Annotated in this window: 53 protein-coding genes (1 of these 53 running past the window's edge); 16 read left to right on the top strand and 37 right to left on the bottom strand. The window is 50.7% G+C overall.

Going from position 1 to position 57,440, the window contains the following annotated elements; all coding sequences use genetic code 11:
- Positions 1-40: 40 nt before the first annotated feature.
- Positions 41-478, top strand: coding sequence for a hypothetical protein (locus HA050_RS05450; protein WP_166823078.1), 438 nt, complete (start codon positions 41-43; stop codon positions 476-478).
- Complete coding sequence (locus tag HA050_RS05445; RefSeq protein WP_166823075.1) at positions 453-1,013, top strand: YegJ family protein; 561 nt, start codon at positions 453-455, stop codon at positions 1,011-1,013. The genes HA050_RS05450 and HA050_RS05445 overlap by 26 nt, the downstream gene beginning before the upstream one ends.
- Positions 1,014-1,237: 224 nt before the next feature.
- Here HA050_RS05445 and HA050_RS05440 read toward each other — a convergent pair whose 3' ends face one another.
- From HA050_RS05440 to HA050_RS05425, 4 genes are all read right to left on the bottom strand, one after another.
- Entirely contained in the window at positions 1,238-1,846 is a 609-nt protein-coding gene (locus tag HA050_RS05440; protein WP_166823072.1) for a glutathione S-transferase family protein, read from the bottom strand.
- A 107-nt stretch (positions 1,847-1,953) separates the two neighbouring features.
- Positions 1,954-3,120, bottom strand: coding sequence for an AGE family epimerase/isomerase (locus HA050_RS05435; protein ID WP_166823069.1), 1,167 nt, complete (start codon positions 3,118-3,120; stop codon positions 1,954-1,956).
- Entirely contained in the window at positions 3,107-4,435 is a 1,329-nt protein-coding gene (locus HA050_RS05430; protein WP_166823066.1) for a glycoside hydrolase family 125 protein, read from the bottom strand. Before HA050_RS05430 ends, HA050_RS05435 begins: the two co-directional genes overlap by 14 nt.
- 155 nt (positions 4,436-4,590) lie before the next feature.
- Positions 4,591-7,581: a beta-galactosidase gene (locus HA050_RS05425; protein WP_166823063.1), complete on the bottom strand. Its 2,991-nt coding sequence runs from the start codon at positions 7,579-7,581 to the stop codon at positions 4,591-4,593.
- 544 nt (positions 7,582-8,125) lie between these two features.
- On the opposite strand from HA050_RS05425, the gene HA050_RS05420 reads away from it, so the two are divergent.
- The 6 genes from HA050_RS05420 (at position 8,126) to HA050_RS05395 (ending at position 14,339) form a co-directional block, all read left to right on the top strand.
- Positions 8,126-8,551, top strand: coding sequence for a DUF4124 domain-containing protein (locus HA050_RS05420; protein ID WP_166823060.1), 426 nt, complete (start codon positions 8,126-8,128; stop codon positions 8,549-8,551).
- Between the two features lie 322 nt (positions 8,552-8,873).
- Positions 8,874-9,776, top strand: a complete 903-nt coding sequence (locus HA050_RS05415) for a protoglobin domain-containing protein (protein WP_205836302.1) — start codon at positions 8,874-8,876, stop codon at positions 9,774-9,776.
- A 9-nt stretch (positions 9,777-9,785) separates the two neighbouring features.
- On the top strand, positions 9,786-10,154 hold the full coding sequence (locus tag HA050_RS05410) for an STAS domain-containing protein (RefSeq protein ID WP_115227722.1): 369 nt from the start codon (positions 9,786-9,788) through the stop codon (positions 10,152-10,154).
- Between the two features lies 1 nt (position 10,155).
- Entirely contained in the window at positions 10,156-10,560 is a 405-nt protein-coding gene (locus HA050_RS05405; protein ID WP_205836301.1) for an anti-sigma regulatory factor, read from the top strand.
- A gap of 3 nt (positions 10,561-10,563) precedes the next feature.
- Positions 10,564-11,142: a SpoIIE family protein phosphatase gene (locus HA050_RS05400; protein ID WP_166823054.1), complete on the top strand. Its 579-nt coding sequence runs from the start codon at positions 10,564-10,566 to the stop codon at positions 11,140-11,142.
- Positions 11,139-14,339 carry a PAS domain-containing hybrid sensor histidine kinase/response regulator gene (locus HA050_RS05395; RefSeq protein WP_166823051.1) on the top strand — a complete coding sequence of 1,067 codons (3,201 nt, stop codon included), beginning with the start codon at positions 11,139-11,141 and terminating at the stop codon, positions 14,337-14,339. The genes HA050_RS05400 and HA050_RS05395 overlap by 4 nt, the downstream gene beginning before the upstream one ends.
- A 12-nt stretch (positions 14,340-14,351) precedes the next feature.
- On the opposite strand, the gene HA050_RS05390 is transcribed toward HA050_RS05395, so the two are convergent.
- Positions 14,352-14,660, bottom strand: coding sequence for an RnfH family protein (locus HA050_RS05390; RefSeq protein WP_166823048.1), 309 nt, complete (start codon positions 14,658-14,660; stop codon positions 14,352-14,354).
- A gap of 17 nt (positions 14,661-14,677) precedes the next feature.
- On the bottom strand, positions 14,678-15,106 hold the full coding sequence (locus HA050_RS05385; protein WP_166823045.1) for a type II toxin-antitoxin system RatA family toxin: 429 nt from the start codon (positions 15,104-15,106) through the stop codon (positions 14,678-14,680).
- 102 nt (positions 15,107-15,208) lie between these two features.
- Here HA050_RS05385 and dnaB point away from each other — a divergent pair, with 102 nt between their 5' ends.
- Positions 15,209-16,624, top strand: coding sequence for a replicative DNA helicase (dnaB, locus tag HA050_RS05380; protein ID WP_099399493.1), 1,416 nt, complete (start codon positions 15,209-15,211; stop codon positions 16,622-16,624).
- A 326-nt stretch (positions 16,625-16,950) separates the two neighbouring features.
- Here the strand turns inward: dnaB and hmpA are convergent, their stop codons facing one another.
- A complete protein-coding gene (gene hmpA, locus HA050_RS05375; RefSeq protein WP_166823043.1) occupies positions 16,951-18,150 on the bottom strand; it encodes an NO-inducible flavohemoprotein in 1,200 nt (399 codons plus the stop codon).
- 244 nt (positions 18,151-18,394) lie between these two features.
- Here hmpA and HA050_RS05370 point away from each other — a divergent pair, with 244 nt between their 5' ends.
- The gene (locus HA050_RS05370; protein WP_166823040.1) at positions 18,395-20,326 is read left to right on the top strand and encodes a DUF5666 domain-containing protein; all 1,932 of its coding nucleotides are present in this window, start codon (positions 18,395-18,397) and stop codon (positions 20,324-20,326) included.
- Between the two features lie 262 nt (positions 20,327-20,588).
- Here HA050_RS05370 and HA050_RS05365 read toward each other — a convergent pair whose 3' ends face one another.
- The gene (locus HA050_RS05365; protein ID WP_308418887.1) at positions 20,589-21,890 is read right to left on the bottom strand and encodes a tryptophan--tRNA ligase; all 1,302 of its coding nucleotides are present in this window, start codon (positions 21,888-21,890) and stop codon (positions 20,589-20,591) included.
- A gap of 408 nt (positions 21,891-22,298) precedes the next feature.
- Between HA050_RS05365 and HA050_RS05360 the strand changes: the two genes are divergently transcribed.
- Together HA050_RS05360 and HA050_RS05355 are read left to right on the top strand one after the other, a co-directional pair.
- On the top strand, positions 22,299-22,655 hold the full coding sequence (locus tag HA050_RS05360; RefSeq protein WP_166823034.1) for a PDZ domain-containing protein: 357 nt from the start codon (positions 22,299-22,301) through the stop codon (positions 22,653-22,655).
- A gap of 32 nt (positions 22,656-22,687) precedes the next feature.
- Positions 22,688-23,056, top strand: a complete 369-nt coding sequence (locus tag HA050_RS05355; RefSeq protein WP_166823031.1) for a GFA family protein — start codon at positions 22,688-22,690, stop codon at positions 23,054-23,056.
- A gap of 4 nt (positions 23,057-23,060) precedes the next feature.
- On the opposite strand, the gene HA050_RS05350 is transcribed toward HA050_RS05355, so the two are convergent.
- The 12 genes from HA050_RS05350 to HA050_RS05295 form a co-directional block, all read right to left on the bottom strand.
- On the bottom strand, positions 23,061-23,456 hold the full coding sequence (locus tag HA050_RS05350; RefSeq protein WP_166823028.1) for a VOC family protein: 396 nt from the start codon (positions 23,454-23,456) through the stop codon (positions 23,061-23,063).
- Between the two features lie 9 nt (positions 23,457-23,465).
- Positions 23,466-23,804, bottom strand: a complete 339-nt coding sequence (locus tag HA050_RS22580) for a GNAT family N-acetyltransferase (RefSeq protein ID WP_369698415.1) — start codon at positions 23,802-23,804, stop codon at positions 23,466-23,468.
- Between the two features lie 160 nt (positions 23,805-23,964).
- Positions 23,965-24,399 carry a GNAT family N-acetyltransferase gene (locus HA050_RS05340; protein ID WP_166823022.1) on the bottom strand — a complete coding sequence of 145 codons (435 nt, stop codon included), beginning with the start codon at positions 24,397-24,399 and terminating at the stop codon, positions 23,965-23,967.
- Between the two features lie 116 nt (positions 24,400-24,515).
- Positions 24,516-24,686 carry a phosphoheptose isomerase family protein gene (locus tag HA050_RS05335; protein WP_166822127.1) on the bottom strand — a complete coding sequence of 57 codons (171 nt, stop codon included), beginning with the start codon at positions 24,684-24,686 and terminating at the stop codon, positions 24,516-24,518.
- An 85-nt stretch (positions 24,687-24,771) separates the two neighbouring features.
- Positions 24,772-25,500, bottom strand: coding sequence for a metallophosphoesterase family protein (locus tag HA050_RS05330; RefSeq protein ID WP_166823020.1), 729 nt, complete (start codon positions 25,498-25,500; stop codon positions 24,772-24,774).
- Positions 25,501-25,609: 109 nt separating this feature from the next.
- A complete protein-coding gene (locus tag HA050_RS05325) occupies positions 25,610-26,470 on the bottom strand; it encodes a hypothetical protein (RefSeq protein ID WP_166823018.1) in 861 nt (286 codons plus the stop codon).
- Positions 26,471-26,698: 228 nt separating this feature from the next.
- The gene (locus HA050_RS05320) at positions 26,699-27,196 is read right to left on the bottom strand and encodes a PraA/PraB family alkane oxidation protein activator (RefSeq protein ID WP_166823017.1); all 498 of its coding nucleotides are present in this window, start codon (positions 27,194-27,196) and stop codon (positions 26,699-26,701) included.
- A gap of 288 nt (positions 27,197-27,484) precedes the next feature.
- A complete protein-coding gene (locus tag HA050_RS05315; protein WP_166823016.1) occupies positions 27,485-28,294 on the bottom strand; it encodes a class I SAM-dependent methyltransferase in 810 nt (269 codons plus the stop codon).
- A gap of 86 nt (positions 28,295-28,380) precedes the next feature.
- Positions 28,381-29,286 carry a CPBP family intramembrane glutamic endopeptidase gene (locus tag HA050_RS05310; RefSeq protein ID WP_166823015.1) on the bottom strand — a complete coding sequence of 302 codons (906 nt, stop codon included), beginning with the start codon at positions 29,284-29,286 and terminating at the stop codon, positions 28,381-28,383.
- A 59-nt stretch (positions 29,287-29,345) separates the two neighbouring features.
- Positions 29,346-29,756 carry an RDD family protein gene (locus tag HA050_RS05305; protein WP_166823014.1) on the bottom strand — a complete coding sequence of 137 codons (411 nt, stop codon included), beginning with the start codon at positions 29,754-29,756 and terminating at the stop codon, positions 29,346-29,348.
- A gap of 155 nt (positions 29,757-29,911) precedes the next feature.
- Positions 29,912-30,790, bottom strand: a complete 879-nt coding sequence (locus HA050_RS05300) for a DUF6268 family outer membrane beta-barrel protein (RefSeq protein ID WP_166823013.1) — start codon at positions 30,788-30,790, stop codon at positions 29,912-29,914.
- A gap of 504 nt (positions 30,791-31,294) precedes the next feature.
- Entirely contained in the window at positions 31,295-31,513 is a 219-nt protein-coding gene (locus HA050_RS05295; protein WP_166823012.1) for a hypothetical protein, read from the bottom strand.
- Positions 31,514-31,701: 188 nt separating this feature from the next.
- On the opposite strand from HA050_RS05295, the gene cysS reads away from it, so the two are divergent.
- The 3 genes from cysS (at position 31,702) to glsA (ending at position 35,007) form a co-directional block, all read left to right on the top strand.
- Positions 31,702-33,087 carry a cysteine--tRNA ligase gene (cysS, locus tag HA050_RS05290; protein WP_166823011.1) on the top strand — a complete coding sequence of 462 codons (1,386 nt, stop codon included), beginning with the start codon at positions 31,702-31,704 and terminating at the stop codon, positions 33,085-33,087.
- Positions 33,088-33,213: 126 nt separating this feature from the next.
- Positions 33,214-33,702, top strand: a complete 489-nt coding sequence (locus tag HA050_RS05285) for a DUF2726 domain-containing protein (RefSeq protein WP_166823009.1) — start codon at positions 33,214-33,216, stop codon at positions 33,700-33,702.
- A 291-nt stretch (positions 33,703-33,993) separates the two neighbouring features.
- Complete coding sequence (gene glsA, locus HA050_RS05280) at positions 33,994-35,007, top strand: glutaminase A (RefSeq protein ID WP_099397586.1); 1,014 nt, start codon at positions 33,994-33,996, stop codon at positions 35,005-35,007.
- Between the two features lie 110 nt (positions 35,008-35,117).
- Here the strand turns inward: glsA and HA050_RS05275 are convergent, their stop codons facing one another.
- The 17 genes from HA050_RS05275 to HA050_RS05195 form a co-directional block, all read right to left on the bottom strand.
- Entirely contained in the window at positions 35,118-36,086 is a 969-nt protein-coding gene (locus HA050_RS05275) for an alpha/beta hydrolase (protein ID WP_166823008.1), read from the bottom strand.
- A gap of 52 nt (positions 36,087-36,138) precedes the next feature.
- Positions 36,139-36,915 (bottom strand): 3-hydroxybutyrate dehydrogenase, encoded by a 777-nt coding sequence (locus HA050_RS05270; protein ID WP_166823005.1) that lies wholly within the window; start codon positions 36,913-36,915, stop codon positions 36,139-36,141.
- 65 nt (positions 36,916-36,980) lie between these two features.
- The gene (locus HA050_RS05265) at positions 36,981-39,080 is read right to left on the bottom strand and encodes a 3-hydroxybutyrate oligomer hydrolase family protein (RefSeq protein WP_166823003.1); all 2,100 of its coding nucleotides are present in this window, start codon (positions 39,078-39,080) and stop codon (positions 36,981-36,983) included.
- Between the two features lie 397 nt (positions 39,081-39,477).
- Positions 39,478-40,473 (bottom strand): branched-chain amino acid ABC transporter permease, encoded by a 996-nt coding sequence (locus HA050_RS05260; protein ID WP_205836300.1) that lies wholly within the window; start codon positions 40,471-40,473, stop codon positions 39,478-39,480.
- Positions 40,473-41,378: a branched-chain amino acid ABC transporter permease gene (locus tag HA050_RS05255; protein WP_166822998.1), complete on the bottom strand. Its 906-nt coding sequence runs from the start codon at positions 41,376-41,378 to the stop codon at positions 40,473-40,475. The genes HA050_RS05260 and HA050_RS05255 overlap by 1 nt, the downstream gene beginning before the upstream one ends.
- 150 nt (positions 41,379-41,528) lie before the next feature.
- A complete protein-coding gene (locus HA050_RS05250; RefSeq protein WP_205836299.1) occupies positions 41,529-42,728 on the bottom strand; it encodes an ABC transporter substrate-binding protein in 1,200 nt (399 codons plus the stop codon).
- Positions 42,729-43,175: 447 nt separating this feature from the next.
- Positions 43,176-43,898 (bottom strand): ABC transporter ATP-binding protein, encoded by a 723-nt coding sequence (locus tag HA050_RS05245; RefSeq protein WP_166822992.1) that lies wholly within the window; start codon positions 43,896-43,898, stop codon positions 43,176-43,178.
- Positions 43,891-44,676 carry an ABC transporter ATP-binding protein gene (locus HA050_RS05240; protein WP_166822989.1) on the bottom strand — a complete coding sequence of 262 codons (786 nt, stop codon included), beginning with the start codon at positions 44,674-44,676 and terminating at the stop codon, positions 43,891-43,893. The genes HA050_RS05245 and HA050_RS05240 overlap by 8 nt, the downstream gene beginning before the upstream one ends.
- A gap of 376 nt (positions 44,677-45,052) precedes the next feature.
- Positions 45,053-46,459, bottom strand: a complete 1,407-nt coding sequence (locus HA050_RS05235) for a sigma-54 interaction domain-containing protein (protein WP_166822986.1) — start codon at positions 46,457-46,459, stop codon at positions 45,053-45,055.
- Positions 46,460-46,559: 100 nt separating this feature from the next.
- Positions 46,560-46,973: a hypothetical protein gene (locus HA050_RS05230; RefSeq protein WP_166822983.1), complete on the bottom strand. Its 414-nt coding sequence runs from the start codon at positions 46,971-46,973 to the stop codon at positions 46,560-46,562.
- Entirely contained in the window at positions 46,970-48,283 is a 1,314-nt protein-coding gene (locus tag HA050_RS05225; protein WP_166822980.1) for a phosphatase PAP2/dual specificity phosphatase family protein, read from the bottom strand. Before HA050_RS05225 ends, HA050_RS05230 begins: the two co-directional genes overlap by 4 nt.
- Complete coding sequence (locus HA050_RS05220; protein ID WP_166822977.1) at positions 48,280-50,025, bottom strand: bifunctional alpha/beta hydrolase/class I SAM-dependent methyltransferase; 1,746 nt, start codon at positions 50,023-50,025, stop codon at positions 48,280-48,282. Before HA050_RS05220 ends, HA050_RS05225 begins: the two co-directional genes overlap by 4 nt.
- Positions 50,026-50,067: 42 nt before the next feature.
- On the bottom strand, positions 50,068-50,715 hold the full coding sequence (locus HA050_RS05215; protein WP_166822975.1) for a lysophospholipid acyltransferase family protein: 648 nt from the start codon (positions 50,713-50,715) through the stop codon (positions 50,068-50,070).
- Between the two features lie 4 nt (positions 50,716-50,719).
- A complete protein-coding gene (locus tag HA050_RS05210; RefSeq protein ID WP_233702912.1) occupies positions 50,720-51,670 on the bottom strand; it encodes a phosphatidate cytidylyltransferase in 951 nt (316 codons plus the stop codon).
- Positions 51,667-52,266 carry a CDP-alcohol phosphatidyltransferase family protein gene (locus HA050_RS05205; RefSeq protein ID WP_166822972.1) on the bottom strand — a complete coding sequence of 200 codons (600 nt, stop codon included), beginning with the start codon at positions 52,264-52,266 and terminating at the stop codon, positions 51,667-51,669. The genes HA050_RS05210 and HA050_RS05205 overlap by 4 nt, the downstream gene beginning before the upstream one ends.
- A gap of 491 nt (positions 52,267-52,757) precedes the next feature.
- The gene (locus HA050_RS05200) at positions 52,758-55,391 is read right to left on the bottom strand and encodes a cytochrome c peroxidase (protein ID WP_166822969.1); all 2,634 of its coding nucleotides are present in this window, start codon (positions 55,389-55,391) and stop codon (positions 52,758-52,760) included.
- 179 nt (positions 55,392-55,570) lie between these two features.
- A complete protein-coding gene (locus HA050_RS05195) occupies positions 55,571-56,722 on the bottom strand; it encodes an NAD(P)H-dependent flavin oxidoreductase (protein WP_166822967.1) in 1,152 nt (383 codons plus the stop codon).
- 190 nt (positions 56,723-56,912) lie between these two features.
- Here HA050_RS05195 and HA050_RS05190 point away from each other — a divergent pair, with 190 nt between their 5' ends.
- Positions 56,913-57,440, top strand: partial view of an ATP-dependent Clp protease proteolytic subunit gene (locus HA050_RS05190; RefSeq protein WP_166822964.1) — the 5' portion only. It continues 51 nt past the right edge of the window; the window shows 528 of its 579 coding nt (coding positions 1-528); its start codon is at positions 56,913-56,915; the stop codon falls past the right edge of the window.

Below are 57,440 nucleotides of genomic sequence, written 5' to 3'. Positions count from 1 at the left end.
ACTTTCACTAGTACTAATGTTGATTTCACCGGAGCTGCTTATGGCTAAAGATATTTTCATTTCTTCTCACAATGCTATTTCCAATAGGTTCGCAATATTTGAAGATAATGAGAAAATTGCATTTATGTATTTAACTGAGTCCGGAAGTCAAAAGCCAGTTAAGGATGCTATTGCCTACTCACGTATTCCACCCATAGCAAAAGTCGATTGGGATAGGATTAAACAATACGGGGACGCGCCTTTACTTGAACAAAGCATGGCCAGCTCTGATGCTGTGATTGCTAATCCATTAGAAAAAGATTGTTCTTTTAGATGGTCGAAAGATGGCCATGCGGTGGCGATTTTGAGAAACGGTAAGCCGATTGCGTTTACGTCAGCAACAGAGCGTTTTGGTTTTTCTAAAGCTGTTTCCAAATTAAGTCATCTTGCCAATGTGTGGGATCAAAAGAAGTATGAATCATTTTTTTGCAAGAATTAGCCCTAACCCTAAGTACAAACAAACCATTATGCCTTTGCGCCCACTCCTTGCCGCCTTCGCGTTTTTTTTCATCTCCACAGCCAATGCCCAGAGTATTTCTGAGCTTGCTGCCAAGGACGAGGTTATTCACATCAGCCGCGAAGAGCCTGCTATGCGTAAGGCTTATGCCCGTGCAGCGGAGTCGCTGCCGCAGTTTCTATTGCTTGCCGCCAAACCCAAGCTAGGCACTTCGGGCTATATGCTGAAGGTCGCTATTACGGATGGTAAGCACACCGAGAATTTCTGGGTGGACCAGTTTGCCGCTCAGGGGGATGCTTTTATCGGCAGCCTGAATAATGAGCCGCGGCTGGTGATGAAGCATAGGCTGGGGGAGCGGATCCGTTTTTCTAGCGCTCAGATTGTGGACTGGATGTATATCGATGAAGTTGGCGGCAAAATCATTGGCAACTTCACCGCCTGTGCGCTGCTCACCCAGCAGCCTGCGGAACAGGCTGCTGCTTTTATGCGCGAACATGGGCTGACGTGCGAGCTGTGAGTCTGGTTTTATTAAGAAACCATCCCATCCTCTGCGGGCCGCTGCGGATGGTTTAAATCGGTTTAGTCATAAAGTAGCGCTCCAGAATAACAGGGGTCAGAGTAAAATTAAATCTATGTCATTCAGAGCTGGGGGCGTAGGCCGCCTCACCATGCCCTACATAACGCCTTAGGTTTCTCAACCCGGGGTGAATAATTTGGCCAAATAAATGACATTCGTGAATTTTATTCAATAATTGGGCAGCTTTCTTTAATGCCTGGCTGGGATAAAAGGTGCTGCCAATGGGTTTCAAAACAGGGTGACTCTTTGGGTGAGTTACCCAGTTTTATTCCTTTTCTATAAATAACGGCAATAAAAATATCTGCAAGTGTAAATTGGCTGCCAATTGCAAATGAGCTGTTTTTCCAAAGCTGGGCTTCCAGTTTGGCCAGATTGCTGGCAATCCAATGCGCCCGGATTGGTTTCATTTGTTCTTTGTTCAGATCAGGCCGGAAATGCTGAATAATGCTGCTGTTTTGTGCAGGGTGAATCGATGAGTTTACTGCCTCGCATATTTCACGGACTTGAGCGCGTAGAAAAGGATCTGAATAGTTTAAAGGAGGGGATGGATATATTTCTTCAATAAACTCAACCATCGCCATCGATTCAGAGAGAGCCCGGCCATCAATTTCCATGATCGGGCAGCGCCCGAATGGGCTGATGTCAGCAAAATGTGCTTCATCAAATTCATGTTCTAAATCAATCAATTCATAGGCTATGCATTTAAAATCCAAAGCCCATCTGACGCGCTCACAGCAGTTTGCTCCGGCTGCATAATAGAATTTGATATTCATAGATTGAACTCAATAAAAGATTGAATAGCGCACTTCTTTCATTCTAATTAACTGAGCCTTTTTGGCGCAATGCCAGCGGCGATTGCGCCCTAAGTTTATTCCTCCTCTTAATCAACCACCCTCAAAACTTCATAACACGCGCCCATGGTGTGGTAGTCGGTTTTGCCTGCGGGGGATTTGTGTTGGTCGATTTTCTGGTTGTCTGGGCTGAGTACGCGGTACCAGGCGCCATATTGGTGGTCCACAAAGTGCTCCCAGCTGTAGGCCCAGATTTTGTCGTAGGCTTGCCAGTATTTCTCTTCGCCAGTGCGATCTGCCAGCAAGGCAGCGGCGGCGAGGGATTCGGCTTGTACCCAGAAGTATTTATCCTGATCGTAAGGCTCGCCGTCCAGATCGTAGCCGTAGATCAGCCCGCCGTGTGCTTCGTCCCAGCCGGATGACATCGCTTCGTCAAACAGCTCGCGGGCGCGGGCCAGGTGCCAGGGCTGCGGGTCGTGGCGGTCTAAAATCAGCAGTAGTTTGGCCCATTCGGTTTGATGGCCGGTTTGGATGCCCCAAGGGCGGAAGATATTGGTCTTGTTGCCCTTGTTGTATTGCAAATTGGGCGTCCAGTCAGTGCGGAAATGCTCCCAGATTGCCCCGTCGGTTAAGGCGGCCTGGCGCTGGGTAAAGTTGGCGGCCAGTAGCTTGGCGCGGTCTAAATAGCGGATTTCGCCGGTGGCTTCAAAGGCGGCGAGCATGGCTTCGCAGCCATGCATATTGTCGTTTTGGCCGCGATAATCATCCAGCGCCCAATCGCTGCTGGCTTCGCTGGCGTAAACGCCGTATTCGGGCAGCCAGAAATGTTGCTCCATGGTGTCGTAAGTTTCATCCAGCCATACTTTGGCTTCATCCATGCCGCTGCGATAGGCGCAGGCGTAAGCCAGCATTACAAAGGCGAGACCGTAGCACTGGTTGGTGGCATCTGTTACTTCGCCGTTTTTAACTTCCCATGCGTAGCCGCCGGAAAGCGGGTTGAAATGCACCTTGCGGATAAAATCGATGCCGTGCCTGACGCGCGCCTGATATTCCTTGTCGTCAAACTCCAGCCACGCCATCGCATTATTAAATACAAAGCGGGTGGACGAGACGAGGTGGCGGCTTTGCTTATCGTAAATGCTGCCGTCATCCATGTAGTAATGATAAAAACCACCCGCCGGATCGACCGATATCGGGTCGTAAAACGCCATGGTGTGGCGAATATGCTGAAGTAGAAATTCTCTAGTGCGAAACATGGCGATCCTTGGCAGAGAGTAAATGGGGGCGTTCCCGGGCGATTTTGCTGATCAGCTCACCCAGCAGTGTGTTGGCCCATGCAAACCAGCTGCGGGTAAATTGCTGTGGCTGACTGGCGTGAAATGATTCGTGCATAAAGTAAGTTTCGGCGTGGCAGCTTTTTAGCATGTGCAGGCAGTGGCTGATTTCCTCGTCCTGATCGCTGGTCATGGCCCGCATGATGATGGACATCGGCCAGATCATGGGTGCCAGCGTGTGCGGGCTGCCATTGCCTTCAAACTGGTCCCCTTTAAAAAACCACGGGTTGTTTGTGGAGAGCGCAAAGCGGCGGGTGTTTTGACAGACCTCTTCATTCTGCGCTACTGCCCCCAGATAGGGTAAGGACAACAGGCTGGGAATATTAGCATCATCCATCAGCAGGGCACTGCCGTAGCCGTCCACTTCATAGGCATAGATGAGGCCGTGTTCAGGATGCTGAACAATGGCGTGGGTTTGCAGTGCGGCGGCGACTTCGTCAGCCAGAGTAGTGCATTCGGCGGCAAAGTCGATCTCATTAAAGAGCTCGCTCACCATGCTGGCCAGCTGGCGCAGGCTGACTACAGCAAAAAAGTTGGATGGCACTAAAAACGGTAAAACGGTGGCGTCGTCCGATGGCCTGAACATCGAGGCGATCAGCCCTACCGGGCGGACAGGGTTGCCCCAGCCATCGCAAGCTAAGGTGTCCGCTTGCCAGCTGCCACTGCGGGTGAAGGAGTAAGGCCCGCGATTCTCTTTGCGCTGCTGCGCTTGCATGGTAGCTACAGCCAGCTTCATGGCTGCCAGCCATTGCTGATCAAAAGGCCTGCGGTCTGAGCTGCGCTGCCAGTAGCCGTGCGCCAGACGAATGGCGTAGCACAGCGAATCCAGCTCCCATTTGCGCTCGTGCAATTCGGGCAGCATGGTGGTGTTGTCACTCTGCCATTGGCTATGGCCGGGCCCATCGTTAAAGGCATTGGCGTAAGGATCGGTCATGATACAGGTGCTGTGGCGGCGGATCAGCCCGGCAATCATGCCGGCAAGCATTGGGTCTGCCTGGATATGCGCCAAATATGGCCAAACCTGCGCCGCGCTGTCCCGCAGCCACATGGCATGGATATCGCCTGTAATCACAAACGTATCGGGCAGGCCATCCACCATTTGAAATGCCACGGTGGTGTCGAGTGTATTGGGGTAACACTGGCGGAATAGGCGCTCTAAGGCGGGATCAGAGATGTGCTGGCAGATGTTTTCGATATGGTCGTTAACGGCTGTGCTGTGGAATTTTTGTGGCTGCAAGGGATCATCTCAGCGGTTAAAAGGGGGCTCGGGGGGATTTGCAGTGGATGTTGGGCTTAAATAAGCAAAAAAATCAAAGATAAATCTCCCTTTTACAAACGGGGAGGCTACAGCCCTGAAGCAGGTATTTATGCTTGGGTGGCTTCCCTTTTTTCTTATAGCTGATTCACCTTGTGCTTCCTCAGTCTTGCCGTTACCTTGCCATTGCTATCTGTAGCAAATAAGACAGCACGCTCGCTGGCGATGGTGAGCGAGTAGCTGCAGCCGCTGGCTTTGTCTTCAAAGCTGATGGCTTCTTCATGGCCTGATTCATTCACCAAAATCCATAATGCACCCTGCTCAAAGCTGAGTTTCTGCGCGAATATGCCCGGCTGCCCGCCCGACAGCCAGTTTAAGGGGGCGCTTAGACCGGCCCAATCCAATGCGGCCTGATAGAGCGCAAGCAGTGGCTCGGTGCGATCGTTCATTTCTAAGGGCAGCGGGCACCAAAGGATATTGCCCGTGGTTTGTAAGCTGCCCAGTGCATTGCCCTTGCTAAGCTTGGCGATTTTGTCACCGCCAAAGCTGGCACGGTATTTATGGTTGCCAATATGGATGGATTCTTCGCGCTGCAGATTACGCGTGTCTGATTCGCTCATCAGGGCATGGCAGGGCTGCCAGTAAGCGTCCAGATCGCAGGGGCCGGTCAGCAGGATGGGCGTTTTGCACTGGCTGATCCAATCGCGGGCCGTTTGCGAAAGGGCGTGCGGGCTGGGGATAATGATCAGTTTGGCGGGGGCGTGGTCCAGATCGGCAAGATGATATTCGCTGATGGCACGTACCGGCACTTTCAGCTCGTATTGCATCACGCGCACCAGGCGCTGCGTGGCTTCCAGCGCAAAGCGGCGGTTGCCGTAATCGTTGCTGAAGGGGTAAATCACGGCTACGTCTTCCAGCTGCCTGCCTTGCATTATCGGGGCAACGGCTTTAAAAAAGCTGCCGAAGTCTTCGCTCACCATAGCTTCAGGCTTGCGTGTGCCATCGGCCCGGCATGCGCCAATATGTGATTCGTTGATGTTGTCCATGTGGTAGTTGATATTCCACAACCACTGCACTGCACCCGCGCCGCCATTAATAAAGGCGTAAGCATATTTGCGCTCTAACATATGGGCGAGTTCCGTTTCGCTGCGCTTACTGCGGCCATTTGGGCTTTCGATATGCATCATGCCGGTTTCTTGCACGAGGCTTGGTTTATTGGGCGTTTTGCTGAAAATGGTATCCCATGCTAAATCATCATTCAGCCACCAGCTGTGCACATTGGTGTAATCCACCGCCCCGGCAAAAAACATGGGCGATGGGCGTTGCATGCCCAGTGCCTCGTCCTGACCTACGGTAATGAGGCGGTTTGGGGCAATGGCGCGGATGGTGGCGCTTAAATCGGCCACCCAGCGGTTGAGCATGGCTTGGGTAAACAGGCTGTAATCCAGCCAGATGCCGTGTTGCTTGGGCGTAATCTCGGTGTTATTAAATGCCACATCCTGCGCAAGTGGCGGCAGTACGGCGCTCCAGCCGGGCAGATCGGCTGGGCTGCGGTTCCAGCGCTGTTGCCAGCTGGCAATATCTGCATCCTGCTCTTGCAGCCAGGCTCTGAATGCGGCGATTTCAACCGGGTCTTGCACGCTGCGCGGCCCAAGGAAAATCTGCTCAGGGTTAAACATCGAAGGCTCGTTGATTAAATCCCAATGCACATGGCTGCTGTCTTTGTGACGGCTGACAATGGCGGAAATAAACCGCTTTTGTGCGGCGATGGCGCGTGGGTCCAGATAGGGGTTCTGGCCTTCCCATGTTTCCGGGGTAAAGGTAAAAAAGGTAAAGCAGGTTTCCAGATTATGGCGTTTGGCGCAGTGTAAAAAGGCATCAATCGCACGTAAAGCGGCTTCCTGGGCGTGGCCGTCGGCAAACATTACTTGCCGCCATGCTGTCCAGATGCCGGTGCGGATATAGTTGATGCCCATGCGGGCAAATTCGGCCATATCCCTGTCCCATACTGCAGGGTTGGGGAGTTGTAAAAATTTGCGATGCACATCGCTGGCCATATAGGTCATGCCGATAATCGGCACGGGTTTGCCGCCACGGGTGAAGTAATCACGACCTGCGCAAAGCGGCTGGCCTTCATCGAGCAAGCGGTGATCCCGCCCCCAAAATCCCTGCTGCAATTCACGTACTTCACCAAAGGCTGAAATGGCACGGCAGTGGATAGCGTAATAGCCGTGTACCACCACCATAGGCAGCGTGGTGCGGTGAAATACGGGGCCGTGCGCGGTGGTGGTGAGTGCCATTGTCTCTTGAATCAGCATCTTGCCCGCTTGCATGATTTTGATTTCAAACTGCCACTGACAGGCTGCATTGCTGCGTAAGGCTTCGATTTGTAAGTTAATTGTAGGTACTTCGCTGGGGTAGTAGCAGGCAAAATCAGGTTTGATCCAGATCTCTGTTACACCCCGGGCGCAAAATTTGGCCCAGGCGATCAGCGCTTCGCCCCCGCCCTGGTCCCAAAAAAGAGCTGTGGCGTCGGTGTTGACAAACAGCCAGCGGCTGCCGGCAAATGCACCGCGATGGTTTTCGATAAGTACTACAGGGGCGGCAATCGGGCGGCCTGTGGCATCTTTGGCGGTGAGTAAAGGGTAAATCCGCGCGTCCATTGGTCCGTTGGAGCTGGATTCCTTAGGGTGATCTTTATGCTTGGTTGGCATCAGCACAAAACCGCAGCAGGCGTCTTGCGGTGCAAATAAGCTGCAGTGCTCACTCAGTAGCGGATATTCTTCAGCGGGCTCAAGACTAACGGCTTCACTGCAGTCAATTGCCAGCATTTCGTGAATGTTTAAATCTCTGAACAATGTCGTCGGGGCAGAGAAGGGCATATTGCCCATGCTGAGTAAATTGCCGCCGTTTTTTAGAAACCGCAGTAGTGCAGGCCACGCTGTGGCCGGAAAATAAGCGCCGTGCATGGCAATTAAGCAGCTGCCTGCTGATGCGCTGTTTAAAGCATTTAACAAGGTGCTGCAGTCGGCCAAAGTGCCGGATTCTTGCCAGCGGGCCAGATCATCCTGGCGTGGGCGCTCGCCGTGACAGGCCAGATGTACATCGTAAAAAAATATGGCGCTCATGCGTTTTCCTCTTAAACAACGTTTGCATCAATTTAGGCCCGGGCAGCATGGGCGGTTCTGACTTTGCAGCAGTGCCTCTCTGCCCACCCCTTAGTATTGATTACATTTTCTTGGTTTGTATGGGTAATTTACTTTCTGTCATCTGCTGTTGATTGTAATTAAGCGCAGGGGTGTGTATAGATGAAAAGAGGGGCAAGACCCCTCACTGCACGGATATTGCCAGGGGTTTGCCTTCTGTTGATTTAAGGTGGACGAGCCTTAGCGAAGAAAGTTTCATTAAATGCTAAAAGCTAAGCCTGCTAATAGTGCCAATATTTAATGCCGCCTGATTGATTGGGTTTTACTCATTGTATGAAAAGCAGGATATGATGGAAATCAAAGAATGAGTGCTTTGTATCAGGCTGTGTTAAAGGATTTTTGAATTAATCGGGTATGCAGCATATCAGCTAATTAGAATTGCCAATGGCATTGATGGCGTTTATTGATTACGCTTATTTCAATATGGCTTATTGTCGTGCTGCAAGAAAACAAGGAAGTTGATGCAATGAAAATCTTAATTTTGATGGCTTTGCTGATCACAGCAACCGCACATGCCGAAATCTATAAATGGAAAGATGCTGATGGGATGATGCATTACTCTGATCAGCCACCTAAGGGCAATAAAGCAGAAGTACTAAAGACTAAGGATTTGCCGGTCAGCTCGATGTCAGGCCAGCAGAAGCGTGAAGCCTCTGCTGCAAGCACCGTGGCGGTGAAAGCCAGCGCTCCGGCCAGCGCGCCGGTAGCAGCTGCTAAAGGTGAAAAAGACGAAAAAGCCTGCAAAGAAGCCATGGCCAGGTTGGGTTATTTACAAGGTTCAAAAAAATTCTCCAGTGTGAATGAAAAAGGCAAGCTGGAGTTTATGGAGGCCTCGCAGCGCAAAGCCGAAACCGCAAGCACAGAGGCAAATATCAAACGCTTTTGCCCATAATCTGTAAGCCCCCCCAAAAACCGCCTCTTCAGGCGGTTTTTTTTCGTCTGTTGTGGTCTGCTTTTTTGCCTGCGTTCTTTATCTTACATCCACTTGATTTGTTGTTTGATTGCTTTCTTCTAACTTTCGTTGCTCTGTAATTATTCACCAGATCTGGAAAGTTTGAGTTTATGTATTGCTAAAGTCCTTTCGTCTGCCTATCTAGAAAGACAGCAGTTTTATCTTTTTTTGATTTCAGAAAACACCTTGAGAAAAGTTGGCCATGTTTTTGTTATCCAGCATGGTTTTTTGTCAGTATTAAGTGGTGCGAAGGAGAATGAATATGCATGAACATACCAGCCAGACATCGATTAAAGATGTGATGCGTTTGCATGATATTGACGAAGTTGATCTTGAAGTGGTTCGTAAATACGGCGCGTTGGTTGTGCCCAGAATGGGTGAGTACATTACGCATTTTTATGAATGGATGCGTGAGCTGCCAGAGTATCAGACGCTGTTTGCGAATGATGAAGTTAAGAAACGTGCACAAAATGCCCAGCTTACCTATTGGAAAACATTCTTTGCGGGGCATTTGGATGATTCGTATATGGAAGATCGCCGCCGTTTGGGCGAAACACATGCACGGATTGGTTTGTCTTTACCCAGCTATTTTGCAGGAATGAATTACTCATTTGTCCTGTTTACAAAAAAATTATACGACGGTGGTTTATTTAGCGAGGAATACGGTAAAGCAGTCGCGGCAATTACCAAGCTATTGCATCTGGATACCACCATTGTGGTTGAAACCTATAGCCGTTTGATCAATGAAAGAATTAATGAGCAAAGCCGCGCATTAATGGAAATGTCTACGCCTGTGACGATGATCTGGCAGGATATTTTAATGCTGCCTGTGGTGGGAATTATTGATTCAAAACGGGCGCAGGACATTATGGCGGCCATTTTATTAAAAATTGCTGAAACCCGTTCACGCGTATTTATTATGGATATTTCCGGCGTGGCGATTGTGGATTCAGGCGTGGCTAATCATTTAATTAAAATTACTAAGGCAACACGCCTGATGGGCTGTACTAGTCTGATATCAGGTGTCTCTCCTTCAATTGCCCAGACCATTGTGCACCTTGGCATTGATATTGAAGGAATGACTACCCATGCCACATTACGGGATGCCCTTGAACAAGCCTTCAAGAGCGTGGGCATCAGAATGAAAAGACTTGATGAGGTTTAGGGGGCAGTAATGGATGAGCGTGAATCCGGGGGAGGAGTTGCGATTTCTGTTGTTGAAGATGCTTTGCTTGCTTGCGTGCAAAGTGATTTGCGGCCCGCTACGATGATCGCGCTGCAAAGTAAATTATTGCAACAGGTCACGAAAATGGCTGCAAAAGGGGTCATGCTTGATTTATCCGAAGTCGACGCGCTGGACGTGGACGGATTTGCAGCCTTGGTGGATTTAACGCAAATGCTGAAAATAATGGGGGCAAAAACAGTATTTATTGGTTTCCGGCCTGGCGTCATTGCCGGTTTAGCAGCGTTAGACAGCGATTTATCAGCGTTGCGTGGCTGCCAGACTATCAGGCAAGCACTGGACTTACTTCATGAAACCTAGCATGGAAATGGCAACGGTCTGGCGAAAAATCCGCAATGATGCTGATGTGGCGATGTTGGTGGCGTACACATTTTCTTTAGCCAAGCAATGTGGTTTTTCGCCTGTGGCGATCACAGAAATAACAACGGGTGCATCTGAGCTGGCTACTAATATTGTGAAATATGCAGGCGAAGGGGTGATGTCTTTTTCTTGGGTGGTGATCAAAAATCATGAAGGGCTGGAGGTGAAGGCCGAAGATCGGGGGCCTGGTATAAAAGACCTGGAGCTCGCCATGTCTGAGCACTACAGTACCAAGGGCACATTGGGGCTGGGTTTGCCGGGAACGCGTCGTTTAGCAGATGAGTTTGAGATTAGCTCAGAGCCAGAAATAGGAACCCGGGTCCTGTTTCGCAAATGGAAGAACTAAGCCATGCACTTTGAATATGCACGTTGTTTGCGTCCTTGCTATGGCGAAGTAGTGTGTGGTGATGGCACTTTTATTAAACAAATGGAGCATGGCGTACTGGTTGGTATTCTGGATGTGCTGGGGCATGGCCCTGAGGCGCATGAGCTGGCAAGGCTTTGCGAGCAGTGGCTGGAAGAAAATAGCAGCGAAGATATCGAATGGATGCTTAAATCTTTGCATGAGCATATCCGGGGATCGCGCGGTACGGCCATTACGATGGCTTTTTTGGGGGATGATGGCAATGCGCAGTGCATTACCATTGGCAATACCGTGATGCGTAAGTTGGGAAAAGATTGTTTTACTTTTCCGGCGCAGGCGGGCACTTTGGGTATTATTTTACGCAGTATAAGAATTGAGACATTCAGTTTTAAAAGTGATGATGTTTTTGTTCTGGCGACGGATGGCATACAGGAGCATATTGCTGCGGATGATATTTTGCGTGAGCGCAGAAATACCCTGAACCAAATGGTTTCAAATTTGCTAAGCCGTTTTGGAAAGCTTTACGACGATGCCACTTGCCTGGCTATAAAGTGCACATTATGACTGAACTTGGCGTGTTGGATCTGCGATCCGAAGAAGGCGTTTTTATTGCCCGCGATAAATTGCGCCGGGCTTTGGGGTGTTTAAAACTTAACCGGATGCGCAGCGATTTTCTGCTGACGGGGTTTTACTCGCTTTGTCAGTTTGTCCGGCAGTCAACCCTGAATCACCTCTTGCCGGTAGGGGTGGATGGGGATGCACTGTGCTTTTTGGTGCAGTCTGAAGGCGGATGGGCGAAGCATTCGCTCTCTGCCTTTTTTGATGTTCAGAATACTTTATCGGATGGGGCTGTACAGCTGGCCTTCCGGATTGATCATCAGGATACTGATGCGATCTTGCAGGTTAAAAACATTATTAATGAGCAAACCCGTGATGAGCTGATGTCTGTGCTCACGGTGAGTAATGCTGAGCTGGCCGCACATAAGCAGGGGCTGGAGCAGGAGGTAGACCGCCGTGCCATGGCATTGCAGCAAAGTGAGATGCAATCAAAGGCGGTGATTGAAGGTGCGCCGATTGCCGTTATTTTGCTAGATAAGGATTGCTGTGTTACAGACTGGAACCGTGCCGCAGAGCTGACTTTCGGTTTTGCTGCTGCCGAAGTGGTGGGTTTAAAGCTGCAAAGCCTGATTCATATTGAAGGGGATGGTGATTTGCCCCTGGTGCTGGAGCGGGGATTAAGTGAAGTTACCTCCCGGATTACCACCGCAAGATTCTGGGAGTTACTCGCAAGAAACCGTTCGGGCAGCCTGCTGCCTATTGAAGTGGGAATGACCGTTTTAAGTATGGACGGGCATTGCAGTGGTACTTTGTTTGCGCGGGATATCAGCCAGCGCAAAATTGTGGAGCAAGAGCTGCAATTGGCTAAAACCAAGGCAGAAGAAGCCGCCAATGTTAAATCGAGTTTTCTGGCTAATATGAGCCATGAAATTCGCACGCCAATGAATGCGGTGATTGGTTTGTCTCATCTGGCATTAAAAGCAGAAATGCCACCGAAGCAGCGTGATTACCTTTCTAAAATACATCATGCAGGTACATCTTTATTGGGGATTATTAACGATATCCTCGATTTTTCTAAAATTGAAGCGGGTAAATTAAATATTGAAATTGCCCCGTTTGATTTAGAAACGGTGCTCAATAATGTATGCACAGTAACCACTCAGAAAGTATTTGAAAAAGGTTTGGAATTCGTTATTCATAATCCGGTTGATGTACCGCCCTGCCTGCTGGGGGATTCATTAAGACTAAGCCAGATTATGATTAATTTAGTCAATAATGCGGTGAAATTTACTGAAACAGGCGAAGTTGAAATCACCATTAGCTGCATGGAAAAAAACCATGAGCAAACGCAGTTAGAATTCAGAGTCAGAGACACCGGTATTGGTATGACCCAGGAGCAGCTGGGTAAATTATTTATGCCATTTACCCAGGCCGACAGCAGTACCACCCGCAAATTTGGAGGTACAGGGCTGGGGCTTTCAATTAGTAAAAGACTGGTTGAGTTGATGGGCGGGCGTATTTGGGCCGAGAGCGAGAGTGGTACAGGCAGTCAGTTTGTATTTACTGCCTGGTTTGGTGTAGAGCATAAAGAAATCAGAACACGCGCTATTCCTGCAGAAATCAATAATATGCGCGTGCTGGTGGTGGATGATCATGAACACGCGCGGCTTGCGATTATTGAAGTTTTAAAACGGTTTTCGGTACGTATAGAGCATGTGGGCTCAGGGCAGGGGGCGGTGGAATTATGCAGTGCAGCCCATCAGCGGGGTGATCCGTTTGGTCTGGTATTACTGGATTGGCAAATGCCAATTATGGATGGCGCTCAGGCCGCCAAAAAAATTCAGGAGATGCTGCCCGATGACACGCCTAAGATGGTGATCGTGACTGCATTTGATCGCGAAGATATATATATTCAGGCTCAAAGCTTAAATATCAGTGCCATTTTAACCAAGCCGGTAAATGCCTCTTCTTTAACGGATTGTCTGGTTTCTATTTTTGATAATGATGACGTATCTGAAGCACAGACTACGCCGCAGGATGAGGAAGAAGCCGGGCTGAAAGGGATGAGGGTATTACTCACCGAAGATAACCCGATTAATCAGCAAATTGCTACCGAATTGCTTAGCTCGGTAGGCGTGGATGTGGTGGTGGCTAACCATGGTAAAGAAGCGCTGGAAAAGCTGGAGTTTATGGGCGACATACACTTCGATGCCATTTTAATGGATATGCAAATGCCGGTAATGGATGGCTATGAAGCATCAAAGCATATTCGTGCTGATGCCCGCTACAGCCATATCCCGCTGATTGCCATGACGGCCCATGCCATGGTGGAAGAGCGCGCCCGCTGCCTTGATCTGGGTATGAATGACCATGTTTCAAAACCGATAGACCCGATTCAGTTTTTTGAATGCCTGAAACACTGGCGGGTTACAAGGCCTGATGGCAAGCCCAAGCCCGTAAAGGCCAGTGCCGCATCAGCAGAAATTACGCCACCTCTGCAGACTGCACCTGAGCCAGTGCCTGCACCTGCAGCGTTTGCGCCACCTCCCTTATCGCAACCAGTCGCTCCGGCCATCACGCCAGCACCTGCAACCCCGGCTGGCAGGCAGGAGCTGGATGTAAAAGTAGGGCTGGGGTATGTGCTGAATAATCCTTCACTTTATTTACGGATGCTGAAGCAGTTTTGCGGTAGTGAAGCCGATTGTGTGCAAAGAACGCATGCCGCATTGCTTGCTAATGAGCTGGAGCCTGCTTTACGTTTTTCTCATACCTTGAAAGGGCTTAGTGCAACACTGGGCGGAACCAGGGTTTCAGAAATTGCAGGGCGGATTGAATCGGCTATTTCGCACGGCGGTGGCTTGAATGAGGTGAGAGAAGATTTGCTCTTGCTCGAAAAACATCTGAGCGTGCTGATGCGTGAGGTCAATGATTATATTAATGGCGAAGACCCCTTTGCCAATGCGCCCGCACCCTCAGGCAGAATGCCCGCCAAAGAATTACAAAATTTGCTTTCCTGGCTTGAGCGTTTATTGATGGATATGGACGCGGAAGCCCTTACCGTCATGGGCAAATATGGGGATGCGATGGCCGATTTCTTTGATCCGGCAGAGTTTGCTGCATTTAGAATTGCGCTGGAGAAATTCAATTTTGGCGATGCTTTGCCTATCTTGCAAAGAATGAGCTCAAGTATCGCGGTGTCCTAGCAGGCGGCCGGCTTATCCTGCGCCGCCCTTTTTTGTTACTTTACCTTCCAGCGCGCGCTGCCTGCGTACTTCCTTAGGGTCTGCCAGCAGTGCGCGGTAAATCTCAACCCTGTCTTTTTCGCGCAAAACGGTATCTGCTTTGCAAGCCTTGGAAAAAATGCCGATTTTATTGCCCGATAAATCAATTTCCGGGAAAAAATCTAAAATACCTGATTGCAAAATGGCTTGTTCAGCGGTGGTGCCGGCCGCCACTTTAATAGCAATCAGCTTTTGCAGTGCAGGTGTGGCATAAACGACTTCCACATTGATTAATGTACTCATGGTGGCTCAGAGAATTTTTAAGGATGAATTTTATCGGCTTGTTTAATAAAAGCATCTACAAAGGTGCTGGTGATTTTATTAAATACCGGGCCAATAATCATTTCTAAGCTGCGGCTGGAAAACTCGTAATCCAGCTCAAATTCAACTTTACATGCGTCTTCCATCAGCGGAATAAAACGCCACACGCCATGCAGGGCCTTAAACGGGCCATCCACAAATTGCATATCGATCAGATGCTTTGATTTGATATCACGGGTGCGAAAAAAAGTTTTTACCTTCAGAAACTCGATTTTTACCGTGACATCTAAAATGGTTTCGCTGCGCTCATGTATCTCAATGCCGCCGCACCATGGCAGAAACTGCGGGTAGTTTTCAACGCGATCAACCAGATCAAACATTTGATCTGCTGAGTGCGTCACCAATACGGTTTTACGAATAGACTGCATAGGGTTTCTTTATAGGGCGGCCGGACTGATTTCTATCCGCCGCAATCGATAGTTTGTAGCGTAAAATGCCGGACTTCCAGCAAGCACACCAGATGTAAAAAAATGACCGAGCATCGTAACCCCGACCACTCCATGACGCAACTTGAAAACATCCGCATGCCACCGCATTCGGTTGAGGCTGAGCAATCTGTGCTTGGTGGCCTGATGCTGGATAACAGCTCTTTTGACAAAATTGCGGATACCTTATTTGAAGCCGATTTCTACCGTGATGATCACCGCCGTATCTTTGCCGTAATCGCTAAGCTGGTTGAATTAGGCCGGCCCGCCGACGTAATTACCGTGGCCGAAGCGCTCGATACTCATGAAGAGTTATCTTACGTAGGGGGCCTGGCTTATTTGGGCTCTTTGGTGCAAAACACGCCTTCAGCGGCCAATATCCGCCGATATGGTGAGATTGTCCGCGAAAAATCAGTGATGCGCCAGCTTGCATCTGTGGCCACCGATATTGCCGATGCTGCTTACAGCCCCAGCGGGCGTGAAGCTTCCGAGCTGCTCGATCAGGCCGAATCGGCCGTGTTTCAGATTGCCGAGCAATCGTCCCGCGGCCAGAAAGGCTTTATCGGCATGCCGCCGATTTTAAAAGAAATTGTTGAGCGCATCGATCATCTGTTCCAGCAAGATAATCCATCTGAAGTCACTGGTGTGGCAACTGGGTTTTTGGATCTGGATCGGATGACTTCGGGCATGCAGGCTGGCGATTTAATTATTGTGGCAGGCCGTCCTTCCATGGGTAAAACGGCGTTTTCGGTGAATATTGCCGAGCACGTTGGGATTGAGCTGAAGCTGCCGGTGGCGATTTTCTCCATGGAAATGGGCGCAACTCAGCTGGGTATGCGTATGGTGGGTTCGATTGGGCGCATCGATCTGCATAAGCTAAAAACCGGCCGCTTTGAAGATGAAGATTGGGTGCGTCTGACTCACGCGGTGGGCCGTATGAATGAAGCGCCGATTTTTATTGAAGAAACCGGCTCATTAACTGCTCTGGATATCCGCACCAAGGCGCGGCGCTTAGCACGGCAATGCGGCGGCCAGCTGGGCCTGATCGTGATCGATTACTTACAATTGATGGCAGGGCGGGCAGGCGCAAAAGACCAGAACCGCGCGACCGAGCTGGGTGAAATTTCCCGTGGCTTGAAATCACTGGCTAAAGAGCTGAAAGTGCCGATTATTGCGCTCTCGCAGCTTTCCCGTTCTGTGGAGCAGCGTACCGATAAGCGCCCGATGATGTCTGACTTGCGTGAATCGGGCGCGATTGAGCAGGATGCGGATTTGATTTTATTTATGTACCGCGATGAATACTACAACCCGGACAGTCAGTTTAAAGGCCTTGCCGAATGTATTATCGGTAAACACCGTAACGGCCCCGTGGGCAAGATTCCGCTGGTGTTTGTGGGCCAGCATTCCCGCTTCGAAAACGCCTTGGTTCGCCCGGATGGCTGGTCGAGTGATCTTGAATAAGTGGTGAGCAGAGTGGGCAGCCACTCGCTCGTTGTTTACCCTGTAAAACCGAGCCATCCTAAAGTTTGGTATGCATCTTTTGCAGGGTGGGTTGCACCCAATCCTGTCAACTTAAGCAAAACCTGCGGGAGATAACGTTTTTGTAGGTTGGGTTAGCTGGTTTATTCGCCTGTTTAAGGGCGGACAAGCCAGCGTAACCCAACATTTATAGGCAAAAGAATGTTGGGTTACGCGATAGATCGCTGAGCGAGGCAAACCTCGCACGCAGGCTGCTAACCTAAGCTACAAGCTCTCCGTAAGTTGATAGAGCCGGGGTTGCACCCGCCCTAAGCTGCAACACCCCCAGTCCCAAATGCTTCCGCATGAATCCGCTCCGTACTTACCCCCATGGTTTGCAATGATTTGATCTGGGCTTGCATAAAGGCCAGCGGGCCGCAGAGGTAGTAATCGGCGTCGGGCAAAATCACCTTTTCTGCGATTCTAGCCAGATCCACATGGCCCAGGTGATCGTGGCTGTGCTTCGGGCAGGCTTCGTCATAAAACACCGTTTTTTCAATGCTGGATTCTTGCGCTGCCAGCTGATTTACCACCTGTTTAAACGCATGTACGTCACCATTGCGGCAGCCGTGTACAAAGCGTATCGCTCTGTCGCTGCCGGTTTTAACCAAGTGTTTCAGCATAGCCATCATTGGGGTAATGCCCACGCCGCCGCTGATTAACACCACCGGGCTTGTGCGATCCTGATGCAGTACAAAATCACCCGCTGGCGGGGCCAGATCGATCACATCGCCAACTTTTACCCTGTTGTGAAGCAGATTAGACACCTGGCCAATGAGATTGCCGGTTTGCTCACGTTTGACGGATATACGCAGGTAGTCGTTGCCCGGCGCATCAGACAAGCTGTATTGGCGCGGCTGCATCAGATTCCATTCCGGCACAAACATCCTTACCGAAATATATTGTCCTGGTGTGTAATCGGGCACGCAGCCACCATCAGCAGGGCGTAAATAGAATGAGGTGATTTCGCTGCTTTCCTGCTCTTTTTTGGCTACCACAAAACCACGCCAGCCAGTCCAGCCCCCTTGTTTTAAAGCGGCTGCAGCATAAAGCTGCGCTTCTTCGGCAATCAAGACATCCGCCAGTTGCCCGTATGCGGCAGCCCATGCGGCGATTAATTCATCAGTAGCGGCAGCCCCCAATACTTCACGGACAGATGCCAGCAAATGGTGGCCCACAATCGGGTAGTGCTCCGGGCGGATGCCAAGGCTGATGTGTTTGTTTGCGATATGGGTGAGCACCGGGGCGAGCACGCCAGGGTTGTCGATATGTTCAGCGTAGGCCGCTACCGCCATGGCGAGAGCCTGCTGCTGGGCGCCTGACTGCTGATTGCCTTCGTTGAAAATTTGTTTCAGCTCCGGATTGTGCTGAAACATCCGTGCATAAAAATGCGTGGTGAGCGCAATACCGTGTTGTTTGAGGACAGGGGCGGTGGCGCGGACTAAGTCGCGTTGAGCATGATTAAGCATGGTATCTCCGTTCTTTTTTAAATGTGCATATAATTTACCTATTTAAGAGGGGGTTGAAAAGTAAAAATTGCATTTTGCGGGGCAGAGGCGGGGGTTTTGCAAATGACAGGCTACTGTCTGATGTCAGCTTGCTGGCTGAAATGCCGCTTATCGCTGAAAAAACGGTAAGGCTTATTGTCAGCCAGCGTTTGCCCGCCACAATCCATAAAGCTTATTGCTGCATGATATTTATGGAGGACGGACGATGGATCAGCGCTTAAAAATTTTGGCCTTAGCCTTGGTGGCGAGTGTGGGGCTTTATGCCTGTGGTGGCGGAAGCAGCGGCTCATCGTCTGGCACTGCGCCAGTGGCCGCGAATCCGACTTCCGTGCCCACTACGGTGCCCACAGCCGTTCCAACGCCAACGCCTGCCCCCAATGGTGGCGCATATGCCCAGGGCACGGTTACCGGCTTTGGCAGTGTGATTGTGGATGGCGTTACGCTGGATGACAGCAGTGCCAGCTTTCAGGTTGAGCAGGATCCCTCGGCCAGCAGCACCGGCACCAGTAATGACATCAAGCTGGGCATGAAGGTGGAATCCGATCAGGGCAGCGATGACAAAATCAAAACACTAACGGCCTTACCTGAGGTTTACGGGAAAATCTCAGAATTAGTTACAGGTTCTGGCTTTAAGCTGGCGGGGCAAACCATCAGAGTTTCTACCGATGCAGCCGCTCCCACGGTATTTGAAGGCGCCAGCGTGCTGGCTGATTTGCTGGTCGGCGATATTGTAGAAGTACACGGCAGCCGCGATGCCACAGGTGTGATTGTGGCCACCCGCATCGAGCGTAAAGACCCGGCCAGCGCGGTAATGGTGCGTGTAGTCGGCGTGGTCAGCGCCTTGGACAACACGGCTAAAACGCTGGTGGTGAGTGGCTTAACGGTGAACTTTAGCGGCGCAAAACTTCGCCCGGATGGCGTGGTACTGGAAAATGGTCAGCTGGTCGCAGCATGGAGCGATCAGGCGATTAGCGCCGCCAGTGTGATGACAGCCAAAGCGCTGAAAGTCAAAAAGCCTCAGGCCGGTGACGGGTTGAAAATGCAGATTGGTGGCTTGATTGCCAGTTTGGATACCAAGGTGGTGAGTTTTAAATTAGGCGAAGTAGTCGTTGATGCCAGCAAGGCCAAGTTTGAGGGGGGCGTAGTGACCGATCTGGCTAATGGCAAGCCGGTGCGGGTGGGCGGTGTGTGGCAGACCGATAAGCTGGTGGCCTCAGGTGTGAAATTTGTAAAAGACAGTACTGACGCCAAAGTGTCGCTCAGTGGCGTAGTCACAGATTATATTTCTTTGGCCAGCTTTAAAGTACGTGGTGCTTTAGTCGATGGCAGCGCGGCGACATTTGATGGCGGTGCGGCAAGCAATCTGGCCAATGGCGTGCAGGTGAAAATAGAGGGGAGTGTCAGTAATGGCACGGTGCAGGCTAAAACAGTGAAAATTGATACGCCTGTTGCAACCACTCCACCGCCCAATGCCAGCCAGACAGCCAGTGTGGCTGTACGGACGATTACCGGTGAGGTGAAGGATTACGACAGTAAAACGGGTAAGTTCACCCTGAGCGGGGTGAAGCTCAGCTTGCAAATCAATGATAAAACGGAATTCGGCACGGTAGGCTCGGATGTGGTCACCAGTAAGAACGACTTGATCAATGGGGCTAAGGTGCTGGTCCGTGGTGAAATGCAGGCGGATGTATTGATGGTTAAGGAAGTGCGCTTCCAGCCTAAAGTTGAGCCACCCGTAAAATTGGGCGGGGTGATCAGCAGCGTGACGGCCAGCCAGTTCAAACTGAATGGCGTGACGATACTTTGGAGCGCAACAACGCCTGTGGATGGTGGGAAAACGGCTGATGTGGTGAACGGGGTCAACATCAGTGTGACCGTGCTTAAAAATGGCGATAAATTACAAGCGCAGCAAATTGAAATCAAAGGCCGTGTTGCAAGCACTCTGGAAGTAAAAGGCGCTGTGGGTGATTTTGTTTCGCTGAGTAATTTTAAAGTGGCGGGTCAAAAGGTTGATGCCAGCAAGGCTGAAATTAAGGATGGAAAAAGCGCAAGTTTGGCAAATGGCCGTGTCGTCAACGTGAAAGGCGTGCTGACAAACGGCGTGCTGATGGCTGGTCAAGTGTCCTTTGCTGATTAAGGGCATGCCGGGGAATGAGGAAATTCATGACTTAGCATCGTTGTTTTAGAGGAAAAAAAAGCCACTCATTGACGAGTGGCTTTTTCTTGAGCCTTGCAGGGCAGGTGAAAATCAACTCTGGCCATTTAAGCAGAATTCATGGGGCAGTGGTTCTATCGCGTAATCCAATATAATTTTGCGCCAAATATTGGATTACGCTGACTTATCGGCCTTGAATGGGTGAATAAACCCGCAGACCAAAGCATACAAAGCGGGTGCGTTGTTATTCCGCCAACAGCAGCGCTAAAGCCGCGCTCACGTCATCAGGTGCAACGCCTTCGCTCAGGCTGACTGGCGCATCAGCTGTAATGGTGGCCACACCTTCTTTTTTAAGTTTGGCGATCCATTGCCCGGCTTCCTTGCCTTGGGCAAAGCCAGTGCTTTGCAGCAGCAGGCGCCCATCGGCGGCGCTGAAGTTAAAGTAAAACAGGCCATCTTCCAGCCGGAATTGTTTAAACAGCGGCAGCGCGGCTTTTTTCTCCGCTTTGGCGGCAGGGGCGGCAATGGCTTGCATGGCACGCAGGCCCAGCGATTCGCGTACTTTCTTTAATAATGGCGCAGCCGTGGCTCGCGCTTTGGCAGCGCCAGCCTGCAGCAGCGCTTCAATTTCTTCCGGGTGAGCCATCAGGGCGTTGTAGCGTTCACGCATCGGTGCAATATCGCGCTCGATTAAATCCAGCAGGCGTTTTTTAGCATCGCCCCAGCCAAGACCCGTACGCAGCTCGTCTTTAAATTGCCGGGTTTCTTCCTGTGAGGCAAAGGCTTCAAAAATCGTAACAAGGTGCGAGTTGTCCGGGTCTTTTGCTTCACCTGGCAAGAGGCTGTTGGTCACGATTTTGGCGATGGCTTCTTTCATCGCTTTCTGGCCACCTTCAAACAGCGGAATGGTGTTGTCGTAGCTTTTGCTCATTTTGCGGCCATCAAGGCCCGGCAGTGTGGCAACGTGCTCTTCAATATGCGCCTCTGGCAATACAAATAAATCGCTGCCCTGACCAAATAAATGGTTAAAGCGGGCTGCTACATCGCGCGCCATTTCAATATGCTGAATCTGATCGCGGCCCACCGGCACTTTGTGCGGGTTAAACAGCAGAATGTCGGCAGCCATTAAAATAGGGTAGCAAAACAGGCCCATGGTAATGCCTGCGTCAGGGTCTTCACCTGCGGCCTCGTTGGCATCTGTGCTGGCTTTGTAAGCATGGGCGCGGTTCATCTGGCCCTTGGCGGTTACACAGGTCAGCAGCCAGTTCAGCTCAGTGACTTCAGGTACATCGCTCTGGCGGTAAAAAGTTACGCGTTCCGGGTCCAGCCCCGCAGCCAGCCAGGTAGCGGCAATCTCCAGACGCGAGCGCTCGATCCGGGCGGGGTCATCGCATTTAATCAGCGCATGATAATCGGCCATAAAAAAGAAACAGTCACTATCCGGGCTTTGGCTGGCAACAATTGCCGGGCGAATCGCCCCTACATAATTGCCCAAGTGGGGCGTACCTGAAGTGGTAATACCGGTAAGAACACGCAAACTCATCACTTTTTCCTATATCGCACGCTGCAAGAATGGCAGCAAGTCTAGCAGGCGACGGGCGCTTGTGTAAGCACAAAATGATTGAATAAAATCGTGCGTTGCAGATTTTTTGAAAAATAAAACAGGCTGTTTAATTAAAAAATTTTTTTAATATTCCAATCTTTTTTGTATTTAGCCGGGTGTTTGCAGTTGCTGTTTGATATTTTTTGGTTTTTTAATTCTTGATGTGTTGTGCGGCCATTATATTTGTACCTGATTGTGGCTTTGTTGTTTTTTCTAAATATGCAGAGCAGTTCAGATATAAACGTGGTACTAAAAATATAATGATTGTTGTGATTGATTGTGGTGTGTATTCTCTTTGGTTGAATATGCTATTTGGGTTGCGTGCGTTTGCGTAAAATTTAGGGGTGACTCATGAAGAAAATTTTAGTGCATGTATTGTTTTTTTTCATATCGGGGATAGCATGGGCTGATGCTGCCCGTGGATATTTTGGCTATGGATATTCAATAGAAGCAGATGGATTTTTTTGGGACCCAACTTTGCAGTCAGTCACTATTACAAAAATAGCACCTGCATCACCCGCTGCCAAAGCAGGAATATTAGAGGGTGACCAGGTGCTTGAGTTAGAAGGTCATGTTATTGCAGGGGCTAAAGGTAATGAAATCTCAGCGTTAAGTAAAAAACAAATTGGCCAAACTTTAAGGCTGCGTTTAAAACATGTAAATGGTGTGTTATATCCTGTAGCAATGATTGCTATTGCCAAACCATAATCTGCAAACAGTAGTTTTTATAAGGGGAAAACATGGAAACAAAACAAGGAAGCTGCCATTGCGGAACTGTGGTGTTTGAGGTGGATTTAGCGCAGGGCTTCGAGAATTTACGCCGCTGCAATTGCTCCTTATGCAGCCGCAAGGGGGCGATTATTGCCAGTGTGCCGGTTGAAGGTTTACGGGTGATTAAAGGGGAGAATATGCTCTCCATTTATCAATGGAATACCAAAATTGCAAAGCATTATTTTTGCAAAGTCTGTGGCATTTATACCCATCACCAGCGTCGCAGTAATCCATCGCAATTTGGTTTTAATGTGGCCTGCATTGCCGGAGTAAACCCTTTTGAATTAGGTGAAATTGGTGTGGGCGATGGGGCAGCACAGGCTTTGTTGCAGGGTTGATTTTTTAGTTTTGTTGTGGAGGTGTATTGATCACCGCCTCAATCCGGTAACCATCTGGGTCAATCACAAAAGCCGCGTAATAGTGCCCGCCATAATCTGGCCGTAATCCGGCCGGGCCATTATCCTTGCCGCCATTTGCCATGGCTGCTGTATAAAATGCTTCAACTTCTGCCTGATTCTTAGCTGAGAAGGCTAAATGAAATCCTTGCCCTATGGCAACGTATTTGCATAATTTGATTGCAAATTTGTCGCCTCCGCCTTGAATGCCATAGCCCACTGCCGCATCATCATCTTCTAAATCTTCCCATACCCGTATATAGCCAAGCGGGGCTAATACGGCGTCATAAAAAACGGATGAGCGCTGGATGTCTGTGACGCCAAATGATAAATGGTGGAGCATGTTTTCACTTTAATTAATATGAGTGGTTTTATTGGGTGAGAAATAATAGATCAGTGGCACGCAACCATAGGGTAATGGTGCGGCTGAATCGAAAGTATCAAATCCGGCCTGAGTATAAAAGCCAACTGCATTGGGCGATGAATTAACACGCAAATGGCCACGGGGTGATTGAATCTGGCAAATTTCCAATGCTGTTTTTAATAGGTTTTTTCCTGCGCCTTGGCCATGGAATTCGGGTAATACATATAGCTCGGCTAAGTTCCAAAAGTGTTTTACTAAAATGGTGCCTATAACACGTTCTTGATGCACACATTGCAAAAATAAATGTTGATTGCCAAAGCGAGTAATTGGCTGCGATATGGGGTATTAATTCATTGCATTCTGCCTGGCTAAGGCTATCCATTGAGCCTATTGCCTGGGTGGCAATCAATAGGGCTTGTTCGATATCGGTAGTGGTGGTGATGAGCATGGCAATCCATTTCCTATCGTAAGGGGAGAACGCTTTTATTTAACTTAGACGCAATTCATAACACACTTCATGTAATGGATGGCCTGTGAGTGCGGTAGTGCTGCGTGTTTCACCCGTATTTTTAAAACCGCAACGCTCATAAAGCCCCCTTGCCGGGTGATTTTCTGTAATGCACCACAACAGGATGCGCTGATAAGCAAAGTGCGTTGCCATGGTGATGGCGTCTTGCATCAATTTAAACCCAAGCCCGCTGCGCCATGCACGTGGTGCAACGTTAAGCGCCCAGAGTTCGGCGCTGTGGGCACTGCTTTCAAAACGAGGCTTGCCCAGTACATAAAAACCCAAAGATTGATTCTGCTGATCGGCCATCGCCAGATAAAAATCCCGCGATGGTGCGGCTAGCCTGGTTTGCAGTGATTCAAGATGGGCGGCTGGGTCCAGTGCTTTTAAAAAATCCTCTGGCATAAACGGCATATAAGCGGCTTGCCATGCGGCAACGCGAATTTAGGCGATGGACAAGGCATCAGCGGCTTGAGCTGGGCGAATGAGGATGGTTTGGGGCGTTTGTTTGTTTGGCATATGGTGCATGGTTAACCCCTGTCTTTTTGTGGGAAGAAATACCGCCCGGCCAGCTTAATCAGGATATGCAAAACCTTGATATGCAGCTCTTGCACTCTGTCTGCATAAATGCCCGCAGGGGGCAGTATGGCTGAGGGCTTCAGTTCAGGGCAGTACTGATCAGACAAAACAATGACTCGCACTGAGTGCCTGCGCTTTGGACAGCAGGTATGAAAGAGTCAGCAGAGCTTCGGGCTGGCTCTAAGTAATATGTTTGATCATGAGCGATTAAATATATCCGGTTAATAAAGCCTTAGCCCATTCCGGCCGCTGCCTTGCCTGCGCGAGTTTGGCCATGGCTTTATATTTGTAAGGAACGGCGATTAAGCTGCCGGACCAGCTGCCTTTGCCTTGCTCCACAATGGCGTAACGGGCGTCGGGGCTGCCGTTTTCTACCTTATGCGGATAGGGGTGAATATCGTCGTAAGCGGGCAGGCCCACGCTGCCGGGATTGATTATCAGCTGGCCTAAGCTGCTGCGCATCATTCGTGGAATATGCGTATGGCCACAGGCAACTAAGCCTGCCCGCACATCGCCCAGGCGTTGCTGGATTTCTGCCTGAGTAGCCAGGCGCAGCCGCGCTGGCTCTATTGTTTCCATAAAGTATTCAACATCGCTGCGCGGCGTGCCGTGGCATAGCAATACATCAGAATTAAGCGGCGCACAGCTGCGCAATGCAGCCAGCCATGCCCATTCTTTAGCCCCCAGCTGGCTGTGCGCAAATGCATCGGATGCATTCATATCCTTTGCTGCCAAAAGCTGGCGCTCATGATTGCCCGCCAGATGCACCCAGTCTTGCGCCATTAAAAACTGCGCTGTTTCAAGCGGCATTAAGGGGCCGGAAAGGCTGTCTCCCAGATTGACCACCGCATCCGCGCCACGGCGGGCAATATCTTTAACCACGGCTTCTAAGGCGGGTAAATTACCGTGAATATCTGAAACAAGGGCAAGGCGCATAGGGTTTCCTGTATGGGGCTTATGATTTGCCGTGTGTATTTGCAGGGTGGATTGCGGCCAGGATACAGCAGTGCTCAGCCCATTGCTTGGCCTGCCCCCTTGCCTCTTTTTACTGATTCAACTCTTTTAACTCTGCCTCACACCAGTGCTGTTCATCAGCGGGCACTTGCTCAAGACAGGCGATGGCCGCAGCGCGGTGTAGTTCAAACGCATCGTTCTGGTCTTTTTGAGCGATGGCCAGTACGGCATGGGCGAAAAACAGCTCGAAGGCGGGCGCATTATTTTGCGTGCAGATCTCTAAGCAGCGCCGGGCCGCTTGCACCGCTTCTTCTTTAAGCCCGGCTTGCAAGTTGCTGCGGCAGAGGCGATATTCGGCGCGCTCGGTTTCCAGCCAGGTGCCTGCCAGCTTCCAGTACTTAAGAGCGCTTTGCGCTGCCAGCAGCATGGCGGCTGTTTCGGCGTCGCTGCGAAGGGGTTTTTCTTCCAGTACGCCGGCAAGATTATTGCCACCCACTGCAAGCGCGCGATGAGCAGGGGGCTGGTCAGGCAGGGCGATATGTTGCGTACAGGTCATCAGCGCTTGTGAATAGCTGTCTATGGCCATAGCCAGTTTTTGCTGTGCAGCAAACAGGCTGCTTGCCGTTGCAAGTGTAATGGTCTGCTCAAGCGGCGTAAGCGAAGCCAGCGCATCCTGATCGCCCCGGCCATATTTGAGGGTGGCGGTGCCCGCTGCAATGGCGCTGACTGCGGCTGGCTCGCTTGTTAAACGGGGGAGCGATTGCAGCAGGGCAATGCCCGCATCCCAATCCGCCAGATGCTCGCCATACACATGGGTAATTAAGCGGGTAAAAGCCTGAATCTGGCTGGCTGTTTGCGCCAGTTGGGGCGAGTGGCTCAGCCGTTCTGCAACAGCTAAGGGCTGATCGCCATGATCTGCCCATGCTGTTGTAATAAAATCATCAAAAGTCATTAGTCGTCTTGCTGTATATGTAAGTACACAGAGGGTAAAGGACGTTTATGACATAAGCAAGATTGGCGTGAGGATTGCTAAGGATTACACCGCTATTTCTCCACACAACGCTGGCTCAGCGGCTTGATTTTCTGTGGAAGTGTAAGAAATGGCATTTTGTTATGGGGCGGATTGTTTCAATCCCCAATGCAATACCTTTGTAACTTGTATTGCATTGGGCAGGGGGATTTAAGGTTTTACCTGCAAATAGGGAGAAGTATTCAGTACTCCATTAATGGAGCATCCGCCAGAGAGCTGGGCATTCAGGCCAAGGATGGTCTCGCTGCCATTGTCATTAATAGTGGCAACAACCTTGTTGGGGCCACAAACACCGCCACCCAGTGGAGAATTAATCGTGACGGCCACATTATCCAGTGTGAACTGAGTGGCTGTATCCACATGGCCGGTCCATGGCGCAAGCGCACTGGCATTGGCTTTGATCAGCTTACACAGGGTGGCACCTTTGAAGGTTGCGTTGGTGATACGAATATTGCCGTAGCCATCCACCGTGCCGCTGAATACCGTGTTGCAATTAAAATCAATCCCCAGCTTGCCCACCGTGGCTGTGCCCACGGCAGAAAAAGGCAGTGCTGCGCCTCCCGGGCCAGGGGGTGTAATGGTGACGGCATTGGCGGGCGCCGCGGATAATATGAGAGTAAAAAGAGTGGCAGAAATGGTCTTGAGCATGTGCATGGCCTTATAAAGTGAATAACACAAGATGGCGCTGCGCTCTTAGCAAAAGAGCTTTGTTGTGTTTAGCAAGGCATCTGCTGCCCGGCTACCATCTTATGCTTACAATACAATGACGTTTGCATGAGGTTATTGAGCTTTGTCAATATTTACAAATATAAAAATATAAACGTTAGTTTCAAGAAAGTATTTGTTTGTGGCCAGCCATGCTAAAAATTCTTTTTTGAGATCATCACTGAATAACGCCATCACAAAGCCTCTTCATTTCAGAGTTCTGTGTTTAAGCTACGCAGCAATCGCCGATACTTTCAGCAGGCAATCTGCAAAAGCAACTTTTCCATCGTCTTCACATAGCGCTGCCAGCTCCTGCAGATAGGCCGTATGAAACTGCTGGCGTGGCTCTGCGGCTAAAAATGCCAGGTCATAACAGCCTTCAAACCATGCCCAAACTTCATCCGGCGTGTAGCGGCGGCTGATCGTGATTTTTTCAATTTTAATTTGCGTGAAAAAAGGTGTCAGTGCGCTGATGATGCTTTCTTCTTCAGTAAGGCGTTGGTCGCCAAAACGCAGCGCTTTTGCGCTTTCGTGCTGGTAAAGCGCCCGAAGCCGCCTTACATAGGCATCCATCACCGCACTGGCCGGTGCTGCCGTGCCAATGATAAAAGAGAAGCGCCCATTGGGCCGGAGCACGCGATGAATTTCGCCCAGAACCACATCCAGCTGATCCATCAGCATCAGGGCCATATGGCAAAGCACGATATCGCAGCGCTGGTTTTCTACAGGTAAGGATTGTGCCTTGCCCTGGTGCAAAGTGGCGCGATCGCCCAGCCTGTGCCGCGCCGCTGCCAGCTCGCCAGTGCTCATATCAACACCGATAAGGGTGCGGGCAGGCAAAAGAGAGAGCAAAAAGCCATCGCCACAGGCCAAATCCAGTACGGTGGCATCACTTGCCACGTCTTTTGCAAGGCATTCGTAAGATGAAGCATAGAGCCGCCCGCCCATAGCCGCGCTCAGCGATTGAAAAGAATGGGACGTAATACCGGGCTGCTGATTATGAAAATCAATTAAAAATTGCTCGGACAGGGAGGTGTTCATTAGGTTTTATCTGTGTGTGCGATGCAGGCTTGCGCTGCTTTTAAGTTATTTTGTTTCATATATATAGTTAGTAATGATTTGATTTTTTAATCGTGCTGAGCGCCGGGTGCAGAAAATAAGCCCCGGATATGCCGAAGCCAGAATATATATAAAACTGGGATGGCGAATAGCCCTGGCAGGGCGAGCCACCATTCACTTTGAAACTGGCTTAATGCATCTTGTGGATGAATTGAGGCGTTATCTGTCAGCGATACCCATTCCCAGATGCAGGAAATAAAATTATTCAGCATATGAATAGCAATGGGCAGCCACAGGCTGCGGGTTTTGAAGTAAATCAGGCTGAATGCGATGGCGGAAAGAAAGTGACCTAATAACTCAGTGTGCAAGCTGGCAAATAGCGCCGAGCTTAAGATTATTCCCCAGTACACCCCAAAGCGATTGGCCCAGCGGTTGAGTAAATAGCCTCTGAATATAAACTCTTCAAGAACAGGGCCAATGATAGTGATGAGGATGAAGATTAAAAAATTATAAAGTACCTCTCCTTTTAGCATTTTGACAGAAGAATCATTGCTGAGCCAGCTGCGTACATGGTCAGGAAAATAGACAGATATTGGATAAAAAACAGCGTAGGTACAAGTCAGTGTGAGTGCTATTAAGGGAATGGCAAGTAAAACCCACCACCAACCTTCAGGTGGTTTGCCGAGTAATTCGCGCCAGCTTAAAAACTCATTCTTTAAAATATATAAGTGCAGCAGAAGAAATATGCTGGTAAATAGAAAAATGCTTGAAATAAGTTGCTGGATTAAATTGCTCTGTAATGCGTGTGCTACTGAAAAAAATATAATCGAGACTATTCCAAATATGAAAGATAAGGCTGCTGAAAATAGTAAAACTATACGGAAAGGGGTGTTGCTAAATAAATGAGGAGTATTAAATTTTTTCATTTTTTTATTTTTAATGATCCGGAACGGGCAATATTCGATGTATTTCATGCCCTTTAGTGCTAAAAAATACTCTGACCAATTGGATTACATACTCTGCATCCCCTGATTTAAATCTGATTATTTTCAGGCAATAAGAGGGGGCTTTTCGCTTCAATCACAATGGTTTTCGCGGCCACATCATGAATGGCCCGGCGGTCTTTGCGTGCGGGAATAAGGAGCAGGGATACGATGCCTAAGCTGCATTTTATAAAAAAGCGGCCATAGGCTTGAGGCCCGCTTATTCTGCTTAGATCAGAATGGTTTCTGACCCTGAAACGCATCAGATACTGGCCAAGGCTGCAGGCGAGCACGGTAGCAATGGGCTCATAGCAAAGCAGCAGCACGATAAACAGCCCGAATGCTGATTCGTGAAAGAGAGGCTCCAGCGGTGAGTTGGAAGTTGCCCACAGGATCAGTAAAACCACTAAAAAATCAATCAAGGATGCGGTATAACGCCTGAAAATGCTGGGGTATTGCATTTTAATTACTTGTGTTTGTAAGTATATCCAAGTATCTCTTCTTTGAATTACTTACACAAGCATTAACCATGCATATGGTATAGGGGCTGAGTGGGAATAAGGAGGCGGAATTTATCCGCTCTCCTTATTTTTAAGCCATCGTTTGTGGGCAGGGCTTAAAACCGGCCATTAATAGCAAAGCCAAAGAAAGGGATTTTCTTAGCTTTTTCATTATTCAGCTCGTTGCCATTGCTATCCAGAATGGTGAACTTGCCGCCCGCAGCCACACCGGTGTAAGCATCGAACCGCCAGTTGGGTTGTATTTTATAAGCCGCGTGTAAAAAGACCGGGGCATATTGCTCTTCTAATACACCATCCGGTGCCAAGGGGTTATTTTTGGCTAAGCGATACTGAAACTGACGCATGGCCGCACCGGCTCCAACCTCAAATTGAGGCGTAAGTGCCCAGCTGAGCTCCAGCCCGGCAGGGCCGACGGGCCCAACGGTAAAGGGATTGGCCAGTGTCAGGCTGGGGGTGATTTTCCAGTCGATAATCAAGAAAGGAAAGCCCTGAGTTTTTTCTAACTGACGGTACACCCCCGCGCCCACGCCCAATACTAAAGTAGGTGAAAAAGCGTGTGCCACAGAGGCATTCATGCCGTAAATCCAGCTTTCTTTGGTGTCAGCATTTTTTTCTTTGCTATTGCTGGCGTCAAAGGTCGCAGAGTAAAACCAGGCATTTTGGGAGCTATAGCGATAGGGCACAGAAAAAGTAACTCTTTCTAACTGCTTCCAGGGCTCGCTGACTTTCCATGGGTTTTGGTCAAAGTGCCATGTTTCACGGGCCAATTGAAGATTAACCCCAATATTGTGCCGCTGGTTAATATCGTGATTGATGCCAAAGTTTGCTTGCAGGCTTTCCAGCCTGGCCTGACCACCATCATCAAAATCAAACTTGGGCGTGCCAAGCGGAGTAATGGTCATGTCAACATTGGTGCCTGCATGGGCAAAACCAATCGTTGCAAGTAAAAGTGTGAGCAGTGATGATTTAAGCATTGGGGCTCCTGAAGATCTGGCTTAGGTAGTAGGCGGTTTACGCTAGCTATCTTAATGAGCCTGGGTGAAGTTTTTTGTGTTTGCGACAGAAAGCCGTCAGAGAGGATTAAGTGCCGAATTTAAGGGGCCAGTGGATTGGGATTATTTACCCGTCAGTCATCTATACTTAAGCCAGTATGTGTTTGTATTTCAAACTTGCTTACATTTTTTTGCTATTTAATGACAGGTATTTTGTCTGGCTGGAATGTTTATTTGTAAATACTGAATGCCGGGGCTTTAGCGCAAATCTGAGGGATGGGCTTTTTGATGCAGTGATAAGGGAGCATCTTCATTTTTTTTAACAAGAGAGGGCAAGCTCAAAAAACGGATGGTTGTTGCCGGGCCAATAAAGTGCATCCCTGTGCGTGCCGCAATGTTTAAAACAGGCCGTATTTATGCAGAATCATTGCATATCAGGTTTTTATGATTTGGGTGTTGCGGCCCTGATATGCAATGAGGGTTGATTTAATTCATATTTGGCGAAACGGTGGGGCGGTCTTGTAAATCACGCAATAATTCTTTGTCATACACCTTAACGCTGCTGCGATCTTTGCGTGGAATATTGCTGCCGGTTACATATTCCTTTTCATCCATCTCGGCATATTGCTTATTTTCTGCCGGAACACTGCTGCATGCGCTGGCGAGTAAGCTTAAGGCAATGATTGCGATGTTTTGTTTACGCACGGAATTACCTGTTTGTCATATCGAGAGGTATTCTTATAATGTGACAATGTTTTTCTGTCAACAGGGGTAAGTGGGTACGGCAGGCTTTAAGTGAAAATCACTTCTTTCTGTTTCTGAGCGTTCGCTGATGAAGCACGTAGTGGGCAGCTTTGGTAGAATCGCTCTTTTACGCCAACGAAACAGCACTCATGTTAAATATCTACAACACACTGGCCCGCGAAAAACAGCATTTTCAGCCGATTACAGACGGCAAGGTGAATATGTATGTCTGCGGCATGACCGTATATGACTACTGTCATCTGGGACACGCCCGCATGGTGGTGGTGTTTGATATGGTGTCACGCTGGCTGAGGGCATCGGGCTATCAGCTTACCCATGTACGCAATATCACTGATATTGACGACAAAATCATTAAACGTGCTTTAGAAAACGGTGAAGCGATTAATACGCTGACCAGCCGATTTATTGCTGCAATGAATGAAGATTTTGATGCGCTTGGCGTAATTCGCCCGGATTACGAGCCACGCGCGACTGAACACGTGCAAGGCATGCATGATTTAATCGCCAAGCTGATTGCCAATGGCCTGGCTTATCCTGCGCCTAATGGCGATGTTTATTATGCCGTGCGTAAGTTTGAAGGCTACGGCAAATTATCCGGCAAATCGCTGGATGATTTGCGTGCAGGCGAGCGGGTTGATGTGGACGTGAATAAACAAGATCCGCTGGATTTTGTGCTCTGGAAAGCCGCTAAAGCCGAAGAACCGCAAGATGCAAAATGGGCTTCCCCTTGGGGTGAAGGGCGTCCTGGCTGGCATATCGAATGTTCGGCCATGAGCTGCCATCACTTGGGCAGCCATTTTGATATTCATGCGGGTGGCTCAGACTTGCAGTTTCCGCATCACGAAAATGAAATTGCCCAATCCGAAGGCGCACACGGCCATGCTTATGTGAATTACTGGATGCATAACGGCTTTATTCGTGTGGATAACGAAAAAATGTCCAAGAGCCTGGGCAATTTTTTCACCATTCGCGAAGTGCTGGAAAAATACGATGCTGAAGTAGTACGCTTCTTTATCTTGCGCGCCCATTACCGCAGCCAGCTGAATTACAGCGATGCTCATCTGGATGATGCGAAAGGCGCATTAAGCCGCTTTTACACCACACTGAAAAATGTGCCTGCTATTGAGTCAGAAATCGACTGGACCAGCAGCTACGCTCTGCGCTTTAAAGCAGCCATGGATGATGATTTCAATACCGTTGAGGCAGTAGCGGTGTTGTTTGAGCTGGCGCTGGAAGTCAATAAACAGCAATCGGGAGAATTGGCCGGGCAGTTAAAAGCCCTGGGTGCGATCCTGGGTCTCTTGCAGCGCGAGCCGCAAGCTTACTTGCAAGCCAGTATTGGCGAAGCAGAGGGCGAGTACAGTGCGGCAGCGATTGAAGCGTTGATTGAAGGGCGCAAAGCCGCCCGCGCCGCTAAAAACTTTGCCGAGTCAGATCGGATCAGAGACGAGCTGATTGCCGCTGGCATTGTGCTGGAAGACAGCGCTCAGGGCACAACCTGGCGCCGTGGCTGATTGTGCATGGCGGGTTAAAGCTCGCCGTGTTGCAGCAACCGGGGCATTGAGCCCTTAGCCAGAGCTTACTTAGGCCCATTGGGTTTAATTCTTGCGCCTTACTCATTCCTTTTTTATGGAAATAAAATGAAATTTCTTGTGCTCTTGTTGTTGATTGGCGCTGTTTTTATGTTTATTTCCATCTTAAAAGCCAAGGCACAGGGGGCTGATACGGCAGGGGTATGGCCGTTTTATGCTAAAAATCCGCTCACCACGCCAGAGCAGGTGCTGTATTTCCGGCTGCTAAAAGCGATGCCAGAGCATATTGTGCTGGCGCAGGTGCAGCTATCCAGCTTGCTGGGGATTAAAAAAGGGAATAACTATCGCGCGTGGTTAAACCGGATTAACCGCATGAGCGCCGATTTTGTGGTGTGCAATAAGGATTCCAGCATCGTGGCGGTGATTGAGCTGGATGATGCCAGCCATCAGCGGCAGGATCGCCAGCTGGCTGATGCAAAGAAAGACAAAGCCTTAAGCTCGGCAGGGATTTCTGTCATTCGCTGGCAGGTGAAAAACTTGCCTGATGAAGCCGCAATTAGGGCTGCGCTCAGGCCGGTGATTACATTAGATGCCTGATGGTCAGTTTTGATTTAGAAAAAGCACTCTTTATTGGGTGCTTTTTTTATTTTCGGCGCGGCTGCTGTTGAATTGGTTTGATATTCACTAAGGGTTTTTCGGTATTAATACGGGAAACAAAGAGTAAAAAATTGTGTTATTCAGCGCTGCAAATTATGCCGTCATTGCAGTTTTCATGCCCCTCTTGTGATGAATATGCAACTGACTTTGTACAACTTCTCCTCCGTTTTTATTTGGTATATTTTCTTACAGCGCGCTCCGACCCAAGGCGCGTTAACGAGGAGCTTTACAATGAAACAACGCAGCATGTTAGCTGTTGTATTGGTACTGGCTTTAAGTGGTGCCGCACAAGCAAAAGACTTATTTAAAAAGAGCGAAGTAGAGGCTGCACTGACGGCCGCTTACGATAATTACAAAGGCTTGCAGGAAGGCAAAAACGCCGATTACATCCCCGCGCTGGCAAAGGTCGATCCAAAAGTATTCGGGATTGTGCTGGTGACGGCAGATGGCAAGGTTTACACCAAGGGTGATGTGACGACGGAAGTTTCGATTCAGTCTATCTCTAAGGTCTTTACTATGGCCAAGGTGATTGATGAGTCTGGTACTGACTCTATTCTGAATAACCAGGGCGTAGATGCCACTGGCCAGGCATTTAACTCTATTGTTGCGATTGAGCAAAACCGTGGCGCGGAAATGAATGCCATGGTGAACCCGGGCGCGATTGCCGCCACCAGTATGGTAAAGGGCGCAAATTACGATGAAATCTGGAGCAAGATTTTAGGTTATTACAACGATTTCGCGGGCCGCCATCTGACTGTTCTGGATGAAGTGTATCAGTCTGAAGCCGCCAGCAATCAGCGCAATCAGGCGATTGGCCGCTTGATGTATGCCTACGGTAAGATTAAAGCCGATCCGGATCGCGCAACAGATATCTATACCCGTCAGTGCTCGGTAGGCGTGAATGCCAAAGACCTTGCAATGATGGCCGCAACGCTGGCTAATGGCGGTAAAAATCCGGTTACCGGCAAGCAGGCATTAAAAACAGAAAACGTACCTGAAGTGCTGGCTGTGATGGCCACTGCCGGCCTTTATGATGATTCCGGTAAATGGCTGTACAAAACCGGCCTGCCAGCTAAGAGCGGCGTAGGTGGCGGGATTATCGCGGTTTCACCGGGTAAGTTCGGTATTGCTGTAATTTCACCTCCTTTGGATGGTGCAGGCAATAGCGTACGTGCTCAAAAAGCGATTGCAGATATCTCCAATGCATTAGGCGGCAATCCTTTGGCTGCGCAGCCATTGAAGTAATCCGTACTTTGCGTAAAGCATAAAAAATGGCCCGGCTGAATGCCGGGCCATTTTTTATAGCGCTGTTTGCTTAGTAAAGCGCCAAAATTCAATATTTGCATTTGCCTGCATTATTTCTGTGATTCATTTTCCGCATTGTTTTTCTTAATATTTAGCCACGCACCCATACTTTGATATGCGCGCTGGCATTCTTCTTTGACCAGATTTTCTAAATTTAAAAATGCATGGGGCAGGTCGGCAAAGTGCAGATGGTCTGATGCCACACCGGCTTTTTTCAGCCGGGCCAGATAGGCAATGCCTTCGTCCCTGAGCGGGCAAAATTCTGCGCTGATCACCAGCGTGGGGGGAAGATTGGCGCTGAATTCTGCAAAGAGTGGCGATGCCGCTTTTCTGTCTTCGTTATGCTGAAAATAGTTATTAAAGTACCAAGTCACTTTTTCTTTGGTGACTAAATAGCCAGTGCCATTTTCGTCCAGCGAAGGGGCGCTGAGTGTGTAATCCAGGCTGGGGTAAATCAAGAGCTGAGCGTGGATACGAATCGACGGATCAAATTGCGCGATGCTGGCAATGGTGGCAGACAGTGCACCACCGGCAGAATCGCCGCCAATGGAAAGCTGCCGTTTGTATTGCAGCTTGCGCTGATCCAGCACTTCCCAAATATGTTTAACCACTGAAAAAGCATCGTCTGCACCTGCCGGATAAGGGCATTCCGGGGCCAGCCGGTAATCAACCGACACCACAATATGCTGCGCTGCGATGGCGATTTTACGGCAAATGGCGTCGTACACCGTAATGCCGCCCGCCATATGCCCGCCACCATGAAAATAAACCAATACAGGCAGTGCGCGGCTGGGGTTGGGGTTGTAAATCCGCACCGGCACTTTATAGCGGGACGAGGGCACCAGGTCATCCTGTACCCAGGGGATGGGGGGGATGTCTGTGACAAAAACAGCCGTTAAATAAGCCAGCCCTTCACGAATATTGGTGCATGTAGGCTTATAGCCATTAGCCTGCAGCTTGCTGAGCTGCTGATTGAAAGTAGTAAGCCATGGGCTGATTTTGGGGCTGAGTTGTCGCATTGCTTATCTCGGTCAGTTTGTAAGAGGCTGGTCACTGGCAGGCTGCAGGCGCTTATTGCGCTATCCAGCCGCCATCAATATTCCACGCTGCACCGCGTACTTCTGCTGCAGCATCGCTGCATAAAAACAACAGTAGTGCGCCAATTTGCTCTGGCGTTACAAATACGCCCGAGGGTTGTTTTTCCAGTAAAAGCTGAGACTGAGCCTCGGCATAGCTGATGCCCTGCCGGGCCGCCTTGCTGGTGATTTGCTGCTCTACCAGCGGGGTGAGCACCCAGCCCGGGCATATGGCATTACAAGTAATGCCCGTTTGGGCCAGCTCTAAGGCAACCCCTTTCGTCAGCCCTATCATGCCGTGTTTGGCGGCCACATAGGCAGATTTATGAGTTGATGCTACCAAACCGTGTACAGAAACGATATTAATAATTCGTCCCCAATTATTTTTTTTCATGCCGGGTACCGCAAGGCGGGTGGTGTGAAAGCCCGCAGATAAATTCAGCGCAATAATGCTGTTCCAGCGCTCAGTAGAAAAATCCTCTACGGGGGCTAAATGCTGAATGCCCGCGTTGTTGACTAAGATATCAATGCTGCCGAATTCTTTTTCGGCATAGCGCATTAAATCGGCAATCTGATCAGGGTGGCTTAAATCTGCGCCGTGATAGATCACTTTGCCGCCAGCCTGCTCGACGAATTCTCTTGCCGCCAAAACATCGCCAAAGCCGTTCAGTACGACATTTGCACCTGCGTCAGAGAGTGCACGGGCAATGCCCAGCCCAATACCGCTGGTGGATCCGGTAATTAAGGCGCTTTTTCCTGATAAGGTTTTCATAACCGCCATTTCCTTTTGGGGGCTGCTTGCAGGCGGGGAGATGCCCCCGCCCGCAGAGGCGCTGCTTATTGAGGGATAGTCAGTGTGGTATTGCTAAAACGAATTGCATCGTTGCCCGGTATTGCAGCAAAAGCAGGCAGGGCGCTGGCATTTAAGTTGTCGTTTGCAGATGCACGCGGCGTTGTGCGCACCACCTGGCTGTCAGGCAATGCCGTACCGCTGTTCAGGTGCGCCCACATGGCATCCAGCGCGCGGCCTGCATATACATGCAGCGGGATAAAGCGGGTTGGAAAGCCGCTCAGGGCAAGGAAGGAATCAAAATGCTGGCCGTTGGTGACTTCGATATAGCGCAGCTTAGAGCCGCTGCCTTCCTGAGCCTGGTTGAGCGCGTAATAGGCGCGGGCAGCGTGGTTTACAGGGATCAGTGCATCAGAGCGCCCCGCCACAATAATGGTGGGTTTGCCATTAAGTTTTGCAGTGCGTTGCGCTTCTTTGATGCCAATAGCCACGCGGTCGGCCAGCAGTTTTTCATTGCCGGTCAGCGCTGCGCCGGTAAGGGGATTCAGTCCTGTGGCGAGTTTACGCAGGCAGATTGCACCGTCCAGATTGTAGTCAGCAGTATTCGTTGAGGCAGAAACCGACATGGCATCGGCTTTAGCGCCACCCACGGATAAATTATTAATGATGGATATCCCCGCCGTAGGGGGTACGCCGTTGCCGCTGCCAAAAATACCCGCCAGACTGTTGGCAAGCGGTGCAATTACATCGCCTGTGGTATTGGTGAAGGCGTAGCTGTAGCCGCAGATATTGTCTTTAACCGAAAAGCGCCCATAGGCATTAACGTAAGTCAGCGCCACGCCCAGTGTGGCGTTCAGCCCGTAATGGCTGGCGTGTAAAGCATCGGCCTCTGCCAGCCAGCCGGCAGCAATCAGCTTGTTATAGGCTTCGCTGGCTTGCGCTTCGAGCGTGCTGCCATTTAAAAAACCTTTGGCCGCCAGTGACGCGCAACGGGCGCTGCCCAGTTGCGGGGAAACTGCCGTACCCCAAGCCGAGTTTGCACCGCTTAAACGTGCCGATTGCACCGCGCAGGGCTGGTAAAGATTGGCGAGGGTGAAGTAATCAAGCAGCGGCAAGCCGATGGCGGGCATTTTATTGCTGCCTTGCAAAATACTGAGGCCCGCTGCTGAGGCGGGCTGCACCTGTGGCTCGCTCACCGCCACGCCATCGATTAAGCCTTTTGTATCCTGCTCGGCGGCGGCTAACGCAGCGCCGCCCCCATTGGATGCGCTGGCGGCAATCACGGTGACGGTGGAAGGCGTGGCGTAATCTGCTTTACGCAGACCAGCCTGAACAGTGGCGTATTTTTCGTTCAGCAGCCAGAAAGCAAATTCCACCGCCCGCAAGGTATCTCTGCCCCAGTCTTTTTCGGGGTTTTGCTGCGAGTGGGCGTGTTTGGATGCGATGCGATAAGGAAATTGCGTGTTAAAGCTGGCCAGCTCACTGCCTGATAAGCCCGCATCAAAATTACCGCCGCCAAAGCTGCGGTTGGCACGTGTGCCGTCGATTAAATTAACTGTATCGCTGCTTAAATCATGAATACCCGTGCCACTGCCTTTGTCGGTATAAGCCACCGCACAGCCATGTTTCAGCCCCCATTCGCCCGCCGCTGAAACCGCGCCATATACTCCGCGTGATCCGGATGAAGTTGCGGTGACCACGCAGGGTTTGCTTTGATTAAAGCGGGCGGGGATTTGCACCATCAGCGTTACATTTTGTCTGCCCGATCCATCGTCGCTGTAGGCGAGGTATTCCTCCCCTGCTATTTTGCCCTCGCCCAAAGTATCGTTGCCGCTGATATCAATATTAGGGCCGTACAGCCTGCCATAGCCGCCGCCGCTGCTGATATCAACAAGGGCGCGGTAATTATTATAAACAGCCGCCCGGCGCAGCTCGGCCGGGGAGGGCCTCGCCGGATCAGCAAAGGCGGGCAGGGGGAGTGCCAGGCCGCTTTTGCCTAAGCCTGCGGTCAGTAAATCATTGCTCACGCCATCAAAACTATTCTGGCTGACATTGCCCAGCCAGGATGGGCGGATATTGTTGTCAAAATAATCATTGCTATTGCAGGCCGATAATAAAACGACCATGCCAGTCAGGAGTAATCGCATTTCCTACCTCTTTGCCAATGATGGTGTGGTTTTTGGAGACGCAGTGTGGGTGAAGTTTTATGTGCGCTAAGTAATTTGGTTTTATCTCAGCAAACAATTAAAAAAACGTAATAACCGCGCTCATTGCATAAGGCTTTTTAAAGCACCCTTGAAACACGCCGGAGCAAGGAGCAAGCGGGGCGGGGGATCGCTTGGGAGCGAGGCAGCGAGCCAATCCCGCCCGCCGCCGGCCCGATTGGACCGCAGCAGGAGCCTTCGTGTTTTGAGTGTGTGGCTTGGCTTCGTTTCTTGGCCACACAAGGAAGGTCCAGCGGGATGCCCGCACCAAAATCAACGTGCCAAATGCACTAAAAAGGTTTTTTTGACTTTGCTTAGCGCACTTAGGTGATTACTCATCTTACAAATCCCGCTTCAGGCGATAAGCAATCTCACCCACAATGCCGCGCCTGAATGCCATCACGCACACCACAAACACCACGCCGATGGTGACAGTGACCCATGATCCGAACGAGGCCAGCTCGTGATGCAGCGTGCCCACCGTAACCGCACCTGCTACCGGCCCAAGCAGCGTTCCCATACCGCCGAGCAAAGTCATCAGTACAACCTCGCCGGACATATGCCAGGACACATCACTGAGCGAAGCCAGGCCAACCACCAGCGCTTTTGTTGCGCCAGCGAGGCCAGCTAAGGCGGCAGAGAGTACAAAGGTAGCAAGCTTGTAGCGATTGACTTGATAGCCTAATGACAAGGCGCGCGGCTCGTTTTCTTTAATGGCTTTAAGCACCATGCCAAAAGGCGAATGCACGGTGCGCCAGATCAGCCAGTAGCCGCCAAAGGTAATGGCCAGCACAAAGAAATACAGCGCCAGCGGTAATTGCTGCTGGCTCACGCTGACGGTGGCGGATAAATCGATTAAGCCAAATAAATGGCCTTTGGGTATGCCTTGTAAGCCATCTTCACCGCCGGTAAAAGGCATTTGCAAGCATAAGAAAAACACAATCTGCGCGAGTGCCAGAGTAACCATGGCAAAGTAAATGCCCTGGCGGCGAATGGCGATGCTGCCGATGGCCAGCCCCAGCAGTGCTGCGCCGCAGGTGGCAAATAAAATGCCCAGCTCCGGGCTTAGCCCCCAGTTTTTAATCGCATGGCCGCACAGATAGGCCGCGCTGCCAAAAAATGCGGCGTGGCCAAAGCTGAGTAAGCCACCAAAACCTAAAAGCAGATTAAAAGCACAGGCAAATAACGCAAAACACATCAGCTCCATGGCAAAAATGGGGTAGACCACAAAGGGCGCAATGGAAGCAAAAACGAGGGCCGCAATCCACGGTGTGAAGCTGGTTTTTTTTCTGGACAAGACGGCTGCCGGGACGAGTTGAACTATCGGTGCGTTCATCATGCTTCCTTACCAAAGAGGCCAGACGGGCGCCAGAGTAAAACCAGCGCCATCACAATAAAAATCACGGTGTTGGCCAAAGGCGGGTAGAACACTTTCACCAGCCCTTCCAACAGCCCCAGTGCAATGCCGGTAAGAATCGCGCCCATAATTGAGCCCATGCCGCCTATCACCACTACGGCAAATACGATAATGATTAAGTCTGACCCCATCCTGGGGCTGACTGAGTAAATTGGCGCGGCCACCACGCCTGCCAGCCCGGCCAAAGCCACACCCAGAAAATAGGTCAGCGTGCGTAATGACGGCACATCAATGCCAAAGGCGCGGGTGACATCCGGGTTTTCTGTGCCTGCCCGCAGGTGGGAGCCAAACTTGGTTTTTTCGATTAAGTACCAGACTGCAAAACAGACCGTCAGCGATAAAATAATCGAAAATAGCCGGTATTTAGGAAACACCATAAAGCCCAGGTTAACCGCGCCTTCCAGAATTTCCGGTTTTGCGTTGTAAGGCTCACCGGCCACATTAAAGTAATTGGTCAGCACGCCTTCAAAGATCAGCGCCAGCCCGAAAGTAAGCAAAAGCCCGTAAAGATGATCGACTTTATACAGACGGCTGAGCATGGTTTTTTCGATTAATACACCGAGCAAACCCACTACAGCCGGCCCCACAATCAGCGCTGTCCAGAACGACATCCGGATGCTTTCATCACCCAGAATCCGCCCCAGCTGGTCGTAGCCCAACAGCGCCACAAAAGCGCCCAGCATATAAAAAGCGCCGTGAGCAAAGTTAACCACATTGAGCATGCCAAAAATCACGGCAAGGCCAAGGCTGAGTAAGGCATAAAAAGCACCATTGTTTAAGCCGAGTAAGGCTTGCGACATGATGGCTTGCAAGGGAATGTCCATGCTCTACCTCAGAAATAATAAAAGAAGGTTCGCAGGATGGGTGGAGCCGTTCTGTGTGTGAGGTTGACCTCGCTCAGCGATACGGCGTACCCATCGTGCCTGGTAATGTTGATGGTTATCGCTTTGCTCCACTCATCCTGCGCAAGGCGCTTACTTTTTAATCAAATGACATTCGCTGCCAGCCAGCGGCTTGAAGGCGACATCACCGGGGATGGTGGCAACCAGCTTGAGCTGGTCCCACGCGCCTTTGGATTCGCTGGGTTTAAGCACTTCCACCAGATACATATCGTGCACCATGCGGCCGTCTTCACGGATCACGCCGTTTTTAGCAAAAAAGTCATTTACTTTGGTTTCACGCATTTTCTTCATCACGGCATCGGCATCATCGGTGCCTGCTGCTTTCACCGCATTTAAATAATGCAGGGTGCTGGAGTAAATACCTGCGTGATCCATCGTTGGCATAAAGCCCGCCTTGGCGAAGAATTTCTTACCAAAGGCTTCCATTTCAGGGCTCAACTCCCATGAGTAGGCCGTGGTAAATTTCATGCCTTGTGCGGCATTCAGGCCCAGCGCTTTGATATCGCTATCAAATACCAAGAGCCCCGCGATGGTTTGTTTCAGGCCAAATTCCTTAGCTTGCTTTACCGCGTTTACAAAATCGGCTCCGGCATTGGCAAGCCCGACCACTTTGGCCTTGGAGTCTTGCGCCTGAATCAGATAGGAAGAGAAATCGGTAGAGGAAAGCGGATGTTTTACCGTGCCCAGCACTTTACCGCCTGTGGCCGCCACAATTTTGCTGGCGTCGCTTTGCAGCGCTGCGCCAAAGGCGTAGTCAGCCTGCAGGAAATACCAGCTGTCTAAGCCTTGCTTCATTAGTGCGGTGGCTGTGCCTTTAGCAAGGGCGTAGGTGTCAAAAGCGTAATGCACGCCGTAAGGGCTGCATTCCTTGCCTGTCAGCGCGGTAGAGCCTGCACCGTTATTAATGGTGATGCGTTTTTTCTCTGCCCCCAGTTTTTGCACGGCAATGCCCACGCCAGAATTCAGCAAGTCGTTCACCATATCCACGCCCTGGGTATCAAACCATTCGCGTGCTTTGCCAGCACCAATGTCGGCTTTGTTCTGGTGATCGGCACTGACCAGCTCGATCGGTTTATCCAGTACCTTGCCGCCAAAATCCGCGATTGCCATTTGCGCCGCAATCACCGAGCCTTTGCCGCCCACGCTGGCATAAACGCCAGACATATCAGTGAGAATACCAATCTTGACCATGTCGCCAGATAAAGGACCGGCAAATGCGGCAGCAGGCAAGGCAAGTGCTAAAGCAAGAACAAGTGGTTTACAGCTTTGCATGGGGTGTATCTCCGTTAGAGGTCGGTCTTGCGGGGACTGCGGGAAGCTTGTTGTTTTAATCATCAAAATGGTTTTCGCAGGGGGCTCCTGTGTGAAATATTTCAAATGCTCAGTAAAAGACCTTTTTAGTGCCTTCGGCGCCTTGATTCAGGAGCCTGCGGGGCCTTCCTTTCTTGCTTCGCCAAGAAAGGAAGCCAGGCGACAACAGCAATGCACGAAGACCCCCGCTGCGGTCCAGTCGGGCGGGGGGCTCGTTTCCCGCTACGGCGTGTTTCAAGGGGAGGTTTAAGCCCGTGTCGGGAGCGTAGCCATCATCTGTTGCCTTTGTTTGCTGCTAATAACCAAACGGCTTGGCGCACATTGGATGCAATCCGCAAGCGATGTTGGATAAATATGCGGGTTGTCCCAGCGCTTTTGTATGTCGTTGGCGTAAATTGGGGGCTGTACTCAAACCCCAAGGTAATGATTCAGCCTGCCCGCGCTGGCAGACAGCTCGTCTGCGCTGACTGAATCCACTACCTGGCCGTGTTCAATCACGTAATGCCGGTCGGCGATGCCTGCAGCGAAGTGAAAATTTTGTTCGACCAGCACAATGGTGTAGCCGCGCTCTTTAAGCAGCTCTACTGTTTCGCCCAGCTTTTTAACAATCACAGGCGCTAAGCCTTCAGTGATCTCATCCAGCAGCAGAAGGCGTGCGCCGGTGCGTAAGATGCGTGCCATGGCCAGCATTTGCTGCTCGCCGCCGGATAATCGTGTGCCCTGGCTTTTGCGGCGCTCCCAGAGGTTGGGAAACAGCGTGTAAATCTCTTCTAAACTCATGCCATCGCTGCGCACTTTGGGTGGCAGGTTGAGGTTTTCTTCCACATTCAGGCTGGAAAAAATCGCCCGCTCTTCGGGGCACCAGCCCACGCCAAGGTGGGCTATTTTGTGTGTGGCCATGCTGATCACTTCGCGGCCATTCACCATGATCGATCCTGCGCGCTGGCCGGTGAGGCCCAGAATGGCTTTTAGTGTGGTGCTGCGGCCTGCGCCGTTTCGGCCCAGCAGCGTAATCAGCTCGCCACGGCGCACACCAAAATCAATGCCGTGCAAAATATGTGATTCGCCGTAAAAAGCGTGTAAGCCGCTTACACGCAACATTTCACCGCTGTGGTCCTGGCTGTTAAGCATGGAGTGTTTCCTGTGGGCTGGCGGGGATCGCAGGGCTGATGCCCAGATAAGCTTCCATCACGCGCGGGTCGGCCGACACGGTGGCGTAATCGCCTTCAGATAAATGCTGGCCACGGGCTAATACGGTGATTTTGTCCGCCAGGGTAGAAACCACTTTCAGGTTGTGCTCTACCATCAAAATGGTGCGCCCGACGGATGCGCGGCGGATCAGCGCGGTCACGCGCTCTACATCCTCGATGCCCATGCCCTGTGTGGGTTCATCCAGCAGCATTAATTTGGGTTTAAGTGCCAAAGTGGTGGCGATTTCTAATGCGCGCTTTCTGCCGTAAGCCAGCTCGCCAGCTAAAACATGCGAAAACTCGGCAAGACCTACTTCCTCCAGTAAATCCATCGCCGTATCAGTGAAAGCGTTCAGCTCTTGCTTAGAGCGCCAAAAGCGATGTGCGCCGCCATGTATGCGCAGCAGTGCCACACGGATATTGTCAAGCGCGCTCATATTGGGAAACACGGCAGAGATCTGGAAAGAGCGAATCAGCCCCTTGCTGGCCACTTCGGCAGGCTGGGCTGCCGTGATATCAGTGCCATCAAAAATAACCTGCCCGGAAGTGGGGGCCAGAAATTTAGTCAGTAAATTAAAAACGGTTGTTTTGCCTGCGCCATTAGGGCCAATCAAGGCATGGATGCTGCCATGCTCCACTTCAAGATGAATATCACTGACTGCCGCAAAGCCTTTAAATTCTTTACAAAGGCCGCGCGTTTGCAAAATAGGATCTGACATTGTGTTTATCCTTGTGCTGAAATGCAGGGCGCACTACTTATATTTTTTATGTGGTCAGCTTTTCTGAAGGGCGTATTAATATTATTTTATTTGTAGTAAAGCTGTAGTTATATAGTAAGCAGAATGTGTGCCAGCTTTAAGAAACAAGCAAATATGCGGTATGGTGAGTGTATTGAAGGATTCTTAGTCTACAAAACGAGACAAAAAATCGAAGATGGTGCGGTGAAATGAAAATAAAGTGATAAAAACCATCATAAGAGAGGGAGTCTATAAAATGAGACTGTAATCTCATTTCGTAGAAAGTCAGTTTTGTAATCGGGTACTGGCTGCAAAGAAGGATATTTAAGGGCCTGGTGCAATGAAGGTAAGCCGGTGATTATTTGTCCGGTTTAAACCCTGCAATCTTTTTATAAAGCGTGGCACGCGCAAGGCCCAGTTGCCTGGCGGCGGTGGGGATGTGCCCATTACAGTTTTTGATGGCGTCGCTGATGAGCTGTTGTTCAAAAGCCTGCATGGATTCGGCATGGGTTTTTGCGCTGCTGTGGCTGGGCTGGGTGCCGGGGTAGAGCAGCGGGGTCAGGTCTTCGGCTTCTAAAATGGCCTTGTCGCACAGCATGAGCGCGCGTTCCAGGATGTTGTGCAGCTCCCGCACATTGCCGGGCCAGGAGTATTGGGTCAGCAGGGCAATGGCAGAGGGGGCCAGACGATGCTGGCCAAGGCCGCTGGCAGCCAGTTTATTCATCATGGAATCGGCCAGCAGGGTCAGATCAGCCAGCCGGGCTCGCAGTGGCGGCAGCTCGATGGTCAGTACATTCAGGCGGTAGAATAAATCAGCCCTGAATTGCCCTTCAGCGATGAGCCTGGCCAGCGGAGCGGAGGTGGCGGCGATAATGCGTACATCGGAGCGTTGTATCTGATTAGAGCCCAGAGCTTCAAATTCCTTGTCCTGCAAAACCCGCAATAATTTAACTTGCAGCGCGGGCGGCATATCGCCAATTTCATCAAGAAACAGCGTGCCGCCGTGGGCGAGTTGAAACTTCCCAATACGGCCTTTTTTATCCGCGCCGGTGTAAGCGCCCGCGCTTGCGCCAAACAGCTCGGCCTCGAGCAGGGTTTCAGGGATGGCCGCCATATTGAGTGTAACCAGCGGCTTGTGAGCACGGGGCGAGGCGGCATGAATGGCGTGTGCCAGCACTTCTTTGCCTGTGCCGGTTTCGCCAAGTAATAAAATGGGTGCATCTCTTTGGGCTGCCCGCAGGGCCTGGCGTTTTAATTCCTGCACCGCATCGCATTCTCCAATAAAGTGGCCCAAAGAATATTTAGCGCGCCGTGCCTGGGCGAGCGATTCATGCGCCACGGCCAGCTCTTTTTGCAGGCTGGAAAATTTAGCGACTAAGGGTGCAAGCGATTGAATTTCATCAAATAAGGCAAAGCCAATGGCGCCAATCAGCTTGCCTTGCGGATCTTTCAGCGGCAAGCGGGTAACCACCAGCGTTCTGTCAGGGGCCTCCATTAAATCTAATAAGATAGGCTGGCCGGTTCTGAGCACTTCTCTGAGCTGGCTTTGCGGAATCACTTCTTCTACGGCCTTGCCCATTGCAGTGGCCGGGTCTTTAAAGCCAAACCGATCGGCATAGCGGGCATTAATCCAGACGATTTTGCATTGCTCATCCACAATCACCGTGCCTTCAGAATTGTCTTCTAAAGTGCGAAATAAAGATTGCAATGCTAATTGCCGCTCATTATGGCCATCTGTTAATGAGGCTGGAAAAACATCCGTCATTGTTTTTAACCCCCTGCTTGCTGTTATGCCAATACCTTAACACGCAGGGGGCAATTCGCTTTATTGCGGCACTATTCCGGCCTGAATCTGTTGCACAAAATTAGCTGATGAATAATCCCAATGCCATCAGCCATGCGATCCAAGAGCAAAATGTGCTGATTAAAAAATAACGAATCAGTTTTTGAATGCCTGCCATGCGTAATGTTAAAGCACGCGGCGGGGTGTTTATGCCAAAGAGGTTGTTTAATGCTTTATCCAGCGGCTGCAGATCTGCTTCGCTTTGCAGCTGATTAAACAGTTTTTCATCTAAGGTGATGCGCCAGTAAAAATAATACTGAATTGCAGCGCCAAGGCTGCCTGCGATCAGCAGCCCTGTTTCTGCTTTGCTGAGAATATGGCTGGCAGCCAGCCAATAGCTGATTAAAAATAAAAATGGCGTGGGCCAGATCAGGTTTTTGCAGGAAGAGAGCACTGCTGCGCTTAATTTAAAAATAAGTGATTCTTCAGTATTCATTGCATACCATCACAAAGCCGGGCTAATTGATTTAATTGGGCGTTATTTAATACAAACCGGCTGCGTTTTGTTTGTAAAAAGGCCACGGCCTCATCAATATCTTTGGCTTGCCGGCTGATTACCAGCCATGCCAGCACGACCGCAGCGCTTCGGGTCATACCAAGGGCGCAGTGAACGAGTACGGGCTGAGGCATGGATTGCAGCATGTGCACGCAGTCGCTTAGGGTTTGCTGATCGGGCAGTTGTAAATCCAGCAGCGGGCAGGAATGATAAATTGCCCCAGCCGGTGCCTGCTTGTCGTATTCGGCGGCCAGATCCAGAACGGATTTAAAGTGTGGATTGGCAGCTGCGCTGATGGGGCCCAGCCAGACGCCCTGGCTGATTTCTTCGGCAGCAGGCAGCGATTTTAATAAATAACGGTGCACCTGCTGCGTGACAATAGCGTAAGGCCAGAGCAAAACCTGTGCTGAAAAACGTCTTTGCCCATGATCTTTTTGCATTACTTCCGGCCCCAGCCCAAGATAGGCCGCGGTGAGAATCAGCAAAGAAGTGACCGGCCAGAGCAGCAGCCAGGCCCAGCCCTGCAGGCAGGCAATGGCCATGGATAAGAGCAGTGCTCCGGCAAAATAGCGCAGGGCGAGCCTTGGCGAGTATTGCCGGGGCTTTGCTGCAAACAGGCGCACGCCGGGGCTGGGCAATAAATAGCAAACGATAAAGCCCAGCAAAAACCCGCTGGGTATATCCCAGAAATGATGTTGCCATGTGGTTAATACCGATAGGCCGATGAGGGCAAACCAGATGTGCAGCAAAGGCCGCCAGCGTGCAGGGATATGAACGGCATAGCGCAGCCAGAGCACGGTAAGCAGGCCGATATGCAGCGAGGGAGCCTGATTAAAGGGCTTGTCAAAGCCCATTAAGAGTGTAAACAGCTGGCCAAAAAAGCCGTCCAGCTCCGGGCGCTCAAAGCTGAAACGCAGCGGAAACAATACAAAAAATAAGCAAGAGAGCAGCGATGTGGCTAAAAGGCGCCTGGCGTGGGTATTAAGCTCGCTACGGCTGGTGCATATAAACAGAGAAATGCCATAGAGCAGATCAATGCTCCAGTAAGGCACGATGGTCCAGGGCCAGAGCGGGATATGCCGCTCCCAGCTCATCGCAATGCTGCCTACCTCGGCCGGGGGCAGGGAGGCGGTGTAATGATTGGCCGCCCCGTAAAAAATAAAGAAACCCGGCCCCAGTACCAGCAGCCACAAAAGGGCGAGCCGCCACGGGCGCGGCTCTTTTACCTCGCTGTTTAAAGCTGAACTCATTTATTTTTAACCCGGCGTGCAAGGCTGACAGTAAAGATGCCCCATTCATCAATGCGCTGGGTGATTTTTTCAAAGCCTGCCTGCTCAACCAGCTGATCCATCTCGTATTGGGTGCGGCGGCGCATAATCCAGTCTGCTCCGCCCCTGTGGCTGCTCAGGGTGCGGGCAATCAGCTCCAGCTGCGGATGCCATGGCTGATTGGTGTAAACCAGAAAACCGCCATCGGGCACGGCCTCAGCAAGCCCCGCCAGCGAGGCTTTAATCGGTGCGTTTTCTGGGAATAATTCGTAAAGGCCTGAAACTACGGCCAGCGTGGGCGCAGGAGAGAGGCTGGCTAAACTGGCCTGATCAAACGCATCGCCCTGCTGAAAATCGGCCAGATGCGTTAAACCTTTTTCTTTGATCAGCTCTTTGCCTGCTTCTACATTAATCGGGCTGTAATCCCGCAATAAAACACGGTCGATTTTATGGCCGGCAATGGCGTCCAGAATATAGCGGCCATGCCCTGCGGCGATATCCACAATCCTGACGCTTTGCTTATCCTCTGTCAGCGATTTAATCGCAAGGCCAATGAGTTCTTCCAGGTTGACTTTGCGCTGGCGTATGCCTTTCCAGCCTACGCTGTCCAGATAAGTGCGATCGCCAAAGCGGCCCAGCGGGGTGCGTCCTGAAGTTTTGTTTTTATAGACATAATCTAAGGTACTGCCCGAATCAAAACCAGTTTCCCAACCCAGTCGGATGCCGTCTGATAATTTGCCCACGGTAGAGAGCGATAAGCGGGTGAGTGCAAAGTGCCAGTGTTTCAGGGTAAGGGGCGAGCCACTTTGCTGCAGCTGTTGATATTCACTGGCGGTATAGCCGCTTGTGTCTGCATGGCTTAAATCCACTTTGGCGACGCCCGCTTCCACTTTATGAATAAAGCTGCGGATTAGCGTAAAAGCCTGGGCGCGGTCTTTTTCGCCCAGGGTATCGTGATAAAAACCCTCAAGCGTATGTATTTCTTTGCACGGGCTGCCTAAGCGTTCAAAGAATGTACGCTGCGGTGCCTGATGCACTACAAAATCAGCACCTGAAATCAAAAGCTGGGTTGGGGTTTGGATCGCACCTGCATCGGCAATAATCCGCCCGGCTGTATCGTAAAGGCCCAGCAGGATATTGACTGAAATAGGCCGGGCAATCAGCGGATCAGTATTGTAGGAGGCAATGCGCTCCGGGTCATGCGTCAGAAACCTGGCTTTTACATAAGAATTAACATAAAAATTGCCGCACAGTTTTTCCATCAGCCGCAGGCCGGGGCGGGCCAGAGGCACGTAAAGCTTCACTTTAAAAGCCGGGGACGCCAGGATCAGTGCGCGGATTTTGGGTGCGTAATCGTGTACCCAGGTTGATGCCAGTACCGCGCCCACGCTTTGCGCGATGACGATGATTTCTTCCATGGCGTAGCCATAAGTCTGGCAAAGATAGTGAATAAACGTATCCAGATCGCGCACGGTGGTGCCAAGACTGGGGCTGTAGCCGCGCGGCCCGCTGTTCTGGCCGTGTCCGCGGGCATCCCATGCAAAAAAGGGCGTGTCTGTCATGCCCAGCTCATCCACAATATGCTGCAGCCGGCCAGAATGCTCATGCCCTCGGTGCAGCAGCACAATGGCGCGGCGTGCTGCGGTACTGGTGGCTGGCCAGTGCCGGTAAAAAAGCGAGCTTTGATCAAAGCTGTTAAATGTTTTTTCCTGAGGCGTGCGCATAAAGGAGTCCTGTTTATTGAATTGGGCAGTGCGTGCCTGGCGCTATTGAGGGCCGGGGGCGGAGAGCATGGTTTTTTGCTTTAAATTAAGCAGGGCATCTTTGATGGAGGCCCGGAACAGCGCTTTTTCGGGCAGCCAGGGCAGGGCGCGGCCTATGGCGATATCTACAAAAAAAGGAATAGGGAACCATTGCCCTTTGCCCATCGCGCGGCCCAGCCCGTTTAAATAAACCGGCACAACCGGTATCTGCGGAAAATCACGATATAAATACCAAATGCCGGATTTGATTTCGGAAAGCATCTCTGGCTCGCCGCGTGTGCCTTCAGGAAACAAAATCAGAATACGCCCCTGACTGAGTGCTTCTTTACAGCCTGAAAGCGGATCAAACCCTGCAGCAGCGCCACCCCGGACCACGGGGATAATGCCCACAACCTCGGTGGCAAACCAGGCAAATAAGCGGTTTTTTAAAAAGTAATCGGCGGCGGCGGCAGGCTGCACATTCGAAATAAGCGCCAGGGGAAACAAGCTGTATAAAGCCAGAATATCAAGATGGCTATTGTGATTGGCCAGCACAATAGCCGGCCCTTTTAAAGGCAGACGCTCCTGATGCCGTACGGTGACACCAAACCACAGCCTGACAAGAGGCCTTGCCAGTAATAATACAAACAGGATTCTTAAAAAACGCTTCATAGGCTTAGTAATATAAGTAATGGGTGTAATGAAAAAACAGGGGCGCGGTATAGGTCAGAGAATCCAGCCGGTCTAAAATGCCGCCGTGCCCTGGCAATAAGCGGCCGGAATCCTTTACCCCGATATCACGCTTGACGGCAGAAATCACAATGTCGCCAATAAAGCCCATTACACCAATCAGTAAACCGGCTAATGCCGCGTGCAGCGGGGAAAAGGGCGTGAGTAAAGGCCCAAGCAGCCAGCCCAGCAGGCAGGTGGTGAGTGCGCCGCCCAGAAAGCCTTCCAGTGTTTTATTGGGGCTGACTTTGGGCGACACCTTGTGCTTGCCCAATGATTTTCCCCACAGATATTGGGCCACATCATTAAGCTGAGTGAGCGCCACTAAGTAAAACAGCAGCATAGGGCCATGCTCTGCCTTGCCGATGCCGGTTAAAAGGGGCAGGGCAAGCACGGCGCCCATATGGCTTAAGCAAAATACGCAGATCATCAGCCCCCATTGCAAGGAGGCGGCGGCTTTCAGAAAGCCCTGTGTTTCGCCGACTAAAACCATACGCATCGGCACAAATAAAAAGACATAAACGGGAATAAAAATAATAAACATCCCGTACCAGTGAATACCCAGCCAGTAATATTGCAGCGGAATACATAAATACGCCCAGAACAGCACCACATGGTCGGCGGTACGGGTAGAGCAAAGCGTCAGATATTCCTTCAGTGCGAGGAAGCTGACCAGCCCAAGCACCACCAGGGCAATGGGCATATTGCCCAGCAGCGTTAAAGAAAAGCACGCCACAATCCACCACCAGGTGCGGATACGCAGCTTTAGCTCCAGCCAGTTTTTTTGTGGGTAGCGCTTACCTAAAACAAACAGGGTAAGACTGGCTGTAATCAGCAGGGCAAATACGCCTTCCAGTGCGGTAATGAGCGCAGGGGGTAACAGCAGATTAATCATCATGATCTCGCTAATATTCCTTTGGCGCGGTTTACACAGGTCCACAGCATCAGCACCGCAGTCACTGCAAAGAGCGCGCTGGTCCATGCAGCAAGCGCAGGAAAAAATCCAAAGAAGAGCGCAAAGCCTCCGTAAACAAAGGCCCGGTCGCTTTTACCCATGGGCCCGTCGTAGCGCCTGGTTGCGCCCATTGAGGGGCCCAGCACGCCAATAAACTCGGTTAAAAATGCCAGAAAAACGGCCACAATAATCCATGCAGGCTGATTACTGATCAGACAAAAAGGCAGGTAAAGCGCGATATCAGAAACCACATCGCCCACTTCATTCAAAATGCCGCCCAAGGCCGATTGCTGATTGAATTCGCGCGCCAACATCCCGTCTATTGCATTAAGCGCCATCCGCAGCAGCAAAAATAAGGGCAGGATCAGCCAGGGCAGGCGGGAATCAGATTGCAGGCTCAGCCAAAGCCCCATCAGCATGGAGGCCGTCATGGCAAATAAGGTGACTTGATTGGCGCTGATACCCAGGCGGGCGATCAGGGTGCACAGCGGCCTGAGCAGAGATTGAAACCGGGATTTTAATTGATAGATGCTGGGCATTTGAGTGCAGTGAGGCTCGGTTTATTGAGTGCTGAATAGATAAAACACGCATTGTGTTTTTGTAAGTTTTGTGTATGTTTTTATCTAGTTTGAATGTAAATTATTGTCTATGCAACTGTTTTTATGCACTATTTCAAGCAGGCTTACGCCCGGTATTTGCAGCGTTATGGCAATAAGATATTCATTGTATTGTTGGTGAGTGGACTGTTTGTTTAAGAATAATCGCCAAATCAGCGCATTTTTCCGGGCCTGCTGATCGGGGTTGAGGCAATATCAATCTGAAGTTGCGGGGAGTGCCACTATTTTTGCTTTCATTGGCCTGGCTGCATTATTACGCTCAATTGTTATACCTGGTTCTTAAGCAGGCAGAATCGGGCCATAAAAAGATTGCCGGTGGTGAATAAAACGCTGGGTGAAACAGAACTTATAAAATGGATAAATAAAAAAGGCATGCCATTTTGACATGCCTTTTAATCTTTTAAATCATGGCTTTATTTTTGAAATAATTCCTTTTCCGCAGCCGGGCGCGTTCTTGGCTGGGCCGAGATGGCTTTCATAAATTCAAACAGGGCGTTGATTTCGTTTTTGCTTAGCCCGAGTGATTTAATTTCCGGCGAAGTTTTTGGGAAGTTTGGATCGAATTTATCTAATCCTGTTGGCAATGTTTGTACCATGCCTGCGTTATACATGGCTAAAACGCCCACGCCATTGCCCATAGAAAACAAGCCATTATGCATATAATTGCCGCTGTAAATAATATCGCGCAGCATTGGCGTGCGGAATTTTCCGATATCGGCCGGGTTTTTCGTGACGTTATAGCGGCCCAAATCTTCTAATTCACGGCCGTAATAATGCAGGCCATTGCTGTGATACTGGTTATCCGACATTAAAGGCGTGTTGTGGCAATTAATGCAGCGCGCTTTGGTGCGGAATAATTGCAGGCCCCATAGCGCGTCATTGCTCAGCGCCTTGCGATCGCCTTTTAAGAAACGATCGAAATCACTTTCCTGGCTGGTAATGGTGCGCTCAAAAGTGGCGATAGCTTTAGCAATGCGCTCAGCATTAATGGTTTGATCGCCAAAGGCTGCGGTAAACAGCGCGGCGTATTCCGGGGCTGCGGCAATTTTGTAAGCTGTCTGGCTCAGGCTCTGGTGCATTTCCAGCGGATTGCTGATCGGGCCGGTGGCTTGTTCTTCCAGCGATTTGGCGCGGCCATCCCAGAATAATTCTTTAACGTAAGCGGTGTTGATAATGGTCATCGCATTACGGCTGCCCAGCTGGCCCACGTGGCCTTCGGATAATTCTTTCGGGTCGCTCCAGCCATTTTTAGGATCATGGCAGCTGGCGCAAGAGATTAAGTTATTGCGTGAAAGCCGAGGATCAGCAAACAGCTTTTCACCCAGTGCTACTTTTTCTGGCGAGTAGGGGTTATTCGCGGGGAAAGCCGGGGCGGGCAGCAGGCCTAAATCGGCAAAGCCTTCTCTGGTACTGGCATCCAGCGTGGGCGCAGGCCAGTTGGGCTGGGTGCTGCTGCCTGGCTGATAGCGTGAATATTGATCGCGCCAGCTGGCAAGTTCCGCATCGCCTGGGCGAGTGTTCGGGCCGGTGGGTACTCGCTCAAAGAAAGGACGGGCGGTTTGTGAAATCAGCACCACACGCGCAGCGGCTGGATTCTGCGCGTTGGGTGAATTGGCTGAAATGCTGCTGAGTTTGTCTGCGGTGCCTGCCCAGTAGTTCGCCTTGCTATCCAGAAAAGGCATGGTTTGGCGCAGCTCGGTGTTTTCTGCATCCAGTGCCATGGTGAGGATTTTGCTCATTTCGGCAGTGGTGGGTAAACGCCAGTTGCTTACGCCACACGCCCCTGCATTGCTGGTGGCCAGCAATGTTTTAACCTGCTCCGGGCTGAGGCTTTGATTAGCGGGCGCGTTTTTATCTGAAGGAGTTAGCAGGCGCATTTCTGCTTTTTGCTTATTGCTCAGCAAAGCCCGGTCGTTGATATCCACGCAGGCGTAAGGCTGGCCAATTTTTGGCAATTTTCCTTCATTGGTCAGCGGAATATAGTTCGGGTCTTCCTGATCCTCTTTACTTGGTGCATCAGGGATCATCGGGCCGCGCACCAGGCGCAGTGCGCCGTAACGCTCTTTGGCCAGCAAAGTAGAATCGAGTGTTTTATGCGTGTCGTTAAACCATACCGCTAAAAAGCCCTGCACTTTTCTGAGCGTATCGCTCCAGTAGAAAATAGGCTCGGCATCGGGGAAGGCACGGCGGTCAATGGCGGCCAGCTGCTTAGCCGCATCATACTGCGAAGGATCAAGCAGGGTTTTTAGCTCGGCTTCGGTTGGGGTGCGCCAGTCTTCAAAGCCGCATAGTCTGGCTTCGTTTACTTTTTCGCTGTAGTCCCCTGCAGTGCAGACTTCTAAGCTTGAATCGCACTGACCTGCATTTGTTGCTCCGCGCACCATAGCGGGCAGGTAGCGGTGCCTGGCAGCACGTAAGCCATCAGTGGTTTTAACCTCCCAGCTTAAGCCTGTCTGGCTGTCTGCCACACAGCCAGCGCGGGTGGCTTCATCACTGAGTGTTGCACCGCTTGCTTCATCTTTGCGGGTATAGCGCTGGGCGGGCTTCACGCCGCTGATGGCCTGCATGCTTAAATTATAAAACTGACGCGCATATTCAGCGCTGACCAGCGTATGTGCCACGCCGCTGGCATCGATTAATTCTGAAATGTCAGCAGACTGAATGGCCTGCGCTTTAACAAAGCGTGCCGCATCGCTGGCGGCAATCTGAATGCCATTGTTGCCGTTGTCGTCTTCATCCAGCGTCAGCAAAAGCTGCATGATTTTGTGTGCACCCACTTCGCTGCCGGCCAGCGTCAGCGGTGTGATGGCGGCACCCGCGGCCACCTTGCCCAGCTCCAGCGCGCCTATACGAAACGTAACGTTTTCGCCTTCAAGATACTGATACTCGCCATTGGCCGTCGTGCGGCCATGCTGGCTGGGCGTATCGTAATCAAGGCCGGAGATATTCTGTAAGCGGCCTGTTTTGATTTCTGGCGAAGAATCGCTGCTGCAGGCGGTAAAAAGGGAGAGAGAACAAAGGAGGGTAGCGAGGTGACGCAGTTTCATTGTGGAATACGAATAATTATCAATTCAAGATTGTACGCCGGAGATATTCTATTTGGCTATCGATTTGTAAGTTAGGGGTGCGAGAATCTTACTGATAAGAAGGGGGATGATGGCTGGGTCTGGTGCTTGAAAGGAGTGCAAGTTGTTTTTCCTGCACTCCTTCAATGGCAAGGCCGGGTTTATGCCGCGGCCATTCTGCCGCTCATTAAGTATTCGATCAGCTCGCGCACAGGGCGGATGGCTTCTCCGAAGGGGAGGCTGCCGTTGCCTCTGAAAAACAAGCCTTTATCGACTTCGCCGTTCATGGCAGAGGCGAGTTTGAGGTCGATGCAAAATTGGCCGACTTTGCTAAGGCCATCCTTCAGGCCGCAGTGGCTCAGGCAATCCATGCGCTGGGTGCAGCGGCGCGGATCGGCTTTGGCAATGGCTTGCAAATGGCTTTCGCGACGCAGATATTGTTTCAGCCATGGGGTGGCAACAGCACGGGCTGGCAGGCCGGCTACGCTGACAAACTCGGCCAGATCGCTGGCTTTAGCATTGATCAGGGTTTGTTTAAAGTTGATATGCGCATCACCCTCCTCGCATACGGCAAAAGCCGTGCCCAGCTGTACCGCATCGGCACCATGATTGAGCCAGTGGCTGACTTTATCGTGGCTGTCTATGCCGCCTGCCACAATCAGCCGGGGGGCGTCACGGCCCAGACCCAGCTCGGCAAAAAGGGCATGGCAATCGGCCAGCACCCTGGCAAAATCAAAGCGTACATCATGTACATCGCTGATACGGGCCGCGCCTAAATGGCCGCCGGCATGACCAGGGTGCTCAATCACAATGGCATCGGCCTTGCGGCCTTTTTTAAGCCACTTCTTTAAAATAATCGCCACGCCACGCGCATCTGACAAAATCGGGATAAGTGCCACTTTGGGGTGATCGCTCGTCATTTCGGGTAAATCAACCGGCAGGCCCGCGCCCATCACAATGGCGTCTGCACCGCTTTCACAAGCTTGTTTTACAAGGGCAACATGATCCCGAACGGCTTTCATGACATTCACGGCAATCATGCCGCAGCCATTGGCAATCTCTTTAGCGGCGCGAATTTCCCTGTCCAGGGCGGTTAAATTGGTTTTGTTGATCAGATCCGCATCAAGGCAGCGATGTGTTTGGGCCATTAAATCGGGGTGGTGCTGGCGTAAATCCACACTGGCAATGGTGCCAATGGCGTTTTCTTTTGCAACGGCTCCGGCGAGTTTATGAGCCGAAATACCTACGCCCATGCCGCCCTGAACAATGGGTAAGAGGCTGTGGCCTGAAATCTGAAGTGGTTTAAAACGCATTATTTTTATCCTTACGTAGGTAAGGACCAGCTTATGCTCTCTGTGAGTTTGCGTATTGCTCAGGGTCAAGTGTGTCTGTTGCGGCAGATTTGCATGTGTGCATCAGGCTTGGGGATAAATCGCCCAATGTTTGCGGTTTCCATTATGATAACTGTTGGTCTTTGTAAGTTTATTCACTTAGGGGCATAAGATGGCTGAAGAAGCAGCGGTAGCAGGAGGCTCGCAAGATGCTTTTCTGGAAGAAAAAGCATTCGAATCCCGTTTTGTTTTTATTATTGGCAGCATTAACGACGTATTGGCAAAAGATACGGCACGGCGCCTGATTGCTTTGGCTACCGAATCGGCCAAGCCCATTAATGTGCTGATTTCATCGCCTGGCGGCCATGTGGAATCGGGTGATGTGATTCATGACATTATCAAATTTATTCGTGCGCCGGTGAATATGATAGGCAGCGGCTGGGTGGCCAGTGCTGGGGCACACATCTTCCTTTCTGTGCCTAAAGAGCGAAGGGTGTGCCTGCCCAATACGCGCTTTTTGATTCATCAGCCCAGCGGCGGCATGGGCGGATCTGCCTCTGATGTAGAGATTCAAGTCAAAGAAATCATCCGCATGCGTGAGCGAATTGCTGCGGTGATCGCGAAAGAAACCGGCCAGAGCTTGGAAAAAGTGCTCAACGATATTGAGCGCGATTACTGGATGAATCCGGAAGAAGCGATT

It is taken from the genome of Iodobacter violaceini (assembly GCF_011601265.1).
In the GTDB taxonomy this organism is placed as follows: domain Bacteria; phylum Pseudomonadota; class Gammaproteobacteria; order Burkholderiales; family Chitinibacteraceae; genus Iodobacter; species Iodobacter violaceini.
Note: the sequence above shows the minus strand (reverse complement) of the source record. Positions and strands in the feature narration are given on the sequence as shown.

What these genes read in the sequence shown, in the direction of transcription:
- HA050_RS05450 (WP_166823078.1), top strand. Translation starts at nt 41, where the DNA reads ATGGCTAAAGATATTTTCATTTCTTCTCACAATGCTATTTCCAATAGG.
- HA050_RS05445 (WP_166823075.1), top strand. Translation starts at nt 453, where the DNA reads ATGAATCATTTTTTTGCAAGAATTAGCCCTAACCCTAAGTACAAACAA.
- HA050_RS05440 (WP_166823072.1), bottom strand. Translation starts at nt 1,846, where the DNA reads ATGAATATCAAATTCTATTATGCAGCCGGAGCAAACTGCTGTGAGCGC.
- HA050_RS05435 (WP_166823069.1), bottom strand. Translation starts at nt 3,120, where the DNA reads ATGTTTCGCACTAGAGAATTTCTACTTCAGCATATTCGCCACACCATG.
- HA050_RS05425 (WP_166823063.1), bottom strand. Translation starts at nt 7,581, where the DNA reads ATGAGCGCCATATTTTTTTACGATGTACATCTGGCCTGTCACGGCGAG.
- HA050_RS05420 (WP_166823060.1), top strand. Translation starts at nt 8,126, where the DNA reads ATGAAAATCTTAATTTTGATGGCTTTGCTGATCACAGCAACCGCACAT.
- HA050_RS05415 (WP_205836302.1), top strand. Translation starts at nt 8,874, where the DNA reads ATGCATGAACATACCAGCCAGACATCGATTAAAGATGTGATGCGTTTG.
- HA050_RS05410 (WP_115227722.1), top strand. Translation starts at nt 9,786, where the DNA reads ATGGATGAGCGTGAATCCGGGGGAGGAGTTGCGATTTCTGTTGTTGAA.
- HA050_RS05405 (WP_205836301.1), top strand. Translation starts at nt 10,156, where the DNA reads ATGGAAATGGCAACGGTCTGGCGAAAAATCCGCAATGATGCTGATGTG.
- HA050_RS05400 (WP_166823054.1), top strand. Translation starts at nt 10,564, where the DNA reads ATGCACTTTGAATATGCACGTTGTTTGCGTCCTTGCTATGGCGAAGTA.
- HA050_RS05395 (WP_166823051.1), top strand. Translation starts at nt 11,139, where the DNA reads ATGACTGAACTTGGCGTGTTGGATCTGCGATCCGAAGAAGGCGTTTTT.
- HA050_RS05390 (WP_166823048.1), bottom strand. Translation starts at nt 14,660, where the DNA reads ATGAGTACATTAATCAATGTGGAAGTCGTTTATGCCACACCTGCACTG.
- HA050_RS05385 (WP_166823045.1), bottom strand. Translation starts at nt 15,106, where the DNA reads ATGCAGTCTATTCGTAAAACCGTATTGGTGACGCACTCAGCAGATCAA.
- dnaB (WP_099399493.1), top strand. Translation starts at nt 15,209, where the DNA reads ATGACCGAGCATCGTAACCCCGACCACTCCATGACGCAACTTGAAAAC.
- hmpA (WP_166823043.1), bottom strand. Translation starts at nt 18,150, where the DNA reads ATGCTTAATCATGCTCAACGCGACTTAGTCCGCGCCACCGCCCCTGTC.
- HA050_RS05370 (WP_166823040.1), top strand. Translation starts at nt 18,395, where the DNA reads ATGGATCAGCGCTTAAAAATTTTGGCCTTAGCCTTGGTGGCGAGTGTG.
- HA050_RS05360 (WP_166823034.1), top strand. Translation starts at nt 22,299, where the DNA reads ATGAAGAAAATTTTAGTGCATGTATTGTTTTTTTTCATATCGGGGATA.
- HA050_RS05355 (WP_166823031.1), top strand. Translation starts at nt 22,688, where the DNA reads ATGGAAACAAAACAAGGAAGCTGCCATTGCGGAACTGTGGTGTTTGAG.
- HA050_RS05350 (WP_166823028.1), bottom strand. Translation starts at nt 23,456, where the DNA reads ATGCTCCACCATTTATCATTTGGCGTCACAGACATCCAGCGCTCATCC.
- HA050_RS05340 (WP_166823022.1), bottom strand. Translation starts at nt 24,399, where the DNA reads ATGCCGTTTATGCCAGAGGATTTTTTAAAAGCACTGGACCCAGCCGCC.
- HA050_RS05330 (WP_166823020.1), bottom strand. Translation starts at nt 25,500, where the DNA reads ATGCGCCTTGCCCTTGTTTCAGATATTCACGGTAATTTACCCGCCTTA.
- HA050_RS05325 (WP_166823018.1), bottom strand. Translation starts at nt 26,470, where the DNA reads ATGACTTTTGATGATTTTATTACAACAGCATGGGCAGATCATGGCGAT.
- HA050_RS05320 (WP_166823017.1), bottom strand. Translation starts at nt 27,196, where the DNA reads ATGCTCAAGACCATTTCTGCCACTCTTTTTACTCTCATATTATCCGCG.
- HA050_RS05315 (WP_166823016.1), bottom strand. Translation starts at nt 28,294, where the DNA reads ATGAACACCTCCCTGTCCGAGCAATTTTTAATTGATTTTCATAATCAG.
- HA050_RS05310 (WP_166823015.1), bottom strand. Translation starts at nt 29,286, where the DNA reads ATGAAATACATCGAATATTGCCCGTTCCGGATCATTAAAAATAAAAAA.
- HA050_RS05305 (WP_166823014.1), bottom strand. Translation starts at nt 29,756, where the DNA reads ATGCAATACCCCAGCATTTTCAGGCGTTATACCGCATCCTTGATTGAT.
- HA050_RS05300 (WP_166823013.1), bottom strand. Translation starts at nt 30,790, where the DNA reads ATGCTTAAATCATCACTGCTCACACTTTTACTTGCAACGATTGGTTTT.
- cysS (WP_166823011.1), top strand. Translation starts at nt 31,702, where the DNA reads ATGTTAAATATCTACAACACACTGGCCCGCGAAAAACAGCATTTTCAG.
- HA050_RS05285 (WP_166823009.1), top strand. Translation starts at nt 33,214, where the DNA reads ATGAAATTTCTTGTGCTCTTGTTGTTGATTGGCGCTGTTTTTATGTTT.
- glsA (WP_099397586.1), top strand. Translation starts at nt 33,994, where the DNA reads ATGAAACAACGCAGCATGTTAGCTGTTGTATTGGTACTGGCTTTAAGT.
- HA050_RS05275 (WP_166823008.1), bottom strand. Translation starts at nt 36,086, where the DNA reads ATGCGACAACTCAGCCCCAAAATCAGCCCATGGCTTACTACTTTCAAT.
- HA050_RS05270 (WP_166823005.1), bottom strand. Translation starts at nt 36,915, where the DNA reads ATGAAAACCTTATCAGGAAAAAGCGCCTTAATTACCGGATCCACCAGC.
- HA050_RS05265 (WP_166823003.1), bottom strand. Translation starts at nt 39,080, where the DNA reads ATGCGATTACTCCTGACTGGCATGGTCGTTTTATTATCGGCCTGCAAT.
- HA050_RS05260 (WP_205836300.1), bottom strand. Translation starts at nt 40,473, where the DNA reads ATGAACGCACCGATAGTTCAACTCGTCCCGGCAGCCGTCTTGTCCAGA.
- HA050_RS05255 (WP_166822998.1), bottom strand. Translation starts at nt 41,378, where the DNA reads ATGGACATTCCCTTGCAAGCCATCATGTCGCAAGCCTTACTCGGCTTA.
- HA050_RS05250 (WP_205836299.1), bottom strand. Translation starts at nt 42,728, where the DNA reads ATGCAAAGCTGTAAACCACTTGTTCTTGCTTTAGCACTTGCCTTGCCT.
- HA050_RS05245 (WP_166822992.1), bottom strand. Translation starts at nt 43,898, where the DNA reads ATGCTTAACAGCCAGGACCACAGCGGTGAAATGTTGCGTGTAAGCGGC.
- HA050_RS05240 (WP_166822989.1), bottom strand. Translation starts at nt 44,676, where the DNA reads ATGTCAGATCCTATTTTGCAAACGCGCGGCCTTTGTAAAGAATTTAAA.
- HA050_RS05235 (WP_166822986.1), bottom strand. Translation starts at nt 46,459, where the DNA reads ATGACGGATGTTTTTCCAGCCTCATTAACAGATGGCCATAATGAGCGG.
- HA050_RS05230 (WP_166822983.1), bottom strand. Translation starts at nt 46,973, where the DNA reads ATGAATACTGAAGAATCACTTATTTTTAAATTAAGCGCAGCAGTGCTC.
- HA050_RS05225 (WP_166822980.1), bottom strand. Translation starts at nt 48,283, where the DNA reads ATGAGTTCAGCTTTAAACAGCGAGGTAAAAGAGCCGCGCCCGTGGCGG.
- HA050_RS05220 (WP_166822977.1), bottom strand. Translation starts at nt 50,025, where the DNA reads ATGCGCACGCCTCAGGAAAAAACATTTAACAGCTTTGATCAAAGCTCG.
- HA050_RS05215 (WP_166822975.1), bottom strand. Translation starts at nt 50,715, where the DNA reads ATGAAGCGTTTTTTAAGAATCCTGTTTGTATTATTACTGGCAAGGCCT.
- HA050_RS05210 (WP_233702912.1), bottom strand. Translation starts at nt 51,670, where the DNA reads ATGATGATTAATCTGCTGTTACCCCCTGCGCTCATTACCGCACTGGAA.
- HA050_RS05205 (WP_166822972.1), bottom strand. Translation starts at nt 52,266, where the DNA reads ATGCCCAGCATCTATCAATTAAAATCCCGGTTTCAATCTCTGCTCAGG.
- HA050_RS05200 (WP_166822969.1), bottom strand. Translation starts at nt 55,391, where the DNA reads ATGAAACTGCGTCACCTCGCTACCCTCCTTTGTTCTCTCTCCCTTTTT.
- HA050_RS05195 (WP_166822967.1), bottom strand. Translation starts at nt 56,722, where the DNA reads ATGCGTTTTAAACCACTTCAGATTTCAGGCCACAGCCTCTTACCCATT.